Annotated in this window: 58 protein-coding genes (2 of these 58 running past the window's edge); 35 read left to right on the forward strand and 23 right to left on the reverse strand. The window is 70.8% G+C overall.

Going from position 1 to position 55,395, the window contains the following annotated elements:
* The 3 genes in view from R3F55_10115 to R3F55_10125 are tightly spaced (at most 24 nt apart) and all read left to right on the forward strand, a layout consistent with a single transcriptional unit that may run on beyond the window.
* Positions 1–39, forward strand: partial view of an ATPase, T2SS/T4P/T4SS family gene (locus tag R3F55_10115; protein ID MEZ5667767.1) — the 3' portion only. It extends 1,680 nt beyond the left edge of the window; 39 of the gene's 1,719 nt are visible here — the last part of the coding sequence; its start codon lies off the left edge, out of view; the stop codon is at positions 37–39.
* 24 nt (positions 40–63) lie between these two features.
* Complete coding sequence (locus R3F55_10120; protein ID MEZ5667768.1) at positions 64–1,083, forward strand: type II secretion system F family protein; 1,020 nt, start codon at positions 64–66, stop codon at positions 1,081–1,083.
* Complete coding sequence (locus R3F55_10125; GenBank protein MEZ5667769.1) at positions 1,083–2,057, forward strand: type II secretion system F family protein; 975 nt, start codon at positions 1,083–1,085, stop codon at positions 2,055–2,057. Before R3F55_10120 ends, R3F55_10125 begins: the two co-directional genes overlap by 1 nt.
* 98 nt (positions 2,058–2,155) lie before the next feature.
* Here the strand turns inward: R3F55_10125 and R3F55_10130 are convergent, their stop codons facing one another.
* Positions 2,156–3,055: a tetratricopeptide repeat protein gene (locus tag R3F55_10130; protein MEZ5667770.1), complete on the reverse strand. Its 900-nt coding sequence runs from the start codon at positions 3,053–3,055 to the stop codon at positions 2,156–2,158.
* 80 nt (positions 3,056–3,135) lie between these two features.
* On the opposite strand from R3F55_10130, the gene R3F55_10135 reads away from it, so the two are divergent.
* Together R3F55_10135 and R3F55_10140 are read left to right on the forward strand one after the other, a co-directional pair.
* Complete coding sequence (locus tag R3F55_10135) at positions 3,136–3,777, forward strand: pilus assembly protein (GenBank protein MEZ5667771.1); 642 nt, start codon at positions 3,136–3,138, stop codon at positions 3,775–3,777.
* Positions 3,774–4,376 (forward strand): TadE/TadG family type IV pilus assembly protein, encoded by a 603-nt coding sequence (locus tag R3F55_10140; GenBank protein MEZ5667772.1) that lies wholly within the window; start codon positions 3,774–3,776, stop codon positions 4,374–4,376. Before R3F55_10135 ends, R3F55_10140 begins: the two co-directional genes overlap by 4 nt.
* Before the next feature lie 190 nt (positions 4,377–4,566).
* On the opposite strand, the gene R3F55_10145 is transcribed toward R3F55_10140, so the two are convergent.
* Complete coding sequence (locus tag R3F55_10145; protein MEZ5667773.1) at positions 4,567–5,727, reverse strand: tetratricopeptide repeat protein; 1,161 nt, start codon at positions 5,725–5,727, stop codon at positions 4,567–4,569.
* Positions 5,728–5,884: 157 nt separating this feature from the next.
* Positions 5,885–6,883, reverse strand: a complete 999-nt coding sequence (locus R3F55_10150) for an NAD-dependent epimerase/dehydratase family protein (GenBank protein ID MEZ5667774.1) — start codon at positions 6,881–6,883, stop codon at positions 5,885–5,887.
* A 92-nt stretch (positions 6,884–6,975) separates the two neighbouring features.
* Here R3F55_10150 and R3F55_10155 point away from each other — a divergent pair, with 92 nt between their 5' ends.
* Positions 6,976–8,247, forward strand: coding sequence for a four-carbon acid sugar kinase family protein (locus tag R3F55_10155; GenBank protein ID MEZ5667775.1), 1,272 nt, complete (start codon positions 6,976–6,978; stop codon positions 8,245–8,247).
* Positions 8,248–8,252: 5 nt separating this feature from the next.
* Here R3F55_10155 and phnL read toward each other — a convergent pair whose 3' ends face one another.
* From phnL to rpsU, 8 genes are all read right to left on the reverse strand, one after another.
* Positions 8,253–8,963 (reverse strand): phosphonate C-P lyase system protein PhnL, encoded by a 711-nt coding sequence (gene phnL, locus R3F55_10160; GenBank protein ID MEZ5667776.1) that lies wholly within the window; start codon positions 8,961–8,963, stop codon positions 8,253–8,255.
* On the reverse strand, positions 8,960–9,766 hold the full coding sequence (gene phnK / locus R3F55_10165; protein MEZ5667777.1) for a phosphonate C-P lyase system protein PhnK: 807 nt from the start codon (positions 9,764–9,766) through the stop codon (positions 8,960–8,962). The genes phnL and phnK overlap by 4 nt, the downstream gene beginning before the upstream one ends.
* A complete protein-coding gene (locus tag R3F55_10170) occupies positions 9,763–10,680 on the reverse strand; it encodes an alpha-D-ribose 1-methylphosphonate 5-phosphate C-P-lyase PhnJ (protein ID MEZ5667778.1) in 918 nt (305 codons plus the stop codon). Before R3F55_10170 ends, phnK begins: the two co-directional genes overlap by 4 nt.
* Positions 10,677–11,777: a carbon-phosphorus lyase complex subunit PhnI gene (locus R3F55_10175; protein ID MEZ5667779.1), complete on the reverse strand. Its 1,101-nt coding sequence runs from the start codon at positions 11,775–11,777 to the stop codon at positions 10,677–10,679. The genes R3F55_10170 and R3F55_10175 overlap by 4 nt, the downstream gene beginning before the upstream one ends.
* 3 nt (positions 11,778–11,780) lie before the next feature.
* Positions 11,781–12,401 (reverse strand): phosphonate C-P lyase system protein PhnH, encoded by a 621-nt coding sequence (gene phnH / locus R3F55_10180; protein ID MEZ5667780.1) that lies wholly within the window; start codon positions 12,399–12,401, stop codon positions 11,781–11,783.
* A complete protein-coding gene (phnG, locus tag R3F55_10185) occupies positions 12,398–12,883 on the reverse strand; it encodes a phosphonate C-P lyase system protein PhnG (GenBank protein MEZ5667781.1) in 486 nt (161 codons plus the stop codon). Before phnG ends, phnH begins: the two co-directional genes overlap by 4 nt.
* Before the next feature lie 111 nt (positions 12,884–12,994).
* Entirely contained in the window at positions 12,995–14,059 is a 1,065-nt protein-coding gene (locus tag R3F55_10190) for a hypothetical protein (protein MEZ5667782.1), read from the reverse strand.
* Positions 14,060–14,213: 154 nt separating this feature from the next.
* Positions 14,214–14,417 carry a 30S ribosomal protein S21 gene (gene rpsU, locus R3F55_10195; GenBank protein ID MEZ5667783.1) on the reverse strand — a complete coding sequence of 68 codons (204 nt, stop codon included), beginning with the start codon at positions 14,415–14,417 and terminating at the stop codon, positions 14,214–14,216.
* 221 nt (positions 14,418–14,638) lie between these two features.
* Between rpsU and R3F55_10200 the strand changes: the two genes are divergently transcribed.
* The 4 genes from R3F55_10200 (at position 14,639) to R3F55_10215 (ending at position 17,957) form a co-directional block, all read left to right on the forward strand.
* Positions 14,639–15,292 (forward strand): hypothetical protein, encoded by a 654-nt coding sequence (locus R3F55_10200; protein ID MEZ5667784.1) that lies wholly within the window; start codon positions 14,639–14,641, stop codon positions 15,290–15,292.
* Positions 15,293–15,424: 132 nt separating this feature from the next.
* Positions 15,425–16,957 carry a 5'-nucleotidase C-terminal domain-containing protein gene (locus R3F55_10205; protein ID MEZ5667785.1) on the forward strand — a complete coding sequence of 511 codons (1,533 nt, stop codon included), beginning with the start codon at positions 15,425–15,427 and terminating at the stop codon, positions 16,955–16,957.
* 34 nt (positions 16,958–16,991) lie between these two features.
* On the forward strand, positions 16,992–17,684 hold the full coding sequence (locus R3F55_10210) for a transglutaminase-like cysteine peptidase (protein MEZ5667786.1): 693 nt from the start codon (positions 16,992–16,994) through the stop codon (positions 17,682–17,684).
* Positions 17,685–17,774: 90 nt separating this feature from the next.
* Entirely contained in the window at positions 17,775–17,957 is a 183-nt protein-coding gene (locus tag R3F55_10215; GenBank protein ID MEZ5667787.1) for a hypothetical protein, read from the forward strand.
* A gap of 32 nt (positions 17,958–17,989) precedes the next feature.
* Here the strand turns inward: R3F55_10215 and arsC are convergent, their stop codons facing one another.
* Genes arsC through R3F55_10230 form a run of 3 tightly spaced genes read right to left on the reverse strand, consistent with a single transcriptional unit; the run spans position 17,990 to position 19,163 of the window.
* Complete coding sequence (gene arsC / locus R3F55_10220) at positions 17,990–18,340, reverse strand: arsenate reductase (glutaredoxin) (GenBank protein ID MEZ5667788.1); 351 nt, start codon at positions 18,338–18,340, stop codon at positions 17,990–17,992.
* An 11-nt stretch (positions 18,341–18,351) separates the two neighbouring features.
* Positions 18,352–18,801, reverse strand: a complete 450-nt coding sequence (locus R3F55_10225; protein ID MEZ5667789.1) for an ArsI/CadI family heavy metal resistance metalloenzyme — start codon at positions 18,799–18,801, stop codon at positions 18,352–18,354.
* Positions 18,798–19,163 (reverse strand): helix-turn-helix domain-containing protein, encoded by a 366-nt coding sequence (locus R3F55_10230; protein MEZ5667790.1) that lies wholly within the window; start codon positions 19,161–19,163, stop codon positions 18,798–18,800. The genes R3F55_10225 and R3F55_10230 overlap by 4 nt, the downstream gene beginning before the upstream one ends.
* Positions 19,164–19,307: 144 nt before the next feature.
* On the opposite strand from R3F55_10230, the gene R3F55_10235 reads away from it, so the two are divergent.
* Complete coding sequence (locus R3F55_10235) at positions 19,308–20,261, forward strand: DUF3137 domain-containing protein (GenBank protein MEZ5667791.1); 954 nt, start codon at positions 19,308–19,310, stop codon at positions 20,259–20,261.
* Between the two features lie 4 nt (positions 20,262–20,265).
* Here the strand turns inward: R3F55_10235 and R3F55_10240 are convergent, their stop codons facing one another.
* Together R3F55_10240 and R3F55_10245 are read right to left on the reverse strand one after the other, a co-directional pair.
* Complete coding sequence (locus tag R3F55_10240; GenBank protein ID MEZ5667792.1) at positions 20,266–20,916, reverse strand: 2-dehydro-3-deoxy-6-phosphogalactonate aldolase; 651 nt, start codon at positions 20,914–20,916, stop codon at positions 20,266–20,268.
* Position 20,917: 1 nt separating this feature from the next.
* Positions 20,918–21,832, reverse strand: coding sequence for a 2-dehydro-3-deoxygalactonokinase (locus R3F55_10245; GenBank protein MEZ5667793.1), 915 nt, complete (start codon positions 21,830–21,832; stop codon positions 20,918–20,920).
* 82 nt (positions 21,833–21,914) lie between these two features.
* Between R3F55_10245 and R3F55_10250 the strand changes: the two genes are divergently transcribed.
* The 4 genes from R3F55_10250 to R3F55_10265 all read left to right on the forward strand — a co-directional run bounded on the left by R3F55_10250 (position 21,915) and on the right by R3F55_10265 (position 25,786).
* Positions 21,915–22,244 carry a hypothetical protein gene (locus R3F55_10250; GenBank protein ID MEZ5667794.1) on the forward strand — a complete coding sequence of 110 codons (330 nt, stop codon included), beginning with the start codon at positions 21,915–21,917 and terminating at the stop codon, positions 22,242–22,244.
* A 13-nt stretch (positions 22,245–22,257) separates the two neighbouring features.
* Positions 22,258–23,007 (forward strand): SDR family oxidoreductase, encoded by a 750-nt coding sequence (locus tag R3F55_10255; protein ID MEZ5667795.1) that lies wholly within the window; start codon positions 22,258–22,260, stop codon positions 23,005–23,007.
* Between the two features lie 295 nt (positions 23,008–23,302).
* Entirely contained in the window at positions 23,303–24,001 is a 699-nt protein-coding gene (locus R3F55_10260) for a response regulator transcription factor (GenBank protein MEZ5667796.1), read from the forward strand.
* Positions 24,002–24,049: 48 nt separating this feature from the next.
* Positions 24,050–25,786 carry a stimulus-sensing domain-containing protein gene (locus R3F55_10265; protein ID MEZ5667797.1) on the forward strand — a complete coding sequence of 579 codons (1,737 nt, stop codon included), beginning with the start codon at positions 24,050–24,052 and terminating at the stop codon, positions 25,784–25,786.
* A 111-nt stretch (positions 25,787–25,897) separates the two neighbouring features.
* Here the strand turns inward: R3F55_10265 and R3F55_10270 are convergent, their stop codons facing one another.
* On the reverse strand, positions 25,898–26,065 hold the full coding sequence (locus R3F55_10270) for a DUF1674 domain-containing protein (protein MEZ5667798.1): 168 nt from the start codon (positions 26,063–26,065) through the stop codon (positions 25,898–25,900).
* Between the two features lie 114 nt (positions 26,066–26,179).
* On the opposite strand from R3F55_10270, the gene htpX reads away from it, so the two are divergent.
* The 9 genes from htpX to R3F55_10315 all read left to right on the forward strand — a co-directional run bounded on the left by htpX (position 26,180) and on the right by R3F55_10315 (position 35,070).
* A complete protein-coding gene (htpX, locus tag R3F55_10275) occupies positions 26,180–27,061 on the forward strand; it encodes a zinc metalloprotease HtpX (protein ID MEZ5667799.1) in 882 nt (293 codons plus the stop codon).
* The gene (locus R3F55_10280; GenBank protein MEZ5667800.1) at positions 27,052–28,368 is read left to right on the forward strand and encodes a transcription antitermination factor NusB; all 1,317 of its coding nucleotides are present in this window, start codon (positions 27,052–27,054) and stop codon (positions 28,366–28,368) included. Before htpX ends, R3F55_10280 begins: the two co-directional genes overlap by 10 nt.
* Before the next feature lie 63 nt (positions 28,369–28,431).
* On the forward strand, positions 28,432–29,145 hold the full coding sequence (gene rpe / locus R3F55_10285; GenBank protein MEZ5667801.1) for a ribulose-phosphate 3-epimerase: 714 nt from the start codon (positions 28,432–28,434) through the stop codon (positions 29,143–29,145).
* Positions 29,142–30,812: a heparinase II/III family protein gene (locus R3F55_10290; protein MEZ5667802.1), complete on the forward strand. Its 1,671-nt coding sequence runs from the start codon at positions 29,142–29,144 to the stop codon at positions 30,810–30,812. Before rpe ends, R3F55_10290 begins: the two co-directional genes overlap by 4 nt.
* A 94-nt stretch (positions 30,813–30,906) precedes the next feature.
* Complete coding sequence (locus R3F55_10295) at positions 30,907–31,344, forward strand: hypothetical protein (GenBank protein ID MEZ5667803.1); 438 nt, start codon at positions 30,907–30,909, stop codon at positions 31,342–31,344.
* Positions 31,299–31,853, forward strand: a complete 555-nt coding sequence (locus tag R3F55_10300) for a hypothetical protein (GenBank protein MEZ5667804.1) — start codon at positions 31,299–31,301, stop codon at positions 31,851–31,853. Before R3F55_10295 ends, R3F55_10300 begins: the two co-directional genes overlap by 46 nt.
* 72 nt (positions 31,854–31,925) lie before the next feature.
* Complete coding sequence (locus R3F55_10305; protein ID MEZ5667805.1) at positions 31,926–32,420, forward strand: hypothetical protein; 495 nt, start codon at positions 31,926–31,928, stop codon at positions 32,418–32,420.
* A 512-nt stretch (positions 32,421–32,932) separates the two neighbouring features.
* Positions 32,933–33,670 carry a 16S rRNA (uracil(1498)-N(3))-methyltransferase gene (locus tag R3F55_10310; protein MEZ5667806.1) on the forward strand — a complete coding sequence of 246 codons (738 nt, stop codon included), beginning with the start codon at positions 32,933–32,935 and terminating at the stop codon, positions 33,668–33,670.
* A 29-nt stretch (positions 33,671–33,699) separates the two neighbouring features.
* Positions 33,700–35,070 carry a glutamate--cysteine ligase gene (locus R3F55_10315; GenBank protein ID MEZ5667807.1) on the forward strand — a complete coding sequence of 457 codons (1,371 nt, stop codon included), beginning with the start codon at positions 33,700–33,702 and terminating at the stop codon, positions 35,068–35,070.
* Between the two features lie 32 nt (positions 35,071–35,102).
* Here the strand turns inward: R3F55_10315 and R3F55_10320 are convergent, their stop codons facing one another.
* The 5 genes from R3F55_10320 to R3F55_10340 form a co-directional block, all read right to left on the reverse strand.
* On the reverse strand, positions 35,103–36,257 hold the full coding sequence (locus tag R3F55_10320; protein MEZ5667808.1) for a hypothetical protein: 1,155 nt from the start codon (positions 36,255–36,257) through the stop codon (positions 35,103–35,105).
* A gap of 235 nt (positions 36,258–36,492) precedes the next feature.
* Complete coding sequence (locus tag R3F55_10325) at positions 36,493–36,957, reverse strand: nuclear transport factor 2 family protein (protein MEZ5667809.1); 465 nt, start codon at positions 36,955–36,957, stop codon at positions 36,493–36,495.
* A 109-nt stretch (positions 36,958–37,066) separates the two neighbouring features.
* On the reverse strand, positions 37,067–37,966 hold the full coding sequence (locus R3F55_10330) for a prephenate/arogenate dehydrogenase family protein (GenBank protein MEZ5667810.1): 900 nt from the start codon (positions 37,964–37,966) through the stop codon (positions 37,067–37,069).
* The gene (gene hisC, locus R3F55_10335) at positions 37,966–39,039 is read right to left on the reverse strand and encodes a histidinol-phosphate transaminase (protein ID MEZ5667811.1); all 1,074 of its coding nucleotides are present in this window, start codon (positions 39,037–39,039) and stop codon (positions 37,966–37,968) included. Before hisC ends, R3F55_10330 begins: the two co-directional genes overlap by 1 nt.
* A gap of 42 nt (positions 39,040–39,081) precedes the next feature.
* Complete coding sequence (locus R3F55_10340) at positions 39,082–40,029, reverse strand: chorismate mutase (GenBank protein ID MEZ5667812.1); 948 nt, start codon at positions 40,027–40,029, stop codon at positions 39,082–39,084.
* 250 nt (positions 40,030–40,279) lie between these two features.
* Between R3F55_10340 and R3F55_10345 the strand changes: the two genes are divergently transcribed.
* Complete coding sequence (locus R3F55_10345; protein MEZ5667813.1) at positions 40,280–41,461, forward strand: homoserine O-acetyltransferase; 1,182 nt, start codon at positions 40,280–40,282, stop codon at positions 41,459–41,461.
* A gap of 253 nt (positions 41,462–41,714) precedes the next feature.
* Here the strand turns inward: R3F55_10345 and R3F55_10350 are convergent, their stop codons facing one another.
* Positions 41,715–42,119 carry a tellurite resistance TerB family protein gene (locus R3F55_10350; protein MEZ5667814.1) on the reverse strand — a complete coding sequence of 135 codons (405 nt, stop codon included), beginning with the start codon at positions 42,117–42,119 and terminating at the stop codon, positions 41,715–41,717.
* 265 nt (positions 42,120–42,384) lie between these two features.
* Between R3F55_10350 and R3F55_10355 the strand changes: the two genes are divergently transcribed.
* The 10 genes from R3F55_10355 to mutL form a co-directional block, all read left to right on the forward strand.
* Complete coding sequence (locus R3F55_10355; protein ID MEZ5667815.1) at positions 42,385–43,332, forward strand: AEC family transporter; 948 nt, start codon at positions 42,385–42,387, stop codon at positions 43,330–43,332.
* 382 nt (positions 43,333–43,714) lie between these two features.
* Entirely contained in the window at positions 43,715–45,616 is a 1,902-nt protein-coding gene (locus tag R3F55_10360) for a HAMP domain-containing sensor histidine kinase (protein MEZ5667816.1), read from the forward strand.
* A 105-nt stretch (positions 45,617–45,721) separates the two neighbouring features.
* Complete coding sequence (locus R3F55_10365) at positions 45,722–46,195, forward strand: MaoC family dehydratase (GenBank protein ID MEZ5667817.1); 474 nt, start codon at positions 45,722–45,724, stop codon at positions 46,193–46,195.
* A gap of 92 nt (positions 46,196–46,287) precedes the next feature.
* A complete protein-coding gene (locus tag R3F55_10370) occupies positions 46,288–47,298 on the forward strand; it encodes a bifunctional riboflavin kinase/FAD synthetase (protein ID MEZ5667818.1) in 1,011 nt (336 codons plus the stop codon).
* A 277-nt stretch (positions 47,299–47,575) separates the two neighbouring features.
* Entirely contained in the window at positions 47,576–50,470 is a 2,895-nt protein-coding gene (ileS, locus tag R3F55_10375; GenBank protein ID MEZ5667819.1) for an isoleucine--tRNA ligase, read from the forward strand.
* A complete protein-coding gene (lspA, locus tag R3F55_10380) occupies positions 50,467–51,045 on the forward strand; it encodes a signal peptidase II (protein MEZ5667820.1) in 579 nt (192 codons plus the stop codon). Before ileS ends, lspA begins: the two co-directional genes overlap by 4 nt.
* The gene (locus R3F55_10385; GenBank protein ID MEZ5667821.1) at positions 51,042–51,593 is read left to right on the forward strand and encodes a DUF3035 domain-containing protein; all 552 of its coding nucleotides are present in this window, start codon (positions 51,042–51,044) and stop codon (positions 51,591–51,593) included. Before lspA ends, R3F55_10385 begins: the two co-directional genes overlap by 4 nt.
* Before the next feature lie 68 nt (positions 51,594–51,661).
* On the forward strand, positions 51,662–53,026 hold the full coding sequence (locus R3F55_10390) for a pitrilysin family protein (GenBank protein MEZ5667822.1): 1,365 nt from the start codon (positions 51,662–51,664) through the stop codon (positions 53,024–53,026).
* 11 nt (positions 53,027–53,037) lie between these two features.
* Positions 53,038–54,426, forward strand: coding sequence for a pitrilysin family protein (locus R3F55_10395; protein MEZ5667823.1), 1,389 nt, complete (start codon positions 53,038–53,040; stop codon positions 54,424–54,426).
* A 110-nt stretch (positions 54,427–54,536) separates the two neighbouring features.
* Positions 54,537–55,395, forward strand: partial view of a DNA mismatch repair endonuclease MutL gene (mutL, locus tag R3F55_10400; GenBank protein MEZ5667824.1) — the 5' portion only. Its footprint extends 974 nt past the window's final position; the window shows 859 of its 1,833 coding nt (coding positions 1–859); it begins with the start codon at positions 54,537–54,539; its stop codon lies beyond the right edge, outside the window.

Below are 55,395 nucleotides of genomic sequence, written 5' to 3' on the forward strand. Positions count from 1 at the left end.
TACTACGGGCTGGGGCAGGCCCTGCTGGAAGTGCTGTAACGCCGATCGGGCGCGGAGCGGACGATGGAAGAGCTACTCAACCAAGAGATCGCCGGCATCCCGGTCCCCCTGGTGCTGCTCGGCCTGGGCTGCATGACGCTGGTCATGCTGGTCGGGCTGGCGGTGACGGCCGGCGGGTCGAGCCGCAGCCAGCGCAACAAGCAGGCCAACGCCATCATGCGCCGCCTGAACGGCAGCGCCGGCGGCAGGCGCCGCGGCAAGATGGCGGAGCCGACGCTGCGCATGCGCAAGGCCGACAGCGGCGTCGACAAGGCGTTCGGCCGCTTCGTGCCGCGGCCGGAACTTGTCCGCCGCCGGCTGGAACGGGCCGGGCTGAAGATCTCGGTCGGCCAGTATGCGCTGCTCGGCCTGGTGCTGATCGGCGCGTTCGGGCTGCTGATCAAGGTTTTCGTCGGCCTGCCGATGGCGGCCGCGCTGCTGTTCGGCTTCGTCGCGGCGCTGTTCGTGCCGCACATGGTGGTCGGCTTCATGATCGGCCGGCGCAAGAACAAGTTCCTGAAGCTGTTCCCCGAGGCGATCGACCTGATCGTCCGCGGCCTGAAGTCGGGCCTGCCGGTCACCGAATCGATGGTCGGCGTCGGCAACGAGATCGCCGATCCGGTCGGCATCGAGTTCCGCCGCGTGACCGAGAGCATCCGCTTCGGCAAGTCGATGGAGGAGTCGCTGTGGGCCTCGGCCAACCGTCTCGGCCTGCCGGAATTCAAGTTCTTCGTCATCAGCCTGGCGATCCAGCGTGAGACCGGCGGCAACCTGGCCGAGACGCTGGGCAACCTCAGCGACATCCTGCGCAAGCGCCACCAGGCCAAGCTGAAGATCAAGGCGCTGTCGTCGGAAGCGAAGGCGAGCGCGATCATCATCGGCGCGCTGCCTTTCATCATGTTCTTCCTGCTGAACGTGGTGAAGGCCGGCTACACCGACCCGCTGCTCACCGACCCGCGCGGCCAGGTCATGCTGGCCGGCGCCATCATCTGGCTGTCGATGGGCGTGCTGACCATGGCCAAAATGGTGAGGTTCGAAATCTGATGCTGGACATGCTCGGCCTGGACCTGGAACCGGAGGACATCATCGTCCTCGCCGCCGGGCTGTCGGCGGTGCTGGCGGTGTTCGTGCTGTGGGCGGCGTTCGTGCCGGACAACCCGCTCGCCAGCCGCGCCCGCCGGTTGATGGCCCACCGCGAGGCGCTGCGGCAGGAGGCGATCCGCCCGCGCCGCCGCGGCACCAACGAAAAGACGCTGTCGATGATGAAGTCGGTGGTGTCGCGGATGAAGCTCGCGCGCCGGCTGTCGTCGTCCAACCTGAACGTGCGCCTGCTGCGTGCCGGCATCCGCAGCCCCGAGGCGCAGGTCAAATACCTGTTCTACAAGCTTGCGTTGCCGGTCGGCTTCATCGGCTTCGCGGTGTTCGTGCTCTACGTCGGCGAGCTCTACCAGGTCTCGTCGAGCACCAAGATGATGATCACCATCGGCGCCGGGGCGCTGGGCTTCTTCGGCCCCGACATCTACCTGATGAACCGGCAGACCAAGCGGAAGAAGGAGCTGACCAAGGCGCTGCCCGACGGGCTGGACCTGCTGGTGATCTGCGCCGAGGCCGGCCTGCACCTGGACAGCGCGCTGAACCGCGTGGCCGAGGAAATGGCCCAGCGCTCGGTCGACCTCGCGGACGAGCTGGCGCTGGCGGCGGTCGAGCTGAGCTTCCTGCCCGAGCGCAAGATGGCGCTCGACAACCTGGCGATGCGCACCAACCTGCCGGCGGTGCGCGGACTGGTCAACACGCTGATCCAGACCGAGAAATACGGCACGCCGCTGGCCCAGTCGCTGCGCGTGCTGTCGGCCGAGCTGCGCCACGAGCGGCTGATGCGGGCGGAGGAGAAGGCGGCCCGGCTGCCGGCCATCCTGACCGTGCCGATGATCATCTTCATCCTGCCGCCGCTGTTCATCGTGCTGCTGTCGCCGGCGGTGCTGCAGGCGATCGACACGGCCAAGGAAACCTTCAAATGAGGAGCGCGGCCGCCCCGTTCCCGACGCAGAAAAGCCGCCCGGCGATCCGGGCGGCTTGCGCGCGTGACGGGTCCGCCCGGCTGCGGGCGGCGTTCGGCTCAGTGCGGAACGGCGGCGACCAGGATCAGGCCGGTGTCGTCAGCGGAGTCCACCAGGAAGCCCACCTGCGTGGTGGCCTGCGGCGCGCCGATGCCGCCGGTGATGGCCATTGCCCGGGCGGACGACGGCTCGATGCTGCGCAGCAGCTGGTAGTAGTCCAGGTTGGCGGCGACGTCGGTGGCGTTCATGTCGCGGGCAGCCACTTCCGCGGCCTCGGTGTCGCGGCCGGCGAGGCCGAGCACCATGGCCAGGGTCTGGCGATGGCGCGGTGTCGCCAGCGCCGACTGGCCCACTTCGCTGGCCAGCGCAACCGCGGCGTCGTAGTCGCCCGACAGGGCCAGCGACAGCGCGAGGTTGTTGGCGAGGTTGATGTTCTCCGGCGCGCTCGCCATCCCGGCGCGGTAGTTCTCCTGTGCCATCCGGTGCTGGCCGATCAGGTCGAGCGCCACGCCCAGGCTGCCGCGCACCTCGGGGCTGTCGGCCAGCGCCAGGGCCTGCTGCAGATAGGGCAGCGCGTCTTCCGGACGGGTCTCGGCGATCAGGGCATTGCCCAGCCGGCGCAAGGTCGCCGGGTCGTTCGGGCTGCGGTCGGCGGCCGCCTGATAGGTGTCGATCGCCGACGCGCCGGCGCCGACCTGCTGCTGCAGTTCGCCCAGCCGCGACAGGGCGGCGGTCGAATCCGGGTCCATGGCCAGCGCCTGCTCGTAGAGCGCGATCGCGGTGACCTGGTCGCCGCGCGACAGCGTGAAGTCGCCCATGCGGACCAGCCGGGCCGCCTCGCTGCTGCCCGATCCGGCGCCGTCCAGCCAGCCGTCGAAATCCAGGCCCGCACAGCCACTCAGCCCGATGGCGAACATCCCGCCACCGATCATCTGCACAACGCGCCGTCCGTAACCCATCGCCCGACACCCTTCGTCGACATCGTGGTTAACGGTTTAGCGCGCAAAGCCTTTCGCTATGGTAAACGGGGAATGAAATGATGCTCGCCCTGCGTCGCATCCGGCCGGCCGGTCACGCCGCCCTCCTCCGACAAGCGAACAACCGTCCCCGGCCGCGCGCCGGCGCCTTTCTGCGCGACGAAGGCGGCGCCGCCCTGGTCGAGTTCGCCTTCGCCGGACCGATCCTGCTGACCACGCTGATCGGCATCGTCGAGGTCTCGATGGTGATCTTCCTCAACCTGATGGTCGAGAGCGGTGTGCGCGAGGCCGCGCGCTTCGGCCTGACCGGCGCCGAGCAGGAGGGAATGACCCGCGAGGAATACATCGTGCAGGTGATCAACGACCGCACGATGGGCCTGCTCGACATCACCGACGAGAATGTCGAGATGCTGGTCTACGACAGCTTCGAAGACATCGTGGAGGCCGAGCCGTATGTCGACGTCAACCTGAACGAGCAGTACGACGACGGCGAGCCCTACACCGACACCAACGGCAACGGCGCCTACGACGCCGATCCCGGCGTGGCCGGCGCCGGCGAATCCGGCGAGATCGTGCTGTACCGGGTGACCGCCAACTGGGCGATCTTCACCACCTATCTGGCCGACCTGCTCGGCGACAACGGCCTGTTCACGGTGTCGGCCAGCGTCGTCGTCCGCAACGAACCCTGGGATATCGGAACATGAGCGAGCTGAGCCTGCCCGGCCGGTTGCCGCGCGCACTGCGCCGCCTGGCCCGCGAGGAAGACGGCGGGATCCTGGTCGAGACCGCTTTCGTCATGCCGATCCTGCTGACCCTGCTGCTCGGCTCGGTCGAGGTCGGCCGCTACATCATCGTCAACCAGAAGCTGGAGCGGGCCGCCTCGTCGGTGGCCGACCTGGTCGCCCAGTCCAATGACACGGTCTCGCTGGAAGAGATCCAGACCCTGTTCGGCATCGTGCCCCATATCGTCTCGCCCTACGACATCGTCGACAACGGGCGGGTGATCATCACCGCGGTCACCCGTGGCGACGACGAGAGCGACGAGCCGGTCGTGGCTTGGCAGATCGACGGACTGGGAACGCTGGACGGCGTGTCCAGTGTGATCGGCGGCGTCGGCGACACCGCCAACCTGCCCGACGGCTTCGTGCTGCCGACCGGCGAGACGATCATCGTCGGCGAGGCCTGGTACGACTACGACGCGTATTTCTTCGAGTCGATCGACCCGACCGGCCCGATGTATCACCGCGCCTACTACCGCCCGCGCCTGGCGAGCCTCAGCCAGACGCCGGAGTCCGAGGAATAGGCCGCCGGCGGTCGCGCGGCGACGCGCGACGCAGGTCCTCCAACGCGGCCCCACGTCACGGCCGAGCCTGGTGCGTCCAGCGTCGCGAAGGACGCAGGCGTGATGCTCCGACCCATTGGATTCGACCGACCGGTCGCCGGTTGGAAGCGCCTGTTCGGTTGGCGGTCGATCGGCTGCGAAACCGCGCGCCTCAACGCTCCGGCTGGTCGAGCGCCGCCAGCGCCACCTGCCGCACGTCCTCGGCCTGCCGGCCCAGCGCCGGGTTCAGCGCCTCCGCCAGCTCGGCGTGGCGGATGGCCGGCTGCCACAGACCCTGCGCGACATAGACCTTGGCGATCGACAGGTGGGCGACGCTGTCGTTGGGCTGCGCCACGATCAGGCGGTTGAGCGCGTCGAGCGCTGCCTGCGGCCGCCCGCCGGCCTCGGCCAGGCGGGCCATCGCCCGCAGCGCGGCCGGATGATCCGCCTCGATCGCCAGCGCCGTCTCCAGGTCGGTTTCCGCCGCCTCGTTTTCGCCCAGCGCTTCGCGCGCCCGGGCGCGGTCGACGAACAGGTCGGCATTGTCGGGCGACAGCCCGATGGCGCGGGTGAACGCCGCCTCGGCCTCGGCCGGCCGGTCGAGCGCCAGCAGCGCATGGCCCATATTGGTCTGGTGGGTCGACCGCTGTGGTTCGATCGCAGCGGCCCGCTCGAACTGAGCCAGCGCGCGCTGCGGATCGCCCTGGCGCATCCGCACCACGCCGAGCTGGGCGTGGGCCCGCACCTCGTCGTCGTCGCGTGCGATCGCCTGCTCCAGATCGGCGGCGGCCTGGTCGAGGTCGCCCACCCGCAGTTGGGTCACCGCGCGCATCAACAGCGCCTCGGACATCGTCGGGTCGAGCGCCAGCGCGGCGGTGAAGTCCTCGCGCGCACCGGCGTAGTTCTCCTCCGCCAGCCGGACATGGCCGCGGCCGAGGAACAGGCCGGCGACACCGGGCTGCAGCCCGATCGCCATCGACAGGTCGTGCTCGGCCGCGTCGAAGTCGCCGAGCCGGGCGAAGGTGCTCGACCGGTTCAGATAGGCCGGGACGTAGGTCGCGTCCTCGTCGATCGCGTCGTCATAGTCGCGCAGCGCCTCGCGCAGGCGCCCCAGCGCGGAGTAGGCGGTGCCGCGGTTGTTGTAGAGCACGGCCGCATCCAGCCCGACCAGCGAGGCGGTCTCGATGAAGTCGGTGCAGGCCTCGATCTGGCGCTCGTGCTCGCCGCGCACGCCGGCCTGGTAGCATTCGTCGGTCATCTCCGACTTCAGGTAGACCCAGACCGTCCAGACGATGCCGACCCCGAACACGACACCGATCAGCACCTTGCGCATGCGCGACCCCCTTGCCGATGCCGCGCCGTCGGGCGGCGCGCTCGCGGCGGTCCGGACGGACCGCCGCCGACGACAATGCCGGAATCGCGATTAACCGGGGTTAAGATGCGGGACTATCGTATCGAATTCGAACCAATCCGGCCGGCGCGACCGCGGATCAGGCGGTGCCCGCCTTCTGCGCCTCGAGGTCGTCCTCGATGAAGGCCTTGATGACGTCGTCCATCGACGCATCGGTCTCGATGCCCAGCCGGCCGGCGCGCTCCGGCGCCACCCGGGTCGGCCAGCCGGACACGATCTTCTGGATCGCCGGGTCGGGCGCCCAGCGGATCAGGTCGACCGCCTCCTGCCCGCCGGCGCGGCCCAGCGCAGCGGCCATCTCCTCGACCGTGACCGACAGGCCGGGCAGCAGGATCGAACGCCACGAGCCCAGCGCCGCCGCATCGAGCTCGAACGCCTTCAGGAAGCTGTCGACCACGCGCCGCGGCGACATGATCGGCATCACCGTATCGGGCGACACCGGGCAGATCGCCTCGCGCCCGCACAGCGGCTCGCGGATGATCGAGCTGGCGAAGGTCGACGCCGCCTTGTTCGGCTTGCCCGGCCGCACCACGATGGTCGGCAGCCGCAGCGAGCGGCCGTCGATGAACCCCTTGCGGCTGTAGTCGGAGACCAGCAGCTCGCCGGCAGCCTTCTGGATGCCGTAGGAGTTCTGCGGCGTCTGCGGAGTCTCGTCGCGGATCTCCGGCGGCATGTCGCCGCCATAGGTGGCGATCGAGCTTGTGAACATCAGCTTCGGCGCGCGGCCGGTCGCGCGCAGCCGCTCCAGCAGGTGCATGGTGCCGCGCAGGTTGACGTTCATGCCGAGGTCGAAGTCGGCCTCCGCCGCCGCGCTGACCACCGCGGCGAGGTGGAACACGCCGTCGACGTCGTCGGGCACGAATGCATCGACCGAGGCGCGGTCGGTGATGTCGGCGGTGACCACCTTGACGCGTCCGTCGACCGCCTCCGGACCCGGATAGGCCACCGTGTCGGCCAGGATCAGCTGCGACACGGCCTGCGGCTTGCCCTCGCGGCCGACCAGCGTGTCGCGCGCAAGCAGGGCCTTGGTCAGCCGGCGGCCCAGAAAGCCGGCAGCGCCGGTGACGACGATCTTCATGGCATTTCCCCTCAACAACGGCTTTGGCGCCGTGTACACCGGCGGCGACGGCGATGGCAACACGCGCCGCAACACAACGGGAGGGGCTGCCGATGCCGGTGCTGCTGGGTTGTATCGCCGACGATTTCACCGGGGCCACCGACCTCGCCTCGACCCTGGTGGAAGGCGGCATGCGCACCGTGCAACTGATCGACCTGCCCGCGGCGGATACGCCGCCGCCGGCCGATGTCGATGCGGTGGTGATCGCGCTGAAGTCGCGCTCGATCGCCGCCGACGAGGCGGTGCGCCAGTCGCGTGCGGCGCTGCGGTGGCTGCAGCAGGCAGGCGCGCGCCAGTTCTTCTTCAAATACTGCTCGACCTTCGATTCGACCGACGCCGGAAACATCGGGCCGGTGGCCGACGCGCTGCTCGACGACCTCGGCGGCCGCATCACCATCGCCTGCCCGGCATTTCCGGTGAACGGCCGCACCATCTTCTTCGGCCACCTGTTCGTCGGCGACCGGCTGCTGTCGGAGTCCGGCATGCAGAACCATCCGCTGAACCCGATGACCGACCCCGACCTGGTGCGCGTGCTCGGCCGGCAGACCGCGCACAAGGTGGGTCTGGTCGACTTCCGCACGGTCCATGCCGGCGCCGACGCGGTTCGCCAGCGCCTCGACCGGCTGGCGGCCGACGGCTGCCGCCACGCGGTGGTCGATGCCATCGCCAACGCCGACCTGATGGCGATCGGCGCGGCCTGCGCCACGCTGCCGCTGATCACCGGCGGTTCCGGCGTGGCGATGGGCCTGCCGGAGAATTTCCGCCGGGCCGGGCTGCTTGCGGACGCCGGTCAGGCGGACGCGCTGCCGGCAGTCGGCGGCGCCGGCGCCGTGCTGTCGGGCAGCTGCTCGCAGGCGACCCTGCGCCAGATCGCGCGCTTCCAGTCCGGGCATGACAGCTTCCGGGTCGACCCGCTCGCGCTCGCCAAGGGAACCGACGTGGCGATGGAGGCGCTGGAATGGGCCGCCGCCCGCGTCGGCACCGCACCGGTGCTGATCTATGCCAGCGCGGCGCCCGACGCGGTCAGGGCGGTGCAGGACCGGCTCGGACGCGCGGAAGCCGGCGCCCTGGTCGAGCGGGCGATGGCTGCCATCGGCAGGGGACTGGTCGACCGCGGCGTGCGGCGCCTGGTCGTCGCCGGCGGCGAGACCTCCGGCGCGGTGGTCGGGGCGCTGGGCGTCAAGGCCCTGCGCATCGGCCCGGTGATCGACCCCGGCGTGCCGGCCACGGTGGCGCTGGGCGAGCCGCCGGTGGCGCTGGCCCTCAAGTCCGGCAATTTCGGCGGCGACGACTTCTTCGCCAAGGCCCTGGAAATGATGCGATAGGCGGTTCAAGCCGCCGGGCGGAACGCCTCCACGTCGACGGTGCGGGTCGCCACGGCGCCGCGGACGTCGGCGTCGTGAAAGATGCCGACCAGGGCGGCGCCGGCGGCGCGCGCCTCGCCGATCAGCTCGATCACCACGTGCCGGTTGGCCGCGTCGAGTGAGGCGGTCGGCTCGTCGAGCAGCAGGATCGGATAGCGCCGCACGAAGCCGTGGGCGATATTGACCCGCTGCTGCTCGCCGCCGGAAAAGGTGGCCGGTGGCAGCGACCACAGCCGTTCCGGCAGGTTCAGCCTAGCCAGCATCGTGGCGGCGCGCGCACGCGCCTCGGCCGTGTCCACGCCGGCCTGCAGCAGCGGCCCGGCCACCACGTCGATTGCCGGCACCCGCGGGATCACGCGCAGGAACTGGCTGACATAGCCCAGGCTCGCCCGCCGCACGGCGATGATCATGCGCGGCGCGGCGGCGGCCATGTCGACCCAGTCGTCGCCGTGTCGCACGCGGATGCTGCCGGCACTGGCGGCGTAATTGCCGTAGATCGCCCGCATCAGGCTGGACTTGCCCGCACCGGAGGCGCCGGTCAGCACCACGCATTCGCCGCGGTGGACGGTGAGCCCGACATCGGCCAGCACCGGCAGATGCACGCCGCCCTGGTTGTGCAGCGTGAAGGCCTTGGCCAGGCCCTCGATCCGGATCATCGCGGGACCGGGCGCGGTCATGCCTGCAGCACCGAGGACACCAGCAGTTGGGTGTAGGGGTGCTGCGGATCGTCCAGCACCTGGTCGGTGAGGCCGCTCTCGACGATCCGGCCATGCCGCATCACCATCAGCCGGTCGGCGAGCAGGCGCACCACCGCCAGGTCGTGGGTCACGATCAGCACCGCGACGCCCTCGGCCCGCACCAGCACGCGCAGCAGGTCGAGCAGGCGGGCCTGGACCGAGACGTCGAGCCCGCCGGTCGGCTCGTCCATGAACACCAGCCGCGGGCCGGTGACCAGGTTGCGGGCGATCTGCAGGCGCTGCTGCATGCCGCCGGAATAGGTCGCCGGCCGGTCGTCGATGCGATCCTCGTCGATCTCGACCCGGCGCAGCCAGTCGACGGCCGCGGCGCGAATCTGGCCGTAGTGCCGCCAGCCGACGGCCATCAGCCGCTCGCCGACATTGGCCCCGCCGGACACGCCCATGCGCAGGCCGTCGCGCGGGTTCTGGTGGACGAAGCCCCAGTCGGTGCGCAGCAGGCGCCGACGCTCGGGCTCGGGCATCTCCAGGATGTCGACGGGCGCCGCGCCGTCGGTGGCATAGAGCACCTGGCCGGTGTCCGGCACCAGCCGGCCGGACACGCAGTTCAGCACCGTGGTCTTGCCGGACCCCGATTCGCCGACGATGCCGACCACCTCGCCGGGATAGACGTCGAAGCTGCAGTCGCGGCAGGCGGTCAGCGCGCCATAGGTGCGGGTCAGGCCGCGGACCTGCAGCAGCGGCACCTCGGCAGCGACGACCGGCGCAGCGGCGACGGCGCTCACGCCGGGTCCTCCGGCGTGCGCTGCGCCAGCGGGTGACCGGCGAAGGCACCGCGGTGGCCCGCCGCGCGGCGGGTCGCGCAATGATGGCTGTCGGAGCACACGAACATGCTGCCGCCGGCGTCGTCGAGTATCACCTCGTCGAGATAGCTGTCGGCCGCACCGCACAGGCCGCAGACGTCGTCCCAGCGCTGCACCGCGAAGGGATGGTCGGCGAAATCCAGGCTGACCACCTCGGTATGCGGCGGCACCGCGTAGATGCGTTTCTCGCGGCCGGCGCCGAACAGCTGCAGCGCTGCCATATGGTGCATCTTCGGATTGTCGAACTTCGGGGTCGGCGACGGCGCCATCACATAACGGCCGTTGACCAGCACCGGATAGTCGTAGGCCGTGGCGATGTGCCCGTAGCGCGCGATATCCTCGTACAACTTCACGTGCATCAGGCCGTATTCCTGATAGGCGTGCATGGTCCGGGTCTCGGTCTCGCGCGGCTCCAGCTTGCGCAGCGGCTCGGGCAGCGGCACCTGGTAGACGATGATCTGGTCCGGGCCGAGCGTCGCCTCGGGAATGCGATGGCGGGTCTGGATGATGCTGGCCTCCGCCGTCGCCTCGGTGGTGGCCACGCCGGCGACCCGGGCGAAGAAGCGGCGGATGTTGACGGCATTGGTGGTGTCGTCGGCGCCCTGGTCGATCACCTTCAGGGTGTCGTCGGGACCGACGATGCTGGCGGTGACCTGCATGCCGCCGGTGCCCCAGCCGTACGGCACCGGCATCTCGCGGCCGCCGAACGGCACCTGGTAGCCGGGGATCGCCACCGCCTTCAGGATGGCGCGGCGGATCATCCGCTTGGTCTGCTCATCCAGATAGGCGAAGTTGTAGGCGGCCGCGTCCGCCGCCGCGGTCCCGGTCGCGGTCATTCGGCCGCCTCGCTCTGCCGCGCGGCCAGCCATTCGCGGCGCAGGCGGCGGACCAGCTCCAGCTCCGCCTGGAAGTCGACATAGTGCGGCAGCTTCAGGTGCTGGACGAAGCCCGACGCCTCGACGTTGTCGCTGTGATACAGCACGAACTCCTGGTCCTGGGCCGGATATTTGGCTTCCTCGCCCAGTTCGGCGCCGCGCAGCGCCCGGTCGACCAGGGCCATTGCCATCGCCTTGCGCTCGTTGTGGCCGAAGGTCAGGCCGTAGCCGCGGGTAAAGGCCGGCGGCGCCTCCGCCGAGCCCTGGAACTGGTTCACCATCTGGCACTCGGTAACCGTGATCGCGCCGATCTCGATCGGGAAGCCGAGCTCCTCCGGCACGATCTCGACCGCAACCTCGCCCATGCGGATCTCGCCCGCGAACGGATGGTTGCCGCCGAAGCCGCGCTGGGTGGAATAGCCGAGCGCGAGGATGAACCCCTCGTCGCCGCGGGCGAGGTTCTGCAGCCACTGGTCGCGGCCGGCGGGGAATTCCAGCGGGTCGCGGGTCAGGTCGTGCGGCCGCGTCGCCGGATCGTCGGCACCGGCCGGCTCGATCAGGCCCTGGCGGCCGAGGATATCGGCAACGCGCGGCATCGTCGCGTCCACCGGCACCGCGGCGCTGGGCGCCTGCGGCGGACCGGCATCCGCCTCCGCCGCCAGCGCGAAGTCGAGCAGCCGGTGGGTGTAGTCGTAGGTCGGGCCGAGCACCTGCCCGCCGGGCAGGTCCTTGAAGGTGGAGGAGATGCGCCGCCGGATCGCCATGGCGGCGGTATCGACCGGCTCGGCGTCGGCGAAGCGCGGCAGCGTGGTGCGATAGGCCCGCAGCAGGAAGATCGCCTCGACCAGGTCACCCTGCGCCTGCTTGATCGCCAGGGCGGCCAGGTCGGGGTCGTAGAGCGATCCCTCGGCCATCACCCGGTCCACGCCCAGCTGCATCTGCTCGCGGATCTGGGCGACGCCAAGTTCCGGCACGGCGGTGTCGCCGCGTCGCTCCTCGGCGACCAGCGCCTCTGCATTGGCGATCGCCCGCTCGCCGCCCTTGACCGCGACATACATGGCTCAGCCTCCGGCCTGCGGCACGGCGGCCACGCTGCGCGGCAGCCCGAGCAGGGCATCGCCGGCAACCAGCATCGCATCGACGCCGCAGGGAAACAGCCTGTGATTGCGCGCCCAGGCGTCCCAGAACCACGCGGGCAGGCCGCGCGGCGCGATCGCGGTCTCGCCGTCGATGCCCGGCCCGGTCAGCGTCACCGCCGGTCCGCCCTCGAGCGCCGGCAGCGCGATGACCAGCGTGGCCGCGCGGTCGGGATAGCGGTCGTCGCCCGTGGCGAAGCGGTCGAGCGGCGGTATGCTGCGGTCGCCGAAGGCAAAGGCCGCGCCGCCCGGCGCATCGACGATCCGGCAGCCGCAGTGGAAGCGCAGGCTGTCGACCGCCTGCGCCGTGGCAATGCCGTCCTGCAGCCAGACCGGCGTGTCGGCGTCGCACAGCGTCAGCGCCACAGCGTAGGCGGCAGAGGCGAGGCCGGCTGGCGCCGGCAGGCCGGGCGCAGGCCGCACCGTGCAACCGGGCCGCGCCATCGCTTGCAGCAGCGCGCGAAAGGCGCGCTGGGCATCGAAGACCGGGTCCGCGAAGCCGGCTGCCGGCCCCGACGCGATTGCCGCCGCCCCGGTCGCACTCATCGCGGATTCTCCCCGCGCACCATGGTGAAGAAGTCGACCCGGGTCGCCGCCGCCTTGCGCCCGCGCTCGCGGCGCGATTCGGACTGTGCCGCGGCAAGCGGGTCGATCACCTGCGCCATCATCCGGTCGTGGCGGCCGGGGAGCTGCAGCAGCGCGTCGCACAGCGCGGCCAGTTCGGCATGGCGCTTGTCGCGGCCGGCGACATAGGCGACGCCGATGGTGCCGTCGGCCAGCCGCACCGCGCAGCGCGTCACCGTCATCTCGCCGAGGTTGAAGCGTGCGCCGTCGCCGCCGGCGCGCCCGCGCACCATCGCCATGCCGACCTCCGGCCTTCGCAGCCAGTCGTGCGCCGGCGCCGGCGGCAGGCCCTGGCAGGCCCGCTCCAGCGCGTCGCGGCCGGCGTGCGCCAGCACCGCCATCCAGCGCTGCCGGGCAGCCGGCCCCACCGTGCCGACTGTGCGGTCGCGTTCCGTGGACGCCATTCCCGTTACCACTTGTATAGACCTTTCCCGCGCAGGCTTTTTGCCACGCGCGGTTCGGTGCCTCAACGGGTTTGTTGTGAAGTTTTGGTGACGGCCGCCGCGCGGCCGCGGTCAGAAGCCGAACAGGGCCGACAGCGCGGTCGCGCCGCCGGACGACAGCACGGAGTTGAACTGGAACTGGGCAATCTGTTCGCGCGCCTGTTTGGCCTGTTCCAGCTTCAGGGTCTTTTCCGTCGCGGTCAGCTCGATGGTGTTGGCGTCGGCATAGAGCGTGTCGATGGTCCGGTCGAGCTGGCGCGTCCGCGACCGTGCGACCGTCATGTCGGTCTTCAGCGACAGCCGGGTGATGTCGACGCTGTTCAGGGCCGAATCCAGATCGTCGATCGCCGCATTGATCGAATCGGTGTCGTCGAAGTTGTTGTACAGCCAGCTGTGCAGCACGCCGGTACCGCCGCGCACCACCGTGCCGGAAACGGTGCCGCCGCCGTCCACCGTGAAGGTGATGGCGTTGGTATTGCGGTCGAAGCTGTCGACCGTGATGTCGCCGAAGCCGACGTCCTGGTCGAGGGTGTCCGGATAGTTGGAGTATTCGCTGATGTAGGCGCCGCCCAGGTCCGGCACCCATTTCTTCCCGTCGCCGGGATTGATGTAGTAGTCGGCGCCGACATATTCGCCGTGCACCACGCGGCGCGCGCCGAAGGTCGACCCGGTGGCGTAGGAGATCGTGTCGGTCAGCCAGCTGGTGCGATAGACGTCGCCCACCAGGTTGCGCCCGCTTGGCCCGGCCTTGTCGACCAGGTTGTTGAGTTCCTTCACCGCCTTGTCGAAGTCGGCCGCGATGCCGGCGCGCGCATCGGCGTTGGCCGTCAGCGCACTCTTCGCCAGTTCCTTCAGCTTGCCGTACTGGAGATAGACGCCTTCCAGTTCTTCGACGATCGATTCGATCTGGCCGGCGGCGAGTTCCACGTTGGCCTTGCGCATGATCGTGTCTTCGGCGCGCGCGCGCAGAGCCGCGGCGCGGCTGGTGGCCGCGACGGTCTCGTGCTCGTTCTCCTGCCGCGCCCGAAGCTGAGCCTGGGTCTGGGCGCCGACAAAGGTCTGCGCCCGGGTGAACGACAGCAGGCTCGAATTCAGGTCGGCAAAGGTCAGCTGGGTACCCAGCAGCGCGTTGAACATCGTCCTGTCCCATTTGGACGGCCTTTGGGACAGCACAGCATGGCGGGATTAACGCCGGCCTAACGTCGGTACTAACAGGGGGCGAGAATCGAAAACGGCGGCCATGGGCCGCCGTCGGGTCGGTCGTACGGGCCGCAGCCGGCCGCAGACGGAACTAGAAGCCCTCGCGCTCCATCCGCTTGCGGGCCAGCTTGCGCGCGCGGCGCACCGCCTCCGCCTTCTCCCGGGCCCGCCGCTCCGACGGCTTCTCATAGTGCCGGCGCAGCTTCATCTCGCGGAAGACGCCCTCGCGCTGCAGCTTCTTCTTCAGCGCGCGCAGCGCCTGATCGACGTTGTTTTCCCGGACCTGAACCTGCACGTTCCGTCAACCTCCGAAAGAACGAATGCCGGCGCGACGCTTCGCCCTTCGGGCCGCATCCGCCGGAACCTTGCGAAAATGTCATGCGCGCGCTGGGCGACGCTGCGGGGTCATATAGCATCGACGTTGCAAATTGCCTAGCGTTGTCTGACGCTGTCGATCTCTGCCCCCTCCCCGCCGGCCGGCCGGCCGCGCGAGACGTCAGACGAAGGGATGTCCCCATGGCGGCCAGATCGGTCCTACTGCGCGCGGCGGTGCCGCTGCTGGCACTGGCCCTGCTCGCCGGCTGCGGGATTCATGTCCCCGACGGCGTGACCCGGCATATCGACGCGGCCGCCAGCCACGAGTCCTTCACCTACTGCTACGGTCACGGCTGCGGCGATTCGGCGACGGTTCGCTTGACCGAGAGCCAATGGGCGCAGATCGCGGCGTTGTTCGCCGAGCAGGCGGCCGATCCGGCGGAGGAGCGGCGGCGGATCGCGCTGGCAGTCGCGGCGCTGGAGACGATGGCCGGCGCCCAGGCAGGCACCGGCGGCGACCTCGGCGGCACCGGCGGCGGCTGGTTCCGCCGCGGCCAGCTCGACTGCTACGACGAGGCCATCAACACCTCCAACTTCGTCGCCATGATGCAGAACGACGGCCTGTTGCATTTCCACCGGCTGTCGAACCCGCTGCAGCACGGCATCGTCGCCGGCTGGTCCTGGCCGCACGCCACCGCCGTCATCGCCGAGATCGCCGGCCCGTCGACCGGGCTGGAGCGTTCGGTCCGCTACGCCGTCGACAGCTGGTTCCACGACAACGGCGTGCCGCCGGAAGTGGTCGCCGCCACGGCGTGGAAGGCCGGCTGGCAGCCGACGCTGGCACACGGTCGCTGACCGGCGGTCGCGCGGTCGTGACGGCGCCGCCGCGCTACCGCGGCTTCTGGTGTCATCGACGCCACGCTTTAAGCGGAACACGGCTCGACCACCAGCGGCCGCCGCAACGGCCCGGGCGATGAGGGAGAAGCAATGACAAACCTGCGCAATCTGACTGTCCTGCAGGCGGCGGCCGGCGCCTTCGCGATCGGCGTGGCCGCGCTGCCTGCGCTGGCCCAGGACCCGGTTTCGGTGACCGTGCGCTTCGTCCACGCGAACGACGTCGACCGCATGGAAGCGGACCGCGACGGCGCCGGCGGCATCGCCAAGATCGCCGCGGTGCGCGCCATGGCGGAAGCCGCGTTCGGCGACCCGGTGCTGTTCACCTATGGCGGCGACATGATCTCGCCCTCGCTGATGTCGAGCTTCGACAAGGGCGCGCACATGGTCGACCTGTTCAACCAGATCGGCCTGCAATATGCCGCGCTGGGCAACCACGAGTTCGACTTCGGCCCCGACGTGGCGATGCAGCGCATTGCCGAGGCGCAGTACACCATCCTGGCCACCAACGTGCGTTTCAACGGCGGCCCGCTGCCGGGCACGGTCGACACGGCGATGCTCGACTACGGCCCGCTGAAGATCGGCCTGTTCGGCATGACCACGCCCGACACGGTCGAGATCTCCAGCCCCGGGCCCGAGATCACCTTCCTCGACCTCGTCGAGACCGCGAAAACGACCGCGGCGGCCCTGAAGGAGCAGGGCGCCCATATCGTCATCGGCCTCACCCACGACGACATGGACGAGGATCTGGCGGGGCTGCAGGCCAGCGGCGACGTCGACTTCATCCTCGGCGGCCACAACCACGAGATCCAGGCGTTCTACGACGGCGTCAACGGCATGCTGGAATCCACCTCGCAGGGCACCCACGTGGCGATACTCGACCTGCACGTCACGCTGACGCCGCAGGAGGACGGCACCACCCGGGTCGATTGGGTGCCCGAGGTGCAGTTCGTCTCCACCGCCGAGGTCGAGGCGGATGCGACCGCGGCGGCGGCGGTCAAGGTCTACACCGACCAGCTCGACGCCGAACTCAATGTCGACATCGGCACCACCGCGACCGAGCTGGACAGCCGGCGCGCCAGCGTGCGCTCGATGGAGACCGCGATCGGCAACCTGATCGCCGACGCGATGCGTGCGACGACCGGGGCCCAGATCGCCATCACCAATGGCGGCGGCATCCGTGCCGACCGCATCTACGAGCCCGGCACGGTGCTGACCCGCCGCGACATCCTCAGCGAGCTGCCGTTCGGCAACGTCACCGTGCTGCTGGAGATGGATGGCGCCACGGTGCGCGAGGCGCTGGAGAACGGGGTCAGCCGCATCGAGGACGGCGCCGGTCGCTTCCCGCAGGTCTCCGGCATCAGCTTCAAGCTGGACGTAACCGCGCCGGCGGGCCAGCGCGTCAGCGAGGTGATGGTCGGCGACGAGCCGCTGTTCGACAGCAACACCTACACGGTCGCCACCAACGACTACATGGCGGCCGGCGGCGATGGTTACGCAATGTTTACCGGTCAGCGCCAGCTTGTCGACGCGGCGGCGGGCACGCTGATGGCCTCGCAGGTCATCGACTACATTGCCGCGGCCGGCACGGTGGCCGCGGCCGTGGAGGGCCGCATCCGGCAGTAGGCGGAGAGAGCTCGGAATGCGGGTGGCGCGGATAATGTTGGGCATCGGCAGGGCTGGCGGACTGGGCGCGGCTACGGCGATCCTGGTCGGGCTGGCGGCGGCAACCCTGTCGCCGTTGCCCGCCGGCGCCGCCAATCTGGTCTACGGCAACGAGCCGCGCAGCAGCGACCTCGGCCGGTTCACCCGCTGGGTCGACGCGCTGAACAAGCATGTCGCCGACATGACCGCGGCGCCCGCCCGGTGCCAGGCCGGCGACCAGGCCTATTGCTTCCTGGTCAACTACGACAACTACCTGGATGGCCTGCGTTCGGCGACGCCGGGCCAGCAGATCGCCGCGGTCAACCGCTTCGTCAACCAGATCGGCTATGTCGAGGACCGCAACAACTACGGCGTCGCCGACTACTGGGCGTCGCCGCTGGAGTTCTTCCGCAACGCCGGCGACTGCGAGGATTTCGCCATCGCGAAGTACGTCGCCTTTCGCCGGCTGGGCTATTCCGACGACCAGGTCCGCGTCTGGGTGGTGCGCGACCAGCAGCGTGCGGTGGACCACGCCGTGCTGACGGTCGCCACCGGCGGCCGCACCTATCTTCTGGACAGCCTGACCGATCAGGTCCTCGACGCCCAGGAGGTGTCGCGCTACCAGCCGATCTACTCGATCAACGCCAGCGCCTGGTGGCTGCACGACATGGACCTGGCCCGGCAGGTGGTTGCCGCCGGGGCGCGCTGAGCCGCGTCAACCGCCCGTTAATCGTCCGACGGCTAGGTTGGGCGGTCAGCCGGCCGCCCTGCGGCCGCAGCAACGACCGGGAATATGCCGATGGATGCCGTCAGCAGCGCGCTCGCCTCGCGCCAGGAAATCGCCCAGAACGCCCTGAAGCAGGCGGCGACACAGGATCGCACCGCGGTGGCCCTGGTCGACCAGGCGGTCGCCGAGAGCAAGGCAACGCCTACCGGCACGGTAACCCCGACCCGGGGATCGAACCTCAACATCGTCGTATAGAGCCGCTGCACCGGCCCCCGCGACGGTCCGGATCAGTCCAGCAGCTCCAGCACCCGCTCCTTCGGCCGGCACAGCACGGCCTTGCGCCCGGTGTCGACCACCGGCCGTTCCATCAGGATCGGATGGGCGACGATGAAGTCGACCAGCTGGTCGTCGGTCCACTTCGGGTCGTCGAGGCCGAGTTCGTCAAAGGGCGTGCCCTTGCGCCGCAGCAGGTCGCGCGGGCCGATGCCCATTCGCTTCAGCAGCGCGTTCAGCGTCGCCCTGTCCGGCGGCGTCTTCAGATATTCGATGACCCTCGGCGCGATCCCGCGCTCCTCGAGCATCGCCAGCACGTTGCGCGACGTGCCGCATTTCGGGTTGTGGTAGATCGTGAAGGCCATCGCTCCCCTCCTCAGCAGCAGGCGCCCTCGGCCTCCCGCTGCGGCGGGCAGCAGTTGCCGGCGGTGGCCGCGGCCACGTCGATGTCCTCGCCATAGACCGGGCTCTCGCCGACGGTCAAGAACGCCTCCCACGCCACGCCCTGCGGGTCGGTGATCCAGGTCTTCTCCGACCGGGCATAGCAGCAGGTGGTCGCGCCAACGGCGTAGGTCGGCGCAGCCGCGTCGCGCAGCCGGCCATAGACCTCGTGCAGCTCGGCCTCGCTCTCGACCTGGATGCCCAGGTGATCGAGCCCCTTGCGCGCGGCCCGGTCGGAGATGGCGAAGTTCACCCGCGGGTCGTCGAGCATCCACTTGGCATAGTCGGGCTTGCGCACCGTCGGCTCGGCGGCGAACAGGGCCGAATAGAATCGGATCGACCCCTCGATGTCGTCGACCGCGAGGTTGACATGCAGGCGCTTCATGACACGGCTCCTTCGGTTCCGGGTTTGGTTTCGGTTTCGCCCCTTGCCTCGGACGGGGGCGGACAGCACAGCTCCGGCAGGCCCATGCAGCAGTCCTGCATCAGGAAATCGAGCAGGCCGCGGGTCGCCGGATAGTCGACGGCGTAGAACACCCGACGCGCCACCCGCCACGAGCGCAGCAGCCCGGCCTGGACCAGCTGTGCCAGGTGAAAGGACAGGCTGGACGGCGGCACGCCCAGCCGCTCCGACAACACGCCGGCAGGCAGGCCCGACGGGCCCGCCTGCACCAGCAGGCGGAAGGCGGCCATGCGGTGGCCGTGGGCGAGAGCGGCAAGCGCGGCGATGGCATCGTTGTTTTCCATTATTCGATAATTGTCGAATTATCGAATAATGTCAAGCCGAGACGCGTTCTCCGCCGCACACGGCCTTTCGCCACCGGTCGCCAGCGTCTAGGGTCCCGCTCGCGTCGGCGGTTCCCGACGGCCCTCAAGACAGACCGGTCCACGATGAGCGACACCCACGCCGACACGATCCGCAGCGCCGTCGACGAGGAGATCAGACCGATCCTGGCCGGCATCGAGCTCAGCCGGCGCGGCTACCTGCAGCTGACCAAGCTGGTCGCCACCGGTATCTTCGGCTTTTTCGGCGTGATCGCGCTGATCCTTTGGGGTCTGATCTCGATCTGGGTCGCGTTGCCGGTCCTCGGCTTCGCCGCCATTGTCGCCGGCCTGGTCGCCTGGGCGATGGCGCGGATGTACCGCGGCACCACGCTGGCCCAGATCGTGCCGCCGCTGGCCGAGGCGATCGGCGGAATGACCTACCGGCCGATGGCCGAGGGATTCAATGCCGCGGCGGTGATCGACCTCGGCATCCTGCCGTCGAGCCAGGCGGTGGCGGCAGAGCACCTGCTGGAAGGCATGCACCGAGGCACCGGGTTCCGGATGGCGGAACTATCCTGCTACGACCGCGTCGAACAGATCTCGATGGCCACCCGGCGGAAACGCAGCAGGCGGCGGCGCAACTGGCGCGGACTGGTGATCGAGGTCGACGTGCCGGTGCGCTTCGACGGACCGGTGATCCTGGCCCGCGACCGCGGCCTCGCCGGCCGAATCCATGGCGCCGGCCTGCGCCGGGTCGACCTGCCCGATCCAGCCTTCGCACGCATCTTCGAGGTCTACGCGGCCGACACGGACGAGGCCGCGCGCCTGGTCACCCCCGCGCTGGCGCAGAGCCTGGCCGCACTCAGCCAGGCGCGCCCGGGCAAGGCGCTGGCGGCCGCCTTCGCCAGCGGCGTGTTCGTGCTGACCATCCCGCTGCCGCGCGGCTTCCTTGAGCAGGGCTCGCTGTTCCAGCCGGCGCATCGCCTGCTCGACAAGGTGCCGCAGATCGTGCGCGAGCTGACGCTGCCGCACCGGGTGATCGACTATCTGATGGGCGACCGGCCCGGGCCGCTGCTTTAGCCGCTCAGGCCGTCACCGTGCCCGGCTCGCCGTGCAGCCGCCGCCAGGCATTGACGAACCGGCGCGCCCGCCCGGCGACGTCCGCCGGCGACAGGCCGGGCGCGTACAACGCCGAGCCGAGGCCGAAGCCGCTGGCGCCGGCCCGGAGATAGTCGCCCATCGCCTCCGGCGTGATGCCGCCGACCGGCAGCACCGGCACCGCGCGCGGCAGCACGGCCCGCATCGCCTTCAGCACCTGCGGCGGGTTGGCCTCCGCCGGGAACAGCTTCAGCGCGTCGGCGCCGGCGGCAAGGGCGGAAAATGCCTCGGTCGGCGTGGCGAAGCCGGGCACGCAGGTCAGGCCCGCCGCCTTGGCGGCCGCGATCACGGCGGTGTCGGCATGGGGCATCACGATCAGCCGCCCTCCGGCTGCCGCCACCTGGTCGACCTGGTCCGGCCGCAGCACCGTGCCGGCGCCGACCAGCGCGCGGTCGCCGAGCGCACCGGCCAGCGCACGGATGCTGTCCGTGGGCTGCGGCGAGTTGAGCGGCACCTCGATCGCTGCGAAACCTTCGGCCAGCAACGCCTCGCCGATCGCGACCGCCTCGTCGGGCCGGATGCCGCGCAGAATGGCGACCAGGGGCAGGCGGGCCAGGGCGGCGGCGAGATCGGTCATGTCAGCCTGTGACTCCTGCTGCGCGCGCCAGCGCCACCTGGCCGCGTGTCACCACCGGGTCGTCGATGCGTTGGCAGCCCACACCGGCGACCGCCATGGCGGCGCAGTAGCGTTCCGCCAGCGCGGCGCCGCCCACCACGGCGACCACCTCGCCGCCGTCCAGATCGCCGGCCATGGCGGCGACCTCGTGGCCGATCAGCAGGCCGGAGAGATAGGACGCGATCGCATCCGGCGCCAGCCGCCCGAACAGCGCCTCGGACCGTGCGCCGAAGATGTCGTGCAGCACATAGCCGCCGTGCCGCGCCCGATCCGCCCCGTGCCGGAACGCGTCGGCGTCATGGGCCCGGTCGGCCATCAGCCGGCCGAGGATGGTGTGGTCGCTCAGCGCCGCGAACGTCTCGCCGGTCATCACCGTGCGGAACCGGACGATGCGGCCGTCGGCGACCCAGGCCCACTTGCTGTGGGTGCCGGGCAGGCAGAACACGCGGGCCGGGCAGCCGGACTCCACCGCGCCCAGAATCTGCAGTTCCTCGCCCCGCATCACGTCGGCCACGCCGGCCTCGTCGTGAAACGACACGCCGGGCGCGAACACCAGGGTGCGGCCGTCGACGGAGCGGATCTCCGCCGCGGCCGCCACCGCGGCGAAGTCGGCCGGGCAGGCGACATAGCCGGTCTCGACCCAGCCCTGCCGGCTGGTGACCATCCCCGACAGCACCAGCGGCAGCCCTGGCGGCGGCGCCATCGGCAACGCATCCAGCAGCCGCGCCAACGCAGCGGGATAGCCGCCATCCGCCACCTGCATGATGCCCAGCGGCTGCGCGGCCGTCTCTGCCACGATGCTGCCATCCCGGTCGATCAGATAGGCACGTGCGTTCGTCGTGCCCCAGTCGAGCCCGATCACGGCCGGGTCCGTCATTCCGCGTCACCAGTTCATTTGCCAAGCCGGCGGGATGTCGCCGAACATGGCAGCGACCGCCCGCCGACTCAAGGAGAGCGCAATGCCGCAGCCGCGCCGCTTCCCCTGCCCGCGCCCCGCCCTGCCGCTTGCCGCCGTCCTGACCGCGGCCGCCTTGGCGCCGGCATCGGCCGGACCGGCGGATGAGGCCGTGCTGGCTGCCTGCCGCGCCAACGCGGAGGTGCTGGCGGTGCCGCGGGCGGCGGAACTGGGCTGTGCCTGCGCCGTTGACGCGATGGTCGGGCTCAGCGACGAAGAGAAGCAGACCATCGCCGCCGCCGGCTTCACGCCGGAGTCCTTCGGCGCGGTCGCCGATTCCCACCCCGATGTGCTTGCGGCCGTCCGCGGCTGCCTGGCGCCGGACCAGAACTGAAAGGGACTCCAGCATGCAGAAGGTCGTACTGGTCACCGGCGGCAGCCGGGGCATCGGCGCCGCCGTGGCGCAGAAGGCGGCGAAGGCCGGCTGGGCCGTCGCGCTGAACTACAACAGCAGCCCCGCCAAGGCAGACGCCGTCGCGGCGATGATCCGCAGCGAGGGCGGCCGGGTCGAGACGATCCAGGCCGACATGGGCGAGCCCGCGGACGTCGTACGCCTGTTCGAGGAGGTCGACGCCGCCTATGGCCGGCTCGACGCGCTGGTCAACAATGCCGGCATCATCGGCGCGCTGAAGCGGATCGAGGACCAGACCGCCGAGGACCTGGCCCGCACCTGGGCAGTCAACCTGACCGGCTGCTTCCTGGCGGCCGGGCAGGCGGTCAAGCGGATGTCGACGAAGCGCGGCGGCGGCGGCGGGGTCATCGTCAACATCTCGTCGATCGCGGCGCGCACCGGCGGCATGCCGGGCATGGCGCCCTATGCCGCCACCAAGGGCGGGCTCGACGCCTTCACCATCGGCCTGGCCAAGGAGGTCGGCCAGGAAGGCATCCGGGCCGTCTCCGTTCGTCCCGGCCTGATCGACACCGAGATCCACGAGATCTACGGCAAGGGCAACGCCTTCGACACCGCGGCCAAGGCGGTGCCCTATGCCGGGCGCGCCGGCACTGCCGACGAGGTCGCCGACGTCGTGCTGTGGCTGATGTCGGACCAGGCCTCCTACGTCTCCGCCACCACCATCGACGTCTCCGCCGGCCGCTGACCGCGGCCGAAACCGGGACAACGGGATGCAAACCGGCGGCCGTGTCCCCACTTCCTGAGGGCGCGGCGGCCGGCACGGTGGCGAATGCCACGGCACGGCCGCCGCGGATGCGCCAGTGCTGGCCGTGCGCCGGCGCGGCGAAACCGCGTCCCGATCCGGGCCAAGGGGGCCGAATTGCTGCGATCCTGAGACAACGGCCAAAAAAAGTGCATAATCGCGGCGATTACTGCTGCACAGCGACTCAAGGGGAACGCCGCGCCGCAACGGTGCGGTGAGTTATGGAGGCCATTGCCACGTGCCACACTCGGTTGCACTGGTCGACGACGACCGCAATATCCTGACATCGGTGACCATGGCGCTGGAGGCGGAGGGATTCGACGTCCGCACCTACAGCGACGGCGAGGAAGCGTTGCGCGGGCTGACCGCCAAGCCGACCGACCTGGCGATCCTGGACATCAAGATGCCGCGCATGGACGGCATGGAATTGCTGACCCGGCTGCGCAAGGTCACCCACATGCCGGTGATCTTCCTGACCTCGAAGGACGACGAGGTCGACGAGCTGCTCGGCCTGCGCATGGGCGCCGACGACTACATCACCAAGCCGTTCTCGCAGCGCCTGCTGATCGAGCGCATCCGCACGCTGCTGCGCCGGGCCGACCTGGAGAATGCGGGCGATTCGTCGTCGCACAAGGCGATGATCGTGCGCGGCGACCTGGTGCTGGATCCGGAGCGGCACCTGTCGACGTGGAAGGGCATCCCGGTCAACCTGACGGTGACCGAGTTCCTGCTGCTGCAGGCGCTGGCGCTGCGGCCGGGCCACGTCAAGAACCGCAACCAGCTGATGGACGCGGCCTATGGCGAAAGCATCTATGTCGACGACCGCACCATCGACAGCCACATCAAGCGGCTGCGCAAGAAATTCCGCGAGGTCGACGACGATTTCTCCCATATCGAAACGCTGTACGGCATCGGCTATCGCTACAAGGAGAGCTGACGCCCGGCCCGCGGCGACGAGGGGCGCGCGCAGCGCGCGCGGCAAGGCGTGACCGCGGAGACCGGCGATCACCTGACCGGCCCCGCACGGCACGACGCCGGCGTTCCGGCCTCGACCTCGGGCAGGACCGCGCGTGCCCGTGCGGCCGAGCGCAAGCTGCGCCGCCGGCGCGGGCGCTGGCTGTCGCCGCTGACCCGCCGGATCCTGGTGCTGAACCTGATCCCGCTCGGGATGCTGGTCGGCGCCATCCTCTACATGGACGAGTATCGCCAGCGGCTGATCGACGCGGAGCTGGATGCGCTGACCGTGCAGGGCGAGATCTTCGCCGGCGCAGTCGGCGAATCCGCCGTGGCGCCGGACGGCATCGGCGAGCAGATCCTGATCGACGACATCGCCGCGCGGATCGTCCGCCGCCTGGCCGGGCCGACCGAGTTCCTGGCCGCGCCCAACACACTGCGCGCCCGCCTGTTCTCGGTCGGCGGCGACCTGGTCGTCGACAGCCGCCAGCTGGTCGGCGCCGGCGGCGTGGTCTCGATCAAGGAGCTGCCGCCGATCGACGAGGCCGACATCTCCAGCTTCCTGTTCCGCATCTATGACGCGATCTTCGACCTGATCCCCTATGACCGCAACCTGCCGGTCTACCAGGAAGCGCCGATCCAGTTCGCCTTCGACTACGACGAGGTGATGGCGGCCTACGAGGGCGAGCCGGTGCAGCGGGTGCGGGTGCGCCCGTCCGGCGAACTCGTGCTCAGCGTCGCCATTCCCGTGGTCGCGCTGCGCAAGGTGGTGGGCGTGCTGCTGCTGTCGCGCGACGGCAGCGAGATCGAGGCCAGCCTGCGCAGCGTGCGCATCGACATCCTGAAGATCTTCGCGCTGGCGATCGCGGTGACGGTGATGCTGTCGTTCTACCTGGCCGGCACCATCGCCCGGCCGGTGCGCCGCCTGGCCGCCGCCGCGGAGCGCGTGCGCCACGGCCAGGGTCGCGACGTGGCGATCCCGGACTTCCGCGACCGCCGCGACGAGATCGGCGACCTGTCCGGCAGCCTGCGCGACATGACCCAGGCGCTCTACATCCGCATGGACGCGATCGAGCGCTTCGCCGCCGACGTGGCGCACGAGATCAAGAACCCGCTGGCCAGCCTGCGGTCCGCGGTCGAGACCGTCACCCGGGTCAAGGACCCGGAGCGGCAGGCGCGGCTGATGGCGATCATCGAGCAGGACGTGCGCCGGCTCGACCGGCTGATCACCGACATCTCCGATGCCTCGCGGCTGGACGCCGAGCTGTCGCGCACCCAGGCCGAGCCGGTCGACATCGGCACGATGCTGGACAGCCTGGCCGAGATCTATCGGGCCATGCACGACGCCGAGAGCGACAAGCCGCTGGTGTTCACGGTGCGCAAGCCGCGCGGCGAGGCGCTGGTGGTGCCGGGGATCGAGACCCGGATGATGCAGGTGATGCAGAACCTGATCGGCAATGCGATCAGCTTCAGCCCGCGCGACGGCGAGATCGCGCTGACCGTCACCACCAACAGCGAGGGGCTGACGGTACTCGTCGACGACGTCGGCCCCGGCATCCCGCCCGGCAAGGAAGAGAAGATCTTCGAGCGCTTCTATTCGGAACGGCCGGCCGGCGACGACTTCGGCAACAACTCGGGCCTCGGCCTGAACATCTCCAAACAGATCGTCGAGGCGCAGGGCGGCACGCTGTCCGCCGAGAACCGCATCGCTGCCGACGGCAAGGTGCTCGGCGCCCGCTTCGTGGTCTGGCTGCCCTTCGCCGCCTAGGTCGAACTCCGGTCGGATGGGCTCATCCGATCGGAGACCGGTCGATCGCTTCCAACCGGCGCGTGCCCTCGGCGCCGGCGAGGACGCGGGCTGCTGCCGGCGGCGCCGACCTCAGAAATCGACGCAGCGGCCGTCGACTTCCCAGTCGCCATAGCGCGTCGGATCGGGGCCGTTGCGGCCGCCGACCTCGGCCGGCCCCTCGTCCGCCGCACTTGCCGCTTCACCCGCATCGGCGGCAGGCGGATCGACGGCGAACTCCTTCGGCTTCGGCGCGTTCATCCGACTAATATGTGGCCCAGGCAGCCGCCCGCCAAGCCTTGACCGGCCGGCCTGCAATCACCACAGATTCTGCGCGCCCGGCGCGACCGGGTCCTTGCTGGGAGACCGCACGCCGTGCTCGGCACCAACTACCTGCGCACCGTAGTCCTGCTCGCCGGGCTGACCGCCCTGTTCCTCGGCGTCGGCTATCTGATCGGCGGCACCGGCGGCGCGATCATCGCGCTGGTGGTGGCGGTGGCGATGAACGGCTTCGCCTACTGGAATGCCGACGGCATCGTGCTGCGCCGGTTCAACGCACGGCCGGTGACGCGGGACTCCGCCCCGGAATTCCACGACATCGTGGCCGAGCTCGCCCGTCGCGCCGACCTGCCGATGCCGAAGGTCTACCTCATCGACAACCCGCAGCCGAACGCCTTCGCCACCGGCCGCAACCCGCAGAACGCGGCGGTCGCCGCCACCACCGGGCTGCTGCGCAACCTGAACGCGCAGGAAGTCGCCGGCGTGATGGCGCACGAGATGGCGCACGTGAAAAGCCGCGACACGCTGACGATGACGGTGACCGCCACCGTGGCCGGCGCGATCTCGATGCTGGCCAATTTCGGCCTGTTCTTCGGCGGCGGCAATTCCCGCGACAACCCGCTGGGCGGGCTCGGCGTGCTGCTGGTCGCCATCCTGGCGCCATTCGCGGCGATGATGGTGCAGTTCGCCATCAGCCGCAGCCGCGAGTACGAGGCCGACCGGATCGGCGCCGAGATCTGCGGCAACCCGCTTTGGCTCGCCAACGCACTGGCAAAGCTGCATCGTGGCGCCCAGACCATCGACAACATCGCGGCGGAACGGAATCCGGCGACGGCCCACATGTTCATCGTCAACCCGTTGCACATGCGCAGCATGGACAGCCTGTTCTCGACCCACCCGTCGACCGAGAACCGGATCCGGCGGCTACAGGAAATGGCGGCCGGCGGCAGCACCCGCCGGCGCGGCCCGTGGGGCTGACCCCCGCGACGCAGCGGGCCGACGATCCGACGCTCGCCCGTCTGGTCGCGGCGCAGGTGCTCGATGCGGTGCTCGACGCCGGCAAGCCGTTCGACCAGGCCTGGTCCGATGCCGACGCCGCGCTCGCGCGGCTGAGCCGCCGCGACCGCGCCTTCGCCCGGCTGATGACGACGGCCGCGCTGCGCCGGCTGGGCGAGGTCGACCAGCTGCTCGACCAGTTCCTGCGCCGCCCGCTGCCGGACAAGGCCGCGATCGCGCACCAGGTGCTGCGGCTGGTGACGGTCCAGCTCAAGTTCCTGGACCCACCGCCGCACGCGGCGATCGACCAGGCGGTGCGGTTGATGCGGCGCGTCGGCCATCCCGCGCTGGCCGGACTCGCCAACGCCGTGCTGCGCCGCGTCCATGCGGCGCCGCTTCTCGCCCCCGACCAGGCGGCCCGGCTGAACGCGCCGCCCTGGCTGCTGGAGAGCTGGGCCGCGGCGCACGGCTCACAGGCGGCGCTGGACATCGCACGGGCCCATCTCGAGGAACCGCCGCTCGACCTCACGGTCGCGGCCGACGCGGACGGCTGGGCCGAGCGGCTGGGCGGCGCCGTGCTGCCGACCGGCACCGTCCGGCTCAGCCACGCCGGCGACGTGACCGCGCTGGACGGTTACGATGCGGGCGGCTGGTGGGTGCAGGACGCCGCCGCGGCGCTGCCGGCGCGCCTGCTGGCCCCGCCGCCGGGGGCCGCGGCGCTTGACATGTGCGCCGCGCCGGGCGGCAAGACAGCCCAGCTGGCAGCCATGGGCGCGACGGTGACGGCGGTCGAGCGCGACCCGCGCCGGGCCGACATGCTGCGCGCCAACCTGCAGCGGCTCGGCCTTGCCGCGCGCGTCGAGGTCGGCGACGCCGCCGCCTTCACGCCCGACGCCGCGCCGCGGTTCGTGCTGCTGGACGCGCCGTGCTCGGCGACCGGCACGCTGCGCCGGCACCCCGACATCGCCCGGCTGAAGTCGGCCGACGACATCCGCCGCGCAGTGCCCGCCCAGGACCGGCTGCTCGACCGCGCCGCCGCGCTGCTGCCGCCCGGCGGCCGGCTGGTCTATGCCGTCTGCAGCCTGCAGCCAGAGGAGGGCTGGCAGCGCATCGACGCCCTGCTCGCCCGCAACCCGGCGCTGGCGCGCGACGCGGTCGCACCGGCCGAGCTGCCCGGCCTGGAGGCCGCGATCACGCCGGCGGGCGACGTCATGACCCTGCCCTGCCACTGGCCGGATCGCGGCCACCTCGACGGCTTCTTCGTCGCCCGGCTGACGCGGCGCGCCTGACCCCGGCGGGCGGCGCCCGCCGGCTTGCCGCTGTCGGGCCAAAGCTGTTACCAACTTAACGTCATGAACGAGTCGCCGCGTCTGCCCCCCGTGCGTGTCGCGCCGTCGATCCTTTCGGCCGATTTCGCGCGGCTGGGCGACGATGTCCGCGCGATCGACAAGGCCGGCGCCGACTGGATCCATGTCGACGTCATGGACGGGCATTTCGTGCCGAACCTGACGATCGGCCCGGCCGTGATCCGCGCGCGGCGTCCCTACAGCGCCAAGCCGTTCGACGTGCATCTGATGATCAGCCCGATCGACCCCTATCTGGAGGCGTTCGCCGAGGCCGGCGCCGACGGGCTGACGGTGCATCCGGAAGCCGGGCCGCACCTGCACCGCACGCTGCAGATGATCCGCCGGCTGGGCAAGAAGGCCGGGGTCGCCTTGAACCCGGCGACGCCGGTGGCGGCACTGGAGCATGTGCTGGACGACATCGACCTGGTGCTGGTGATGACGGTCAACCCGGGTTTCGGCGGACAGCGCTTCATTCCGTCGATGATCGACAAGATTGCCCAGGTGCGCATGATGATCGACGCCGGCCAGCGGCCGGTGGCCCTGCAGGTCGACGGCGGCATCAATGCCGAGACCGCGCCGCTTGCCGTCGCCGCCGGCGCCGACGTCCTCGTTGCCGGCTCCGCCGCCTTTGCCGGCGGGGCCGAGCGCTATGCCCAGAACATCGCGGCCCTGCGGGCGCCGGCCTCGGCGACGGGCCAGCTCGCGGCCGTGGTGCCGTGACCCAGATCGACATCTTCGGCCGGGTCGAGCGCTGGCGCGACAGCCAGGCCTTCGGCATGCTCGGCGCCCAGGCCCGCCAGCGGCGGCTGCGCCTGCGCCCGCTGGCCGCCCGTCTGCTCGACCTGCTGCCGGTCGAACACTGGGGCGACAAGGCGCACGGCCGTCCGCCCTGGCTCGGCATCCGCGACATCTGGCCGGGCGACCCGGCCCAGGGCGCGACCTTCATCGGCGCCTGGGGCGCCGACGCCGACGCGCTGTTCGAGCTGGCGTCGGACGTGCTGCCGCACGCCCACGCGTTCGACTGGCTGCGCGACCTCGACGCAGCCGACACCGCCGAGGCGCGGGCGATGGCCTATGCCGCCACCCGCGGCTGGCTGGACCGCTATGGCCGCTGGCACCCGCTCGCCTGGCGCAGCGACCTGCTGGCCCATCGCCTGGCCGGCTGGGCGGCCCACCTGGACCTGATCGCCGCCGGCGCGCCGGACGCGGCAGCCGCCGATGCGATCCGGGCGGCGTTGATCCTGTCCGCCCGGCGGCAGCTGCGCTTTCTGTGCCGCACCGGCGCCGCCGACATCGACGGCCAGCCGCAGCTCGGCGCCCTTTGCCACGGCATTGTCGCCGCCATTGCGCTTGCCCCCGGCAAGACCATTGCCGCCCAGACCACGCCCGCCGCGGCGGCGCGGCTGCAGCGCTGGCTGGCGGCGGCGCTGGAAGTGCAGCTGCACCCCGACGGCGGCCACGTCAGCCGCTCGCCGACCGACCAGTTCGCCCTGGTCTGCCATCTGGCAGCGGCCCGCGCCGCGCTTGCCGACGCCGTGCTGGGTGTGCCCGGCTGGCTGCAGCACGCATTGGACAAGGCCGCGCCGATCCTGCGCATGCTGCGCCACGGCGATGGCCGGCTGGCCCTGTTCCAGGGCTCGCACGAAGGCCGCTCCGGCACCATCGACCTCGCCCTCGACCGGTCCGGCGCCACCGGCGCCAGCCCGACGGTCGCCCGCCACTGCGGCTATGCCCGGATCGCGGTCGGCAATGCGCTGCTGCTGATGGACTGCGGCCAGACCGGCGAGCACGCCGCGCCGCTGGCCATCGAGCTGTCGGTCGGCCACCAGCGCGTGTTCGTCAACTGCGGCGCCATGGCCAATGCCGGCGACGCATGGCGCAGCGCCGTGCGGGCCACCGCCGCCCACTCGACGCTGACCGTTGCCGACACCAATGCCGACACCCGCGGCGGCGGCGATGCCCAGCCGACCCTGACCGAGCACGATGGCGCCTGGCTGCTGGAAGCGTCGAGCGCCGGCTATGCGCCGCGCTTCGGCCTGGTGCACAAGCGCTCGATCTACTGTGCCGCCGACGGCCAGGACTGGCGCGGCGAGGACGTGTTGGCGCCGGTCGATGCCAAGGCGCAGGAGCGCCGCGGCTACGCGCTGCGTTTCCACATGCACCCGCGCATCCGCGCCACCCTGGCGCAGGACCAGGCCACCGTGCTGATCCGCCTGCCGGACAAGTCGGGCTGGCGCTTCCGCGTCGCCGGCGGCCAGGCCCGGCTGGCCGCCTCGATCTACGTGGCAGACGGCGAGACCGTGCAGCGCAACGAGCAGATCGTGGTCACCGGCATGACCGGTTCGGACGGCGCGCGGGTGCGCTGGGCCCTGCAACGGCTGGCCTGACCGGCGCGTCCCGCGCCACCCTTGCAATTTGCGATTGACGGACTGGCGCGGTCGGCGTTCAGGTTCGATATTCGGCATTCCGCAGGGGCGTGCGATGCTAGCCAATCCCCTCGACTTTCCCCACGACAGGCCGGACGGCTTCGCGCCGATCGAGGACGACGAGGACTTCGACCCGCGCCGTCATCTTGCGCTGGAAGCGTCGGACACCGTTGTGCCGCTCAGTGCGCTCGGCTACAGCGAGGCCGAGATCGCCCGCTGCGCCAGCCCGGTGGCGGTGACCGGCGCCTGCCGCATCCTGTCCGAGGAGGGCGTCGCGGTGCTGCAGCGCATCTGCCGCCGCCTGGAGCGCGACGCGACCGAGGGGCGCCGCATCGCCCGGATGGTGCGCGGCGGTGCCCACCGCTCGCGCTTCATCCGCGGCCCTCTGCCTCAACCGGAGGTCACCGGCTTCGTCTCGACTGTTCCTGACGCCGCTGGCGCCGCACCATGCCGGCGCAGCTGGGGCACATCAACTATGCGCCCGCCGACCTGAACCGCGCAGTCGATCGCTGGCACCACGACACCCTCGGCTTCGACTACGTGCTGATGGTCAACGACCCGGCCTCGTTCGCCGGCGGACGCTTCCAGTATTTCATGGGCACCAAGGCCGAGGCGGCCGCGCTGGCTGCCGAAGGCCGGGAGCCGCCGGCCGACCGCGTGGTCAGCCCGCACTTCCCCGGCGCCGGGTGGGCGGTGCTGCAGCAGGGCAACATGGTGGTGCACCGCGGCGGGCGGCTGGAGAAGCCGGCGGAACGGATCACCTTCATCAACGGCTATGTCGCCCGCGACATCAGCAAGCCGGACCCGTCGCGGCTGTCCGACCTGACCGTGTGGGACCCGCCGCACGTGGTCTATCCGAATGGGCACGGCACAAGGCGTGGCTCGCCCGGGCCAAGCTGGACGCCGCCATCGCCGGCATGCCCTATACCGACGATCGCGCCAGGCTGGTGGCCGTGCTGCGCGCGGCCATGGCCGACGTCGAGGACGCCATCGCCGACCTGACCTCCGATGCCCCGGCCGGCGAGGTCTGGTACGCCGGCTGACAGTCCCGAATCCGCCGAAAGGAGCCGTTCGGTGCAGAACATTCCCCTGCCGTTCCCGGCCGCCCTGCCGGCAAGCCTGCCGGAGCTGGACGACGAGCCGGTCTACGACCCGGCCGTGCACCTGGCGCTGGAGCCGCCGACGCACAAGGTCGGCCTCGCCGACCTCGGCTACGGCGCGGAGGAGATCGCCCTCTGCCCGAGCGCGGTGGCGATAAGCGGGCCGTTCCGCCTGCTGTCCGAGGAAGGCGCCGCGGTGGTGCTGGACATCTGCCGGCGGCTGGCACCGTTCGCCCGCGGCGCCGTGCGGATCGAGCGCTCGTGCGCCAGAGCGTCTATCGCTCGCGCTTCCTGCGCGACTTCTGCGGCTGCCCGAAGGTACCGCCTTCATGGCCGACATCCTGGAGTGCCCTTCGTCGCCACACGATGCCGAGCCAGTGGGGCCCATCAACTACGCGCCGGAGACGCTGGGCCGGCCGATCGACCGCTGGCACCACGACACGCTGCAGATCGACTTCGCCCCAGGTGATGGTGACGGACCCGAAGACCTTCCGCGGCAGGCGGTTCCAGTATTTCGTCGGCACCAAGGCGGAGGCGGCCGAACTTTCGCGCCGGCAAGAGCCGACTACCCCGCCGACCGGGTGGTTGCGCCGGAGCTGCCGGCCGCCGGCTGGGGCATCGTCATGCAGGGCAACATGGTGGTGCACCGCGGCGGCGCGCTGGAGGAACCGGCCGAGCGGATCAGCCTGGTCAACGGCTATGTGCCGCTGGAGATCGGGCTGCCGGACCAGTCGCGGCTGGACGACCTGCGCGTGGTCGACCCGCCGGAGATCCTGCTGCCGGAGTGGGTGCGGCACAAGGCATGGCGCGCGCGGCCGGGTCGACAAGCTGCTGTCGGACCTGCCCTTCACCGCCGACCGACAGGCGCTGATCGCCATGCTGCGCGGTGCGGTCGACGACATCGAGGCGGCGATCCGCGACCTCGAGGACGAGAGCGAGCCGCGCGAGCATTTCTACACCGGCTAGACCCGCAACCGACCCTTGCCGACGATTCCCCGCCTCTACGTCACCGGCGCGCTCGCTGCCGGCGCCGTCGTCGAGACCGACGACGTGCACTATCTGCGCACGGTGCTGCGGCTCGGCCCCGGTGCGCCCGTCGAGCTGTTCAACGGACACGACGGCGGCTGGCGCGGCCGCATCGCGGCGCTGGGCAAGAAGGCGGCGGCGATCGCGGTGGAAAACCGGGTCGCCGCGCAGGTCGCGGTGCCCGACCTCGCCTTGCTGTTCGCCCCGCTGAAGAAGGCGCGCATCGACTTCCTGGTCGAGAAGGCGACCGAACTCGGCGTCGGCGCACTGTGCCCGGTGCTGACCGACCACAGCATCACCGACCGGGTCAACGTCGCCCGGCTGGCGGAAGTCGCACGCGAAGCGGCCGAGCAGTCTGGCCGGCTGTGCGTGCCGCCGGTGAGCGCGCCGGTGCGGCTGCGCGATGCGCTGGAGCCGTTGGAACGCGAAGGCCGACGCCTGTTCGTCGCCGACGAAACCCATGGCGGCGCGCCGGCGCTGGACGCCTTCCGCGCCGCCGGCGCGGGCGCCGCGGCGATCCTGGTCGGGCCGGAGGGCGGCTTCGCCGCATCGGAGCTTGACCTGCTGAGGCGCCTGCCCATTGTTACCGCGATCGACCTCGGGCCGCGCATCCTGCGCGCCGAAACCGCGGCCATCGCGGCGCTTGCCTGCTGGCAGGCAGCGTGCGGCGACTGGCGGTCCAGCGGCACCTGAACCGGCCTTCGAAGCGGAGCGCTATCCGGATGACAGCGGTACCCCAGACCGACACCGCCGTGGTGACCGACCGTCGCGACCTCGTCGCCTATTTCGAGGCCGGCAACAAGCCGGCCGACGCCTGGCGCATCGGCACGGAGCACGAGAAATTCGCCTTCACGGTCGACGACCTGAAGCCGCTGCCCTATGACGGGCCGCGCGGCGTGCGCGCGCTGCTGGAGGGCCTGCTGCAGTTCCCGGGCTGGACCCCGGCCTACGAGGGCGAAAACGTCATCGCGCTGGTCGGCGCCGACGGCTGCTCGGTCTCGCTGGAACCCGGCGGCCAGATCGAGCTGTCCGGCGCGCCGCTGCGCAACATCCAGGACACCTGCCAGGAGGTGCACACCCACCTCGACCAGGTCCGCCAGGTCGGCGAGAAGCTGGGCATCGCCATGATCGGCATGGGCTTCCACCCGAAGGTGCGGCGCGAGGACATGCCCTGGATGCCGAAGGGCCGCTACGCCATCATGCGCGACTACATGCCGAAGCGCGGCACGCTCGGGCTCGACATGATGCTGCGTACCTGTACGGTCCAGGTGAACCTGGACTACGGGTCGGAGGCGGACATGGTGCGCAAGTTCCGCGTCGGCCTGGCGCTGCAGCCGATCGCCACCGCGCTGTTCGCCAATTCGCCCTTCACCGAGGGCCAGCCCAACGGCTTCCTCAGCTACCGCAGCCAGATCTGGACCGATACCGACCCGGACCGCACCGGCATGCTGCCCTGGGTGTTCGACGCCGGCTTCGGCTTCGAGGCCTATGCCGACTACGCGCTCGACGTGCCGATGTATTTCGTCTACCGCGACGGCCGCTACATCGACGTCTCCGGCCAGTCGTTCCGCGACTTCCTCGACGGCCGGCTGCCCGGCCTGCCCGGCGAGCGGCCGACCCTCGGCGACTGGTCGAACCACCTGACGACGATCTTCCCCGAGGTGCGGCTGAAGAAGTTCCTGGAAATGCGGGGCGCCGACGGCGGCCCTTGGCGCCGGTTGTGCGCGCTGCCGGCGCTGTGGGTCGGTCTGCTCTACCACGGCGCGTCGCTGGACGCGGCCTGGGACATGGTCAAGGACTGGACCGCCGAAGAGCGCCAGGCGCTGCGCGACGCGGTGCCGGCCAGGGGATTGCGCGCCCTGTTCCGCACCCGCACCGTGCGCGAGCTGGCGCACGATATGCTGGAGATCAGCACCGCCGGCCTCAACGCCCGGGCACGGCGCGACGGCTTCGGCCGCGACGAGAGCGTGTTCCTGGAGCCGCTGCGCGACATCGTCGAGAGCGGCCTGTGCCCGGCCGAACGCAAGCTGGAGGCCTATCGCACCCGCTGGGGCGGCAGCGTCGATCCGCTGTTCAAGGAATACGCCTACTGAGGGGCGCGCCCGGGCTGCCTTGCGTTGGACCGTCAGCCCCCTTCCCCGCAGCGCCGCTCCGTTTCCACCGCCAGCGCCATCCGTATCTGCGCGACCCAGCCATCCGGGGCCAGTTCCTCGGCCGCGCCGATGCCGGTCAACGACCACGGGTCCAGGGCCGCGCGCGCGGCCAGGGCGGCCAGCGCGTCGTGTATCCGCGGCGGTCTGGCCGGGTCCGGCTCGAAATCGTAGTAGTGCAACCTGTCCATCACCCAGACGATGTGCTCCTGGACCGGGTCGAGCACGGCGTAGGTGTCGGCATAGCGCGCGAACATCTGTTCCAGGCCGTCGGCACGGTCGATCTCGGCCTGCAGGAACCGCGCCGCCCGAATCCGGCCTTCGATCTGGGCCGCGAGATAGGCAAAAAGCACGTCGGCCGGGCCACGCCGGGCGATGTCGTGCCAGAGAGCGATAGAGCCGCCGGTTGCCTCGATTCTCGCCTGTGTCGCCTGCAACGTCTCGGCGGACAACGCATGCGGATCCCGCGCCGCGACATCGGCGGCGAGCGAACGCAGACAGCGCGGGTTGGTGAAGACGGCGCCGACGACGTCCTCGCCGATGGCGCCGGCGAGCCAGTGTTCGGTCGGATCGATCCGCAGATACGCGTGGCTGCGGCCGCCCGGTCCGGCCACGCTCAGGGTGTCGCCGTCCATGGCATATGCAAGCGTGGCGGGGGCGCCCGCGGCGGTCGCCAGCAGGAACGGACTCGGCCGCGGGTCCGTGTCGATCGTCATCCTGCCGGGCAAGTGCGGGGTCGGCACGAACGCCGACGACGACCATGCCAGCTGCGTCTCGCCAACCGTCAGGGCGCCAACCAGAGCGACCCGCCGCCCCTGCGCCAGATCGAACCGGCCAAATTCCGATGGCCGGAGCATTGTCGAAGCGGCTTGGCTCGCGGCGGTCTCCAGTTGGCCGATCGGATCGATTCGGCCGCCGACAAAGCCGACCTCGAGTTCCTGCCGATCATCGCCGGTCGCCCGGACCTCCACATACTCCCACACACGCGACAACACGCCCTGGTCGACGAGCGCGGCGTCGTCGAGCGACAAGTAGAATCCCTCAGGAAGCGCGCCTGCCGCGGCAACGGCGCACGGCGCGGCCGCATGCCCGGCAAGAGCGACTATGAAGAGGGCGAGCAGGCGCTGCACGTGACGGCCTTTCCGGCAGCAAGTCGGGCGACGGGAGACCGATGCTGCCGACAGACGTTCAAGGCGACGAATGAAACCTAGCCCATGCGCATCGTCGCGCACAGGGGGTGCGACTGGTCCGCGGCCGCGTTCGCCGCCGGGATCGCCAGGCGGGCGCGCCGCCGCGCAAGGCAGACGTCAATCCATGCGTGCGCGCCTATGGGCCGGATGTATAGCCGGCCGCGCATTGCGGATGTCAGTCGGCGAAGGCGGCCGCGAACGCCTCGGTATCGACGAAGTGGCGGAAGTGCGTCACCTTGCCGTCCGCGCCAAAGGTCCACAGGTGCATCTCCTGGTCGGCGACCGCGCGCCCGGTCGCGCGCACGACGAGGTCGAAGTCGACGACCACCGCAACCTGGTCGCCGCCTTCGAGCATGTTCAGGATCGCGAACTTGCGGAACTCCACGCCGGCAAGGCTCTCGAAGAACGCGGCCACCTCGGCGGGCCCGTGCCGCGGCACCAGGATCGGGACCGCCGTGCCCTCATGGCCGTAGTCCCATTCGACGTCGTCCGCGAGCTCGGCCAGGATCGCCGGCACATCGCCGGCCCCGAAGGCGGCATAGATTGCGGTGACCGTTGCGATGTTGTCCGCAGCGGCGGCGGGGCCGGCGACGTGAGCGGCCAGAACGGCCGATGCCGCCAACATGGGCAGGTGCCTCATCCGAATGTCCTCCTCTGGAACGTCGTGCTCCGAGAGCTACGGCAACGACGTCCCGAACGGATGCGGGCCCTGCGGAAATTGCGACGAGACGGGACGCCGCCCGTGCCGGTCAGGGCACCTTCGGGTTGGCCGCCAGGATCGACCGGCGGATCTGCCGGGTGCGCTCGAACAGCTCGTAGAGCGCCTCGCCGTCGCCGCGGCGGATGGCGCGCTTCAGCCGGGTCAGGTCCTCGTCGAACCGGCTGATCACCTCCAGCACCGCCTCGCGGTTGGCCAGGAAGATGTCGCGCCACATGGTCGGGTCGGAGGCGGCGATGCGGGTGAAATCGCGGAAGCCGCCGGCGGAGAACTTCACCACTTCCGACTGCAGGTCCTGCTCCAGCTCGGTCGCGGTGCCGACGATGGTGTAGGCGATGACGTGCGGCAGGTGCGAGGTCAGCGCCAGCACGATGTCGTGGTGGGCGGCGTCCATGATGTCCACGGTGGCGCCGCAGCGTTCCCACAGTGCCTGCACCGCCGCGACCGCGGCCGGGTCGGCATCGGGCGGCGGTGTCAGGATGCAGCGGTGGCGCTCGAACAGCTCCGGGAAGCCGGCCTCCGGCCCCGAGTTCTCGGTGCCTGCGACCGGATGGCCGGGCACGAGGGCGACGCCGGCGGGCAGGTGCGGTGCCACGTCGGCCAGTACGGAGGCCTTGACCGAGCCGACGTCGGTGACCACGGCGCCCGGCGCGAGATGCGGCCCGATGGCCGCCGCCAGCGCCTTGTAGCTGCCGAGCGGCGTGCACAGGACGACCAGATCGGCATCCGCGACCGCCGCGGCGGGATCTGTGGTACCGTCGTCGAGCATGCGGCGGCCGCGGGCCACGTCGAGGGTGCGCTGCGAACGGGCGCAGCCGACAATGGCGCCGACCGTGCCGTCGCGCTTCAGGCGCAGCGCCAGCGAGCCTCCGATCAGGCCGAGTCCGACGATCGCCGCCCGGCGGAACAGCGGCGGTGCGGCGCCGGCCATCAGGCTTCGAGACAGGCGCGGATGGCGTCGACCACGGCCCGGTTCTGTTCGACCAGGCCGACGGTGATGCGCAGCGCATCCGACAGGCCGTAGGGCACCACCGGGCGGACCAGAATGCCGCGGGCGGCAAGCCAGGCGTTGACCTCGGCGGCCGACTTGCCGAGCCGCGACGGGAAACGGGCCAGCACGAAATTGCCGGCGTCGCCCGGCACCTGCAGGCCGAGGGCGCGCAGCCCGTCCGCCAGCCAGGGCCGCCACTCGGCATTGTGGGCGATCGAGCGGGCGGCGAAGTCGCGGTCGGAAAGCGCCGCGATGCCGGCGGCCTGGGCCGCCGCGCTGACGTTGAACGGCCCGCGCACGCGGTTCAGCACGTCGGCCACCGCCGGCGGACAGTAGGCCCAGCCGAGCCGCAGCGCCGCCAGCCCGTGCAGCTTGGAGAAGGTACGCAGCATGACAACGTTGTCACCGGCGCCGACGCTGTCGCGCACCAGGTGCGCGCCGGCCTCGTAGACCGCGGAATCCATGTATTCGGCATAGGCCGAATCCAGCACCAGCAGCACGTCCGGCGGCAGGCTGGCGCGCAGCCGGCGCAGCTCCGCCGACGGCAGCCAGGTGCCGGTCGGATTGTTCGGATTGGCGAGAAACACGATCGCGGCGCCGCGCGCGCAGCCGGCGATCAGGTTGTCGACGCTGGCGGTGAAGTCCGCCTCCGGCACCGCCACCGGCCTGGCGCCGGCGGCCAGTGCCGAGATCGGGTACATCAGGAAACCGTACTGGCTGTAGACCACCCGGTCGCCCGGGCCGGCATAGGCGCGGGTCAACATGCCGATCAGCTCGTCCGAGCCGGTGCCGCAGACGATGCGGTCGGCTTCCAGCCCGTGCGCCGCCGCGATCGCCTCGCGCAGCGCCAGCGCGCCGCCGTCGGGATAGAGGTGCAGGTCGCCGGCCAGCGCCCGGTAGGCCTCGCGCGCCTGCGGCGAGCAGCCGAGCGGGTTCTCGTTCGAGGCCAGCCGTGCCGGCGCGGATTGGCCCTTCGCCCCCTGCGCGCCGGGCACATAGGGCGCGATGTCCATGATCCGGCGCGCGGCTCGGGAGCCGCCCGCGGCGCGTCGTGATCAGCCATTGCTGCCGCCGTGTTTCAGCGGCGGCCGCTCCGCCGCAGGCGCCGTCATGGCGATCTGGGTCGGATAGGCGCCGAAGTGGGTGATGCGCTGGATATGGCCGCGCGCCGCCGCGATCGCCGCGTCGATGCCGGGATCGTCGGCCGCGACGAAGCCCTCGATCTCGACCATCACCAGGTTGACCGGGCTCGAGTCCGGCGCCCGCCACGACATCAGGTCGCGCACGGTCCAGCCGGCGCTGCGCAGGGTTTCCGCCACGCTGGCACGGCTGTAGTCGCGGTCGAACCGCACCACCAGCAGGGTGCGGTCGTCGCCGCTCGGCTCCGGCTCCGCACCCGCGGCCACCGCGACCGCGCCGACGGCATCAAGCCTTGGCGGTTGCGGCCGCACGAACGGCAGGCGCGCCAGCACCCGCGGCTGCGGCCCGTCGACGTCGAGCATTTGCGCCCACCAGGGCGACGGGTCGTCGTCGCGCGGCTCCGGCATCACCGCCAGGGTGTGCTGGTTGTCGCGCAGCCGGCGCAGGATTACCGGCATGTCGGGGCACAGCTCGAGCCGGGGCGCCGAGCCGAAATGCTCGCGGCTCAGGTCCCACAGGGCGCCGTCGGCGCTGACCAGCACGGTCAGCCCGCCCTGGTGCGCCTCGATCGTGCTGGCGATCAGCTCGCGCCAGATGCGGGTGACGGAGACGACCGGCACCTGGCCGGCCAGCGCACTTGTCATCTTGCGGATGATCTGGGCCTCGCGCGCGGGGCGCACGGGGCGGCTGTTGCCCTGGGCCTGCTTCGCCGCCGCCACCTCTCGTGCCAGCGCCGTGCGCTGGCGGATCAGGTCGCAGAGCTGGCTGTCGATCGCGTCGATGTGCGCGCGCACCTCGTCCAGCGCCGCTGCCCGCCCGCCGGCACCGCGGTTGCGCACATTGTCCTGCTCGGCATTCGACATCGGGCGACGATCTGGTTCTCTGGACGCGGGCCGCGGCGGGCCGAAACGCCGGCCCGCAGCCCGGGCCGGAAACAGGCGATCAGTAGTAGCCATCGCCCCATCGGAAGGCAAAGGAAAGCACCCGGCGGCGTGCGGCCGGCGGCGACGCCGCCGCAAAGCGCTGTAGCCGCTTCCTTGGCCCGGCGGGCAAGCTATGTCAGCTTGCCGCCGCCCGCACGTGCCGGGCGACGGCCGGGACCGATACGACGCGATGAGCCAGATCACCACAGTCCGCAATGCCGACCTCTATGTCCAGGACCTGCCCGGCCAGCGGGTTCGGCTGGCCGTGGACGAGCCGATGGTGCTGGACTGCGGCGCCAGGCTGAGCCCGGTCACCATCGCCTACCAGACCTATGGCACGCTCAACGCCGACCGGTCCAACGCCGTGCTGGTCTGCCACGCGCTGACCGGCGACCAGTTCGCCGCGGAAACCCACCCGATCACCGGCAAGGAAGGCTGGTGGTCGATGATGATCGGGCCGGGCAAGCCGATCGACACCGACCGCTTCTTCGTCGTCTGCTCGAACGTGCTCGGCGGCTGCATGGGTTCGACCGGCCCGCTGGAGATCAACCCGGCGACCGGCAAGCCCTGGAACCTCGACTTCCCGGTCATCACCGTCGCCGACATGGTGCGCGCCCAGAAGCTGCTGATCGACCAGCTGGGCATCGGCAAGGTGTTCTGCGTCATCGGCGGCTCGATGGGCGCCATGCAGGTGCTGCAATGGGCGGTCGACTATCCGGATCGGGTCGCCACCGCGGTGCCGATCGCCGGCTCCGCGCGCCATTCGGCCCAGAACATCGCCTTCCACGAGGTCGGGCGCCAGGCGATCATGGCCGACCCGGACTGGTGCGCCGGCGACTATGCCGCCCAGGGCAAGAACCCGACCCGCGGGCTGGCCGTGGCCCGGATGACCGCGCACATCACCTATCTCTCGGAGCGCGCCCTGCACCGCAAGTTCGGCCGGCGCCTGCAGGACCGCTCGGCGGTCACCTACGGCTTCGACGCCGACTTCCAGGTGGAGAGCTACCTGCGCCACCAGGGCATCACCTTCGTCGACCGGTTCGATGCCAACAGCTATCTCTACATCACCCGGGCGATGGACTATTTCGACCTGGCCGACGAGCACGGCGGCACGCTGGCGCGCGCCTTCCGCGGATCGCCCGTCCGCTTCTGCGTGGTGTCGTTCACCAGCGACTGGCTGTTCCCGACCGCGGAGAGCCGGGAACTGGTCCGCGCGCTGAACGCTGTGGCCGCCAATGTCAGCTTTGCCGAGATCGAGAGCGACAAGGGCCACGATGCCTTCCTGCTCGACGAGCCGGCCTTCCACCAGACGCTGACCGGCTTCCTGAACGGCGCCGCCCGGCAGCTGGGCCTGGCCGCGCCCCGCCCCTGACCGCCTAACGCCGTCGGGCCGCGGGAACCAATTCGCGGCAGCCGGCTTCCGGAGGTGCGCGGCTCGCACCCTTGGCCATGCTGCCGCGCCATCGAGGGGGCTCGGCGGTCGCGTGGACAAGGCGGTCGTTCCGTTCGACTGGGCACGGAATGCCCACGGCGACCAGCCGCCCGCGCGCCGGAGCGGTGCGGCGCCTGCGGCGGCGACCGGCGGATCGAGGCCGCGCCGTGCGACGGCGCTGCCGCCTGACGGCTCAGACCGCCAGGTGCCGGGCCCGCGCGCCGTGCTCGATCGCGGCGGCCGAAAGCCGCGAGATCTCCAGGTGGTGGCGGATCAGCTCCAGCATGCGCAGCTCTTCCTGGCTGGCCTGACCGTCGGCCGCGACCACGTCGCAGGCCAGCGCATAGGCCGTCTCGCGCAGCCGCGCCGGCAGCGCCTCCTTGATGTCGTCGAGCAGCGCATCGAGACCGTCCTCCGCGCTCAGCCGGTCGGCGCAGGCTGCGGCGGTCTTGGGCAGCTGCTCGTCGTCATAGTCGCGGAACATCGGCAGGTGGCGCACGATGTCGCCGATCGCGATCAGCTCGGAATCGCTCATCTCGCGATCCGCGGCCGAACACAGGACCATCGTGTAGATCAGCGCCGCATGCGCATCCAGCATCTCAATCCGCTCCATCGTCGCGGGCGCGGCGCGCGCGTTCGGCACCGGCCGGTTCCTGCCTATCGCATCCGCCCGCACCGGCATGGCCGGGCGGCGCGCGGCACGGCGGACTTACGGATGAAGGTGGCCGCCGTCAAGACGCGCGTGGAACGCCCCTCGACACCCGCCGCCTTCGCCCTTATCAACCGCAGGTCCCCGGTGCCGGTCCGGCCGGCCCGCCGGGCCGAACCGCCCGTCGCCCGCATCCAGCCCCGCGAACCGCCGCATGAGCGCCATCTTCGAGGTCGTCCTGCCGATCTTCGCGATCATCGCGGCCGGCTATGGCTGCGGACGCGCCGGGCTGCTGGGCGCCGCCAGCTCCGAGGCGCTGAACGGCTATGTGTTCTACGTGGCGCTGCCCGCGCTGTTCTTCCTGTCGACGGCCGGCGCGCCGCTGGAGCAGGTGCTGGTCTGGCCGTATATCGCCACCTTTCTCGGCGGCATCGCCGTCAGCGCCGCCCTGGCCGTCGCCGTGGGCCGCTTCGCCTTTCCCATCGGCCGGCGCGAGCAAGTGCTGCACGGCATGGCCGCGATCTTCTCCAACACCGGCTACATGGGCATCCCGCTGCTGACCCAGCTCTATGGCGAGCCGGGGATCCTGCCGGCGGTGATCGGCACGCTGTGCACCGGCACCCTGGTGATGCCGCTGTGCATGGCCGCGCTGCAGGCCACCGCGGACGACCGCGGCGGGGCGCTGGCCGGGATGGCGCGCGGGCTGGGCATGGTCGCGCGCAACCCGTTCGTCGCGGCGACCGCCCTGGGCCTGGTCTGGGCGGCGCTGTTCGGACCCGCCACGCTGCCGGACCCGGCCCAGCGCTTCTGCGAGATGCTGGCGGCGACGGCCGGTCCCTGCGCGCTGTTCGCCATGGGCCTGTTCATGGTCGGCCGCTCGATCGCCAGCGGCTGGCGGGAAAGCCTGTGGCTGACCGTGGTCAAGCTGACCGTCCAGCCGGCGCTGACCTTCGTGCTGGCGCGCTGGGTGTTCGCGCTCGATCCGTTCCTCACCGCCTGTGCGGTGGTGCTGGCGGGCCTGCCGACCGGCACGCTGGTGTTCGTGGTCGCACAGCGGGCGGGGCTCTATGTGCAGCGGGCCACCGCGACGATCATCCTATCGACCGCCGTTTCCGTAGTCACCCTGAGCGTGATCCTGGTGCTGTTCGCCGACGCGCCGTGATCCGGCACGACGCCGCGGCGAACAGCCGGCTTTTGTTAACCAATTAACAATTAAAATGTTAACGTAAACCATTTGTTAACTATTTTTACTGCATCCGGTCTTTGAGAGTTTCAGCGATCGTCCACAAGAACGCAACGGCTCGACCGGCATGGTTGCCCGTTTTTGTTGTTTAATATTGTATTGCCTTCGGACGTGACATTCCGTTAATGTCTTGCGGCCCATGCAGGGTGGCACCGGGCGGCGCAGCATCGGGGGACGATGCGCCGCGTGGTGGAAAGGCCGGGCCGGATCGGTCGGTGCGGCGCTTCAGGATGGCAGGTCGGTGAACGATTCGATTGGGGGGTATGGCCACCGCGTCGCGCGCGGTGAGAGGGCGGGCGGCTTGCGCTTGACCCCCGCAATGGCCGGCTGCGCCGCGATCGCTGCCGTGACGCTGGCGCTCTGCGCGTTGTGGTACGCGCTCGCCATCGACCGCCGCGAGGCGGCCGAGGACCGCCGACTGCAGCTTGCCGCGGCGAGCGTGGCCGCCCTGGCCGACGAATTCCTCGACACCGCCTTGTTGCGGCTGACCCTGAACAGCGAAGCTGGCGCGGATGCCGACGACCTGCAGATCGTGCATGCCGCCGGTCCGCAGCCGGACCCGCGGCTGCCCGCCGACATCCGCGCCGCCGCCGTCGGGCCCGGTGCCGACCGGGTGGCGAAGCTCAGCGCGCCCTACCTGCTCGACGGCCGCTGGCGGATCGCCCTGGTCGCGCCCGCCGCCGCCGACGGCCGGGCCGCGGTGATCCCGGTCGAACGGATGGGCAAGGCGATCGACGCCGCGGCCGCAGCGGCCGGCGTCGACGTCGTCGTCACCTCGGTCGACGGCCGCATCTGGTGGACGGCGCCGCTGGACAGCACGGCGGTCGGGCTGCCGGTCGCCACGGCGCCGGACGCTGGCGACGACCGGCTCGCCCAATGGGCGGCCGACGGACCGACCGGGCACTGGTCCCTGCCCGCCTTCGGCCTGAACTTTCACGTGCGGCCCAGCGGCGGCGGCGCGCCTCCCGCCATCGATCCGACCGACGGCGTGCTGATCCTGCTGGCCGGCGTGACCGGCGCCGTCGGCTGCCTGCTGCTGGCCCGCCGCCGTCCGGCCGTGCCGGCGATGCGGCCGGCCGCCGCCGCCGCGAACGGGCCGGCACCGGCCGCCGTCGCCAACGGCCTGCCGCACCCGTTCGGCGTCGCTCCGGCGCTGCTCTATGTCGCGGCCGGCGGTCGCATCCGCATCGCGCAGTCGGGCGGTTTCGGCTTCGACGACGCCGAGCTGAACCTGCCCGTGCGCGATTTCGCGCAGCATGTGGCCGCCGGCCAGCGCGCCGCCTTCGGCGATTTCCTCGACGGCAGCATCGGTGCCGCCGCCGCACCGGTCTGGCTGTCCTGGACCGGCAGCGGCGATCCCCGCGAACTGCTGCACCTGCCCTGCAGCCGCGACGACGCCGCCCCCATCCGGGCCGGCCTGCTGGTCGAGGCCGAGCCGCTGCGCGCCGCGTGGCGCCACCTGCAGACCGCCACGCAGGAGGCGCGGGCAGCCAACGTGCGCAAGAGCCGGTTCCTGGCCCGGCTCAGCCACGAGCTGCGCACGCCGCTGAACGCGATCATCGGCTTCGCCGAGCTGATGGAGAAGGAGACCTTCGGCCCGATCGGCACGCCGCGCTACAAGGACTATCTGGCCGATATCGCCGCCAGCGGCCATCACCTGCACGACCTGATCAACGACATCATCGACATCTCGCGCGTCGAGACCGGCGAGCTCGACCTCAGCGAATCGGTGCTGTCGATCCAGGCCGAGCTGCAGGCCTGCATCCGGCTGATCCACGAGCGGCTGGAGGCTTCCAACCTCGGCTTCGAGTTCGCGACGCAGGACGCGCTGCCCAACCTGCGCGCCGACCCGCTGCGCTTCCGCCAGGTGATGCTCAACCTGCTGTCGAACGCCATCAAGTTCACGCCGCCGGGCGGCCGCGTCACCCTGTCGGTCGATGTCGACGCGGCCGGCGCGCTGGTCATCGCGGTCGCCGACACCGGCATCGGCATGACCGAATCCGGCGTCCGCCGGGCGATGGAGCCGTTCGGCCGGCTGACCGACGAGCATTACGGCCCGATCGAGGGCACCGGGCTCGGCCTGCCGATCGCGCGCGGGCTGGTCACGCTGCACGGCGGCACGCTCGACATCGCCAGCGCTCCGGGGGTCGGCACCACCGTCTATGTGCGCTTCCCGGCGGAACGGCTGGTGCGCACGCCCTGACCCGGCGCCGGCGCAGGTAACGCTTGCAACCGCCCTTCGCACTTGCATATATTGCAGTGCACAATTCGCGATTCAGCACAAACCGGCATCATCAGGAGGTCGCTTATGGCGCCAGAAGGCTCGGTCGTCCGTCAGGAACCCTCGATCGAGGAGTTGCACGGCTACTACGTCGAGGACCTCGCCGTTGGCATGACCGCCGTGTTCGGCAAGACCGTGACCGAGGCCGACCTGATCATGTTCGCCGGCGTGTCGGGCGACACCAACCCGCTGCACCTGGACGAGGAGTTCGCCAGCCGGACCCGCTTCGGCGGCCGCATCGTGCACGGCATGCTGACCGCCAGCCTGATCTCCACCCTGATCGGCACCAAGCTGCCGGGGCCGGGCTGCATCTACATCAGCCAGGACCTGAAGTTCCGCGCGCCGGTGCGCGTCGGCGACACGGTTGAGACGCGCGCGACGGTGACCGAAGTCGACGTGGAGCGCCGCCGGGTCGTGCTGAAGACGGTGTGCACCGTGAAGGGCCAGCCGGTGCTCGACGGCGAGGCGAAGATCCTGGTGCCGACGCGCGGCGAGAACTGAACCGGCGCGCATCCGACTGCGCCGCCATGGGGTACACCCGTGCCCGCGGACGCGATTTCCTGCGCCTCTGAAATGCTCTAGGGTCGCGCGCCATGCGGCTGTTTCGCGACTTCGCCGCCCTGCCCGCCGCCACCCGCGGCGCGGTGGTGGCGCTCGGCAATTTCGACGGCGTCCACCGTGGCCACCAGGCCGTGGTCAATGCCGCGCGCGCGGCGGCGGACCGGGCCGGCGCGCCGCTGGCGGTGCTGACCTTCGAACCCCACCCGCGCCGCCTGTTCAGCCCGCAGGCCGCGCCGTTCCGCCTGACCCCGCTGCGCGCCAAGCTGCGTCTGCTCGCCGATCTCGGGGTCGAGCACGTGTTCGCGCTGCGCTTCAACCGGGCGCTGTCGCAGATGTCGGCCGAACGCTTCGCCCAGGACATCCTGATCCAGGCGATCAGCGCCCGCCACGTGGTGGTCGGCTACGACTTCGTCTTCGGCCATCAGCGCCGCGGCAATGCCGAGCTGCTGGGCGGCGTGGCCGACGCCGGCGGCTTCGAGTTCACCTGCGTCGAGCCGGTCAGCGGCGGCGGCCGGGCGGAGACCTATTCGTCGACCCTGGTGCGCCGCTACCTGGCGGGCGGCGAGCCGGCCCGCGCCGCCTCGCTGCTCGGCCGCGACTGGGAGATCGAGGGCCGGGTCCGCATGGGCCGCCAGCTGGGCCGCACCATCGGCGTGCCGACCGCGAACATCGCGCTCGGGCGCTATCTGCGGCCGGCCTTCGGCGTCTATGCCTGCCACGTCGGCGTGCCGCGCGGCGGCGGCACCGCCTGGATTCCCGGCGTCGCCAACATCGGACGCCGGCCGACGGTGGACGGCGAGGGCGAGCTGCTGGAGGTCCACCTGTTCGATTTCGCCGAGGACCTCTATGGCCAACGCCTGCGGGTCGGCCTGGTCGACCATCTGCGCGGCGAGGCGAAGTTCGACGGGCTGCCGGCGCTGAAGGCCCAGATCGCCCGCGACATGGAACAGGCGCGGCAGATCCTGGCCTATCGCGGCTGGTCGGGCAGCTGGCCGGACATGCACTACGCCGCCGCGATCCGCGAGCCGGGCGCAGCCGGATGAGCCGGCGGGCACGGGGCGTTGCGCCGGCGCTGCCGGTCGCCACATATTGGCGGTTGCCAACGGCTGGGCGGCACCCCTAGGATCGCCGGCCGCTGAACAGGGAATGCCGTCGTGCCGTACCGGGCCCGTTGCATGAGTCTGCGAATTACCGACCCGGCCTGCCGCTGACAGGCCGGGACCAGACCGCCGTTCCGCCGTTCGCGAGACGAACCCCACTGCGCCCGGGCGGGCCGAAGCCCCGCACCGCGCGGCGCGAGCCACCAAGTGATCCTTCGCCATGAGCAAAGCCGCAGACCAGACGAAAGGGCCGGACTATCGCGATACCGTGTTCCTGCCCGCAACCGATTTCCCGATGCGCGCCGGGCTGCCGGAGCGCGAGCCGCAGCTGCTGGCGCGGTGGGCGGGCCAGGACCTGTGGGCCCGGATCCGCACAGCCTCGGCCGGGCGTGAGCGGTTCATCCTGCACGACGGCCCGCCCTACGCCAACGGCCACCTGCACATCGGCACCGCGCTGAACAAGATCCTGAAGGACGTGATCAACCGTTCGCAGCAGATGCTGGGCAAGGACGCCAACTACGTGCCCGGCTGGGACTGCCACGGCCTGCCGATCGAATGGAAGGTCGAGGAGCAGTTCCGTGCCGACGGTCGCGACAAGGACGCGATCCCGATCAACGAGTTCCGCCGCGAATGCCGCGACTTCGCCAACCACTGGCTGAACGTGCAGCGCACGGAGTTCCAGCGCCTGGGCGTGTTCGGCGACTGGGACGACCGCTATGCCACCATGGACTTCCCGGCCGAGGCGCAGATCGCGCGCGAGCTGATGAAGTTCGCCATGTCGGGCCAGCTCTACCGCGGCTCGAAGCCAGTGATGTGGTCGGTGGTGGAGAAAACCGCGCTGGCCGAGGCCGAGGTCGAGTACCACGACTATGTCTCCGACACGATCTGGGTGAAGTTCCCGGTGGTCGAGGGCGGGCCGGCCGACGCCTGCGTAGTGATCTGGACGACGACGCCCTGGACCATCCCTGGCAACCGCGCGATCAGCTTCTCCTCCGGCATCGCCTATGGCCTGTATGACGTCACCGCCGCGCCCGACGCCAACTGGGTCAAGACCGGCGACCGGCTGATCCTGGCAGACAGCCTGGCCGCCGACGTATTCCGCAGCGCGCGGGTGCCGGCCGACGGTTTCCGGCGGGTCGAGGCGGTGAACCCGGCCGGCCTGGTCTGTCGCCACCCGCTGGCCGACCTCGGCTACGGCTTCCGCGTGCCGCTGCTCGACGGCGAGCATGTCACCGAGGAGGCCGGCACCGGCTTCGTCCACACCGCCCCCGGCCACGGCACCGAGGACTTCGAGATCTGGACGGCGAGCGAGGCCGCGCTGAAGGCACAGGGCATCGACACCGCCATCCCGTTCACGGTCGACGGTGACGGCTTCTTCACCGCCGCCGCCCCCGGTTTCGAAGGCAGGCGGGTGATCACCGACAAGGGCGACAAGGGCGACGCCAACCGGGCGGTGATCGACGCGCTGGTCGCCGCCGGCATGCTGGCCGCCCGCGGCCGGCTGGAGCACCAGTACCCGCATTCCTGGCGGTCGAAGAAGCCGGTGATCTTCCGCAACACGCCGCAATGGTTCATCGCCATGGGCGACGACCGCGGCGCCGACGGCCTGCGCGCGAAGGCGCTGAAGGCGATCGACGAGACCGCCTTCTATCCGCCGCGCGGCCAGAACCGCCTGCGCGGCATGATCGAGACGCGGCCCGACTGGGTGATCTCGCGCCAGCGCGCCTGGGGCGTGCCGATCACCGTGTTCGTCGACAAGGCGACCGGCGCGGTGCTGCACGACCCCGAGGTCAATGCGCGCATCGCCGCCGCCTTCGAGACCGAGGGCGCCGACGCCTGGTTCGAGGCGGGCGCGGCCGCGCGCTTCCTCGGCCCCGGCTACGACCCGGACGCCTGGGAAAAGGTCGACGACATCCTCGACGTCTGGTTCGAGAGCGGCTGCACCCACGCCTTCGTGCTGGAACAGCGCGCCGACCTCGGCTGGCCGGCCTCGCTCTATCTGGAAGGCTCGGACCAGCATCGCGGCTGGTTCCACTCCTCGCTGCTGGAGAGCTGCGGCACCCGTGGCCGCGCGCCCTATGACGCGGTTCTGACCCATGGCTTCGTCATGGCCGAGGACGGCCGCAAGATGTCGAAGTCGCTGGGCAACCAGGTGTTCCCGCAGGAGGTGATCGACCAGTATGGCGCCGATATCCTGCGGCTGTGGGTGGTCGGCTCCGACTATTCCGACGACCTGCGCATCGGGCCGGAGATCATCAAGCGCCACGTCGACCTCTACCGGCGCATCCGCAACACCTTCCGCTATCTGCTGGGCAGCCTGGCCGGCTTCACCGACGCAGAGACGGTCGCGCCGGAAACGATGCCGGAGCTGGAGCGCTGGGTGCTGCACCGCCTGAGCGCACTCGACGGCATGATGCGGCGCACCACCACCGGCTTCGACTTCCACACCCAGTTCATCGAGCTGCACAATTTCTGCGCCACCGACCTGTCGGCGTTCTATTTCGACATCCGCAAGGACGCGCTCTATTGCGAGCGGCCGGACAGCCACGTCCGCCGCTCGGCGCGGACCACGCTGGACATCCTTTTCCGGGCGCTTGCCGCCTGGCTGGCGCCGGTGCTGTGCTTCACCGCCGAGGAGGCCTGGCTGATGCGCTATGGCGACAACGCCGACAGCGTGCACCTGCAGGTGTTTCCGGCGATGCCGGCGAGCTGGGCCGACCCGGCACTGGAGGCGAAATGGGCGCAGATCCGCGCCCTGCGCCGGGTGATCACCGGGGCGTTGGAAATCGAGCGCAACGACAAGCGGATCGGTTCGTCGCTGCAGGCCCATCCCAAGGTGTTCGCGCCGGCCGCCTATCACGACGCGCTGCGCGGTCTGGACCTCGCCGAGATCGGCATCACCTCGGCGGTCGACCTGATCGACGCACCGGTGCCGGCGGACGCCTTCCGCCTCGCCGACGTGGCCGATGTCGGCGTGACGGTGGGGCTGGCGGAGGGCGACAAATGCGCGCGCTGCTATCGGGTGCTGCCCGAGGTCGGCAGCGTGCCGGAGCTGCCGCAGACCTGCCGGCGCTGCGCCGACGCGGTCAGCGCCAGCCGCAGCGCTGCCGCATGACGATGGCGGGCGAAGCGGGGCAGGCAACGCCGGCGCGGCCGGTGCGGGCCGGCCGGCTGCTGCTGGCGACCGCCGTGCTGGCCGTCGTGGTGATAGCGGCCGACCAGGCGACCAAATACTGGGCGGTGACCACCCTGTTCGCGCGGGATTTCGGCGACCCGGCGCTGTTCGCCGGTTTGCCGCCACGGGCGATCGAGGTGACCGGCTTCTTCAACTGGGTCCTGGTCGGCAACACCGGCGTTTCGTTCGGCATGTTCCAGGGCGCCGGCACCTGGGTGTTCATCCTGATCGCCCTTATTATCGCCGCATTCATGGTCGGATGGTTGCTGCGCAGCGGTCGGCGCTGGCTGATCGGGCCGGTCGGGCTGATCATCGGCGGGGCGGTGGGCAACGTCATCGACCGGTTCCGCTTCGGTGCGGTCGTCGACTTTATCCAGTTGCACGCAGCCGGCTATTATTTCCCGGCCTTCAACGTGGCCGACTCCGCGATCAGCCTTGCCATGGTGGTCGTTGTGGCGGAAGCGTTGTTCGGACCGAAGGAACAAGATGGGGCCAAGGGGGCCAAGGGGGGATGAGACTGCGACCTTTCACCGTGTCGGCCGCACTCGCCGCAGCGATGCTGGCGAGCGCCTGTTCCGACCTGACCGAGGCGATCGGGCTCAGCCGGCGCACGCCGCCGGACGAGTTCCAGGTGGTGACCAACGCGCCGCTGTCGGTGCCGCCCGATTTCGCGCTGCGGCCGCCGACCCCGGGCCAGCCCGGCCCGGTCAGCGTGTCCGCCCAGCAGACCGCGCGCGCCGCGGTGGTCGGCAGCGCCGGCGGTGTTCCGGCTGCCGCGACTCAGGGCGAGCAGGCGCTGCTGGCCAGCGCCGACGCCGTCGGCGTCGACCCGAGTATCCGGCAGACGGTCGACGCGGAAAGCCGCATCCTGGACGAGGACGCGGGCGGCAACTGGCTGGCGGACATCCTGCTGTTCTGGCGCGATACGCCGCCGCCGGGTCAGATCATCGACGCGACGGCCGAGGCGCAGCGCATCCGCGCCAACCAGGCCGCGGGCCGGCCGATCACCGAGGGCGAGACGCCGGTGATCGAACGGACCGGCGGGCCGATCAGGCTGTTCTAGACCTCAGGGACCAGGCATTGGGCGGCCGGCCCGTCTTGCCGGCCACAGCCAAGGGAAGGGCGGGTGCGATGACCAGTCTTGCTTCACGGGCGCTCGGCGGCGCGATCGCGGCGGCGGCGCTGTCCGCGGGCGTCGGACAGGCGGCGGCCGAGGGTGTGTTCAACCCGCAGATGTTCACGCTGGGCAACGGCATGCGTATCGTCCTGATCGAGAATCAGGCGATGCCGGCGGTCGGGCACATCATGTACATGGGCGTCGGCTCGGCCGACGAGGCGATCGGCGAATCCGGCATCGCCCACCTGTTCGAGCACCTGCAGTTCAAGGGCACGCCCAGCCACCCCGACGGCGAGTTCTCCGACACCATCAGCCTGGTCGGCGGCCAGGAGAATGCCTTCACCACCTGGGACTATACCGGCTACTACCAGATCGTCGCGCCGGAGCACCTGGCGACGATGATGGAGCTCGAGGCCGACCGGATGACCAACACGGTGCTGACGCCGGACGTCATCGACACCGAACGCCAGGTCGTCTACGAGGAATTCGCCACCCGCATCGGCAACCAGCCGTCGTCGTGGCTCGGCATCGAGGCGCGCCGCGCGCTGTACAGCCACCATCCCTACGGCACGCCGATCATCGGCTACATGGACGAACTGGCCGCCGTCAGCCACGAAGACATCATCGCCTTCTATCGCAAGTGGTATGCGCCAGGGAACGCGGTCGCCGTGATCGCCGGCCCGGTCACGCTGGACGAACTGCGGCCGCTGGCGGAGCGGACCTACGGCCAGGTGCCGGCCGCGCCGACGCCGGAACGGGTCCGCGTCACCGAGCCCGAGCATTATGCGCCGCGCCGGGTGACCATGCAGCACCCGCAGATCGGACAGGCTTCGTGGGCGCGCTATTACCTGGCGCCGTCCTACACCGCCGGCGACAGCGAACATGCCTATGCGCTGCAGGTGCTGGCCGAGATCATGGGCTATGGCACCGACAGCCGCTTCTACCAGAGCATCGTGCTGGACCAGGGCCTGGCGATCGGCGCCGGCGCGAGCTACGGCGCCGACGCGATGGACCTCAGCGCTTTCGTGCTGTGGGGCACGCCGCCGGTAACCGGCGACGACCAGGCCGCCGTCGCCGCCATCGAAACGGCGATCGATGCCGAGGTCGCGCGCATCCTCGACGAGGGCGTCACCCAGGCGGAGGTCGATTCGGCGGCCCGCCAGCTGCAGGCCGACGCGATCTTCGCCCGGGATTCCCTGATGGCCGGCGCGCAGACGGTGGGCGAGGCGCTGGTCACCGGCCGCAGCATCGAGGATGTCGAGAGCTGGCCCGACCGCATCGCGGCGGTGACCGCCGACCAGGTCAACGCGGCCGCCCGTGCGGTCTTCGTGCTGAACAACTCCGTCACCAGCATCATGCTGCCGGAACCCGCGATGTAAGGAGCGGCCCGATGAGCTGCCTGTCCCGTCTGTCCCGCCGCGCGGCCCTGGCCGCCGGCCTCGTCTTCGCCACGCTGTCCATGCCCGGTGGCGCGCACGCCTTCGTCGGCGAGCGGGTCGTCAGCCCGGGCGGCATCGAGGCCTGGCTGGTGCAATCCAGCGAGGTGCCGGTCATCGCCATGGATTTCTCCTTCGAGGGCGGCAGCACGCTGGACCCGGAGGGCAAGGAAGGCGTCGCCGACTTCGTCTCGGTGATGCTGGACGAAGGTGCGGGCGACATGGATTCGCGCGCGTTCCAGGCGGCACTGAACGAGAATTCGATCGGGATCGGCTTCAGCGCGGCCCGCGACCGGTTCAGCGGCCAGCTCTATACCCTCACCGACACCAGCGACCTCGCCTTCTCCCTGCTGGCCAAGGCGCTGACCGAGCCGCGGTTCGACGCCGAGCCGATGGAACGCATGCGTGCGGTGCTGACGGTGAACCTGCAGGATGCGCTCAAGGATCCCGGTGCGATCGCCGGGCGCGCGTGGTGGGCGACCGCCTTCCCGGACCATCCCTACGGTCGGCCGGTGGAAGGCACGCTGGACACGATTCCGTTGATCACCGCCGACGACCTGCACCAGTTCGCCGCCACCCGCTTCGCCCGCGACAACCTGATCGTCGGCGTGGTCGGCGACATCAGTGCCGAGGCGTTGGGTCCGTTGCTCGACCGCACCTTCGGCGCGCTGCCCGAGCATGCGACGCCCTGGCAGCTGCCCGACGCGGAGATGGCCGGCCAGGGCGAAATCCTGTACGTGGACGTCGACCTGCCGCAGACCATCTTCCTGTTCGGCCAGCCCGGGCCGGTGGCCCGGTCGCCGGAGTATCACGCGGTGAACGTGGTCAACCGGGTGCTGGGCGGCGACGGCTTCAGCGCTCGCCTTTATCTCGAGAGCCGCGAGAAGCGGGGCCTGACCTATGGCGTCTCCTCCTGGCTGGCCGGGCTCGACCACGCCGGCCTGATCATGGGCAGCACGTCGACGGTCAACGAGCGTGCCGGCGAGACCCTGCAGGTGCTGCTGGCGGAATGGGCCAAGATGGCCGCCGAAGGGCCGAGCGACCAGGAGGTCGACGAGGCCAAGCTCTACATCAACGGCGCCTATCCGCTGAGCTACGACAATACCTCGTCGATCGCCTCGGCGCTGCGGGCCTATCAGGAGCTGGGCCTGCCCGCCGACTATTACGACGTGCGCCACGAACTGGTCGATGCGGTGACACCGGACATCGCGCGCGAAACGGCCCGGCGCTGGTTCAATGCCGACGACCTTCTGGTCGTCGTCGTCGGCCGCCCGGTCGGCATCGAGCCGACCCGCACCGCCAGCGACGCCATGAAGGCGATGATCGGCCTGCCTGCCGAGTGACGCCGGCGGCCCGTCCGCCGAACATTACAGGAAATTAAACCGGCGGGTCTTCCCAGCCGGAATCCGAGCCCCTACCCTGCGCGAATCGCGTGGGGCAGCCTGACTTTCGCATGGATTCCATCCGTATCCTGCCGACGACCCTGGTCAACCGCATTGCGGCGGGCGAGGTCATCGAGCGGCCGGCCGCGGCGGTCAAGGAGCTGGTCGAGAACGCGCTCGATGCCGGCGCCGCGCGGATCGAGGTCGCGCTCGACAACGGCGGCAAGAGCCGGCTGACCGTCACCGACGACGGCTGCGGCATGGATCCCGCGACGCTTGCGCTGGCGGTGCAGCGCCACGCCACGTCGAAGCTGCCCGACGACGACCTTGTCCATATCCGCACGCTCGGCTTTCGCGGCGAGGCGCTGCCGTCGATCGGCGCCGTTTCGCGGATGACGATCACCAGCCGCGCCGCCGGCGCCGACACCGCCTGGCTGCTGACCGTCGACGGCGGCAGCGTCGGCTCGCCGCAGCCCGCCGCCCATCCGACCGGTACCCGGGTCGAGGTGCGCGACCTGTTCTATGCCACGCCGGCCCGGCTGAAATTCCTCAAGTCCGACCGCTCCGAGCTGGCCATGACGCTGGAGACGGTGGACCGGCTGGCGATGGCGCACCCGCAGGTGGCCTTCCGCGTCACCGACGGCGGCGCGGTCAAGCGCGACTACGCCGCGCCGGCCGCGGCGCTGATCGGGGCGGCGGACGACGACGGCGCGCGCGGCGCCGGGCTGAAGCGTCTGGCCGCTGTCCTCGGCCGCGATTTCGCCGACAACGCCGTGCCGATCCGCGCCGCGCGCGAGGGACTGGCGCTGTCCGGATTCGCCGGCCTGCCGACGCTCAACCGGGCAACGCCGGCCGCGCAGTATCTGTTCGTCAACGGAAGACCGGTCCGCGATCGGCTGCTGCTCGGCGCGGTACGCGGCGCCTACCAGG

The sequence above is a fragment of the Alphaproteobacteria bacterium genome (genome assembly GCA_041396705.1).
Classification (GTDB): domain Bacteria; phylum Pseudomonadota; class Alphaproteobacteria; order CALKHQ01; family CALKHQ01; genus CALKHQ01.

Excerpts from the sequence above, each read along its gene's own strand:
- R3F55_10120 (MEZ5667768.1), top strand. The coding sequence starts at position 64 with ATGGAAGAGCTACTCAACCAAGAGATCGCCGGCATCCCGGTCCCCCTG.
- R3F55_10125 (MEZ5667769.1), top strand. The coding sequence starts at position 1,083 with ATGCTGGACATGCTCGGCCTGGACCTGGAACCGGAGGACATCATCGTC.
- R3F55_10130 (MEZ5667770.1), bottom strand. The coding sequence starts at position 3,055 with ATGGGTTACGGACGGCGCGTTGTGCAGATGATCGGTGGCGGGATGTTC.
- R3F55_10135 (MEZ5667771.1), top strand. The coding sequence starts at position 3,136 with ATGCTCGCCCTGCGTCGCATCCGGCCGGCCGGTCACGCCGCCCTCCTC.
- R3F55_10140 (MEZ5667772.1), top strand. The coding sequence starts at position 3,774 with ATGAGCGAGCTGAGCCTGCCCGGCCGGTTGCCGCGCGCACTGCGCCGC.
- R3F55_10145 (MEZ5667773.1), bottom strand. The coding sequence starts at position 5,727 with ATGCGCAAGGTGCTGATCGGTGTCGTGTTCGGGGTCGGCATCGTCTGG.
- R3F55_10150 (MEZ5667774.1), bottom strand. The coding sequence starts at position 6,883 with ATGAAGATCGTCGTCACCGGCGCTGCCGGCTTTCTGGGCCGCCGGCTG.
- R3F55_10155 (MEZ5667775.1), top strand. The coding sequence starts at position 6,976 with ATGCCGGTGCTGCTGGGTTGTATCGCCGACGATTTCACCGGGGCCACC.
- phnL (MEZ5667776.1), bottom strand. The coding sequence starts at position 8,963 with ATGACCGCGCCCGGTCCCGCGATGATCCGGATCGAGGGCCTGGCCAAG.
- R3F55_10170 (MEZ5667778.1), bottom strand. The coding sequence starts at position 10,680 with ATGACCGCGACCGGGACCGCGGCGGCGGACGCGGCCGCCTACAACTTC.
- R3F55_10175 (MEZ5667779.1), bottom strand. The coding sequence starts at position 11,777 with ATGTATGTCGCGGTCAAGGGCGGCGAGCGGGCGATCGCCAATGCAGAG.
- phnH (MEZ5667780.1), bottom strand. The coding sequence starts at position 12,401 with ATGAGTGCGACCGGGGCGGCGGCAATCGCGTCGGGGCCGGCAGCCGGC.
- phnG (MEZ5667781.1), bottom strand. The coding sequence starts at position 12,883 with ATGGCGTCCACGGAACGCGACCGCACAGTCGGCACGGTGGGGCCGGCT.
- R3F55_10190 (MEZ5667782.1), bottom strand. The coding sequence starts at position 14,059 with ATGTTCAACGCGCTGCTGGGTACCCAGCTGACCTTTGCCGACCTGAAT.
- R3F55_10200 (MEZ5667784.1), top strand. The coding sequence starts at position 14,639 with ATGGCGGCCAGATCGGTCCTACTGCGCGCGGCGGTGCCGCTGCTGGCA.
- R3F55_10205 (MEZ5667785.1), top strand. The coding sequence starts at position 15,425 with ATGACAAACCTGCGCAATCTGACTGTCCTGCAGGCGGCGGCCGGCGCC.
- R3F55_10210 (MEZ5667786.1), top strand. The coding sequence starts at position 16,992 with ATGTTGGGCATCGGCAGGGCTGGCGGACTGGGCGCGGCTACGGCGATC.
- R3F55_10215 (MEZ5667787.1), top strand. The coding sequence starts at position 17,775 with ATGGATGCCGTCAGCAGCGCGCTCGCCTCGCGCCAGGAAATCGCCCAG.
- arsC (MEZ5667788.1), bottom strand. The coding sequence starts at position 18,340 with ATGGCCTTCACGATCTACCACAACCCGAAATGCGGCACGTCGCGCAAC.
- R3F55_10225 (MEZ5667789.1), bottom strand. The coding sequence starts at position 18,801 with ATGAAGCGCCTGCATGTCAACCTCGCGGTCGACGACATCGAGGGGTCG.
- R3F55_10230 (MEZ5667790.1), bottom strand. The coding sequence starts at position 19,163 with ATGGAAAACAACGATGCCATCGCCGCGCTTGCCGCTCTCGCCCACGGC.
- R3F55_10235 (MEZ5667791.1), top strand. The coding sequence starts at position 19,308 with ATGAGCGACACCCACGCCGACACGATCCGCAGCGCCGTCGACGAGGAG.
- R3F55_10240 (MEZ5667792.1), bottom strand. The coding sequence starts at position 20,916 with ATGACCGATCTCGCCGCCGCCCTGGCCCGCCTGCCCCTGGTCGCCATT.
- R3F55_10245 (MEZ5667793.1), bottom strand. The coding sequence starts at position 21,832 with ATGACGGACCCGGCCGTGATCGGGCTCGACTGGGGCACGACGAACGCA.
- R3F55_10250 (MEZ5667794.1), top strand. The coding sequence starts at position 21,915 with ATGCCGCAGCCGCGCCGCTTCCCCTGCCCGCGCCCCGCCCTGCCGCTT.
- R3F55_10255 (MEZ5667795.1), top strand. The coding sequence starts at position 22,258 with ATGCAGAAGGTCGTACTGGTCACCGGCGGCAGCCGGGGCATCGGCGCC.
- R3F55_10270 (MEZ5667798.1), bottom strand. The coding sequence starts at position 26,065 with ATGAACGCGCCGAAGCCGAAGGAGTTCGCCGTCGATCCGCCTGCCGCC.
- rpe (MEZ5667801.1), top strand. The coding sequence starts at position 28,432 with ATGAACGAGTCGCCGCGTCTGCCCCCCGTGCGTGTCGCGCCGTCGATC.
- R3F55_10295 (MEZ5667803.1), top strand. The coding sequence starts at position 30,907 with ATGCTAGCCAATCCCCTCGACTTTCCCCACGACAGGCCGGACGGCTTC.
- R3F55_10300 (MEZ5667804.1), top strand. The coding sequence starts at position 31,299 with ATGCCGGCGCAGCTGGGGCACATCAACTATGCGCCCGCCGACCTGAAC.
- R3F55_10315 (MEZ5667807.1), top strand. The coding sequence starts at position 33,700 with ATGACAGCGGTACCCCAGACCGACACCGCCGTGGTGACCGACCGTCGC.
- R3F55_10325 (MEZ5667809.1), bottom strand. The coding sequence starts at position 36,957 with ATGAGGCACCTGCCCATGTTGGCGGCATCGGCCGTTCTGGCCGCTCAC.
- R3F55_10330 (MEZ5667810.1), bottom strand. The coding sequence starts at position 37,966 with ATGGCCGGCGCCGCACCGCCGCTGTTCCGCCGGGCGGCGATCGTCGGA.
- hisC (MEZ5667811.1), bottom strand. The coding sequence starts at position 39,039 with ATGGACATCGCGCCCTATGTGCCCGGCGCGCAGGGGGCGAAGGGCCAA.
- R3F55_10340 (MEZ5667812.1), bottom strand. The coding sequence starts at position 40,029 with ATGTCGAATGCCGAGCAGGACAATGTGCGCAACCGCGGTGCCGGCGGG.
- R3F55_10345 (MEZ5667813.1), top strand. The coding sequence starts at position 40,280 with ATGAGCCAGATCACCACAGTCCGCAATGCCGACCTCTATGTCCAGGAC.
- R3F55_10350 (MEZ5667814.1), bottom strand. The coding sequence starts at position 42,119 with ATGCTGGATGCGCATGCGGCGCTGATCTACACGATGGTCCTGTGTTCG.
- R3F55_10355 (MEZ5667815.1), top strand. The coding sequence starts at position 42,385 with ATGAGCGCCATCTTCGAGGTCGTCCTGCCGATCTTCGCGATCATCGCG.
- R3F55_10365 (MEZ5667817.1), top strand. The coding sequence starts at position 45,722 with ATGGCGCCAGAAGGCTCGGTCGTCCGTCAGGAACCCTCGATCGAGGAG.
- R3F55_10370 (MEZ5667818.1), top strand. The coding sequence starts at position 46,288 with ATGCGGCTGTTTCGCGACTTCGCCGCCCTGCCCGCCGCCACCCGCGGC.
- ileS (MEZ5667819.1), top strand. The coding sequence starts at position 47,576 with ATGAGCAAAGCCGCAGACCAGACGAAAGGGCCGGACTATCGCGATACC.
- lspA (MEZ5667820.1), top strand. The coding sequence starts at position 50,467 with ATGACGATGGCGGGCGAAGCGGGGCAGGCAACGCCGGCGCGGCCGGTG.
- R3F55_10385 (MEZ5667821.1), top strand. The coding sequence starts at position 51,042 with ATGAGACTGCGACCTTTCACCGTGTCGGCCGCACTCGCCGCAGCGATG.
- R3F55_10390 (MEZ5667822.1), top strand. The coding sequence starts at position 51,662 with ATGACCAGTCTTGCTTCACGGGCGCTCGGCGGCGCGATCGCGGCGGCG.
- R3F55_10395 (MEZ5667823.1), top strand. The coding sequence starts at position 53,038 with ATGAGCTGCCTGTCCCGTCTGTCCCGCCGCGCGGCCCTGGCCGCCGGC.